The following is a 50,565-nucleotide window of genomic DNA, read 5'->3' as shown; positions in this document are numbered from 1 at the left end:
AGGATGGATTCAACGTCAGGGGCGAGTTGTAAAACTGAGAAAAATGAATGTCCTGGGCTTCGGTTGTCAATGTGGATACACATACAATAAAAGCAGCGCTAATCCACAATTTTAACTTTTTCATAATCACTTCAATATTTTAATAAAAAATGAAATTTTAGCAAAGTAAATATAATTTTCTCAGCAATACAAATTACTTATAGTTTTAGGCAATAAATAAAGTAAAATTTTTAGCTTTTTATAAACTTGGGCACGGCATTACAAAATTTCTTTGCCCTGCAGTTGTAAAAAGACCATTGTAGAAAAGGCTTAATTCATAAGCTCCGCGAAAGTCGGAAGAAGTATTTAATCCGGAAATATTAAAATCATAAGACATGCCAAGGGAAACATTTTGGTAATCCATTCTGGCAGAGACAATAAGTGCATCCGGTAAAGGAGAAGAATATCTTAAAAAAGTCCCGATATTAAAGCGTGTAGGTGATTCTAAGTTGTGATCATCCAGAAAAAACTGTAACATAAATCCGGTATTAATCTGTCTTAAAGAAGCTTGCTGTAAATACATCCCGGCAATTAAAATATTCATGGGCCGGCTCACATAAAAATCACCGGCAAAGTGTGCGGTATATCTACGATTTCTTTTTGCAACTCCTTCCGTTAAAAGATTAGCTTCAGATTCTAAAATCTGATAAGCGGAAATACCGGCATAAAAATTAAAGGCATCTCCCGGGATAAAATGATAATTAAGTCCGGCAGCTAAATCAAAACTAATATCTGAAGCTGAATTAACAAATGAAGATGGAGGAATATCGGTATCCAGAATTACTCCATTATATTGATTATCAAAGTATAAATCTCCGGGATTAATTGTAAGCTGATAGGCAAGCGCTTGAAAACCAAGAGCAAGAGCATGTCTGCCATCATTTCCCAGGCCTTTGCTATATGCTCCTGAAAGGGCTATCGTATTATTCCCCAAGGCGGCATCCCCGGCAAAATCACGATACATTTGGAGGCCTGCCCCAAAATAATCATCTCTCCAGCGACCTTTAAAAAAACTACCCTCTGCGGAAGCTCCAATAGTTGTATAGCCATTAGTAAAACCATTCCATTGACTTCTAAACTGTGCCCCTACCCTATATTCTTCATTAATAAAACCGGTCATAGCAGGATTTACAATTAAGCGTGAAGCATAAAACTGTGAAAAATGAATATCCTGAGACGATGAGATTTTAGGAGATACGATTGTAATTAATAGCAAAATCAGACCGAGTATATTTTTTATAGAGTACATTATAAACTTAATTATGTTTTATCGAATCAGATTAATATTACCACTTAGCGTTCTTTCTGTTCCATTTTCCAAAACCACTTCTAACTGATATATAAAAACACCTGTTTGCAATGGGTTTCCGGAAGGGTCAGTTCCATCCCAGCCTTCAGATTGAGTAGTTGTCTGAAAAACAACATTTCCCCATCTGTCATATACCCGGAAGTTCATACTTTGAATTCTCGGACTTCTGACAAATAATTGATTATTTTCCGCCTGATTGGGAGTAAAAGCATTGGGAATAAATATTGAAGCTGCATCATCTACAACCTCCACCCTTACAGTTGTTGACTGGGTACATCCAAACTCATCAAGCACCTCTACATTATAGGTTGTTGTGACTCCCGGTGCAGCCAGTGGATTTAGGCATGACTGACAGCTCAATCCATTAGAAGGAGACCAAGCTGCGTCAACAATAGCATTTGAAGCCTGCAATTCTAAACCAACAAATTCTCCTAAAAAAATGGCCGGATTCTCCGGAATTACTTCTAAATCAGGTGGTGCACCTTCATTTAACAGTAAGGCAAAATCTTCATCTCGGCATCCATTAACATCAGTAACTACTACTTCTATATCACCGGCCGACAAATTAAATAAAGTATCCTGCTGAGATTCATTGAACCACTCAATTGAATATGGCTCACTTCCACCTTCAATACTAAAAGTAACTATTCCGTTAGATTGCTCACATGTCTCATTTTGAACTACTTCAATCAGAATTTCCAAATCGTCCGGTTCTGCACAAGTACCATTACAATCTCCCGGTGTAGGAACAGAAACTGTTTGCCAACTTCCTAAACCATCTTCACTCCGGGCTTTAGATTCCCCTGCCGGAGGAGCTATGCCTGTATAAAATATTTCTGTACCGGGTGTCATTTCGTTTGCTTTCTGAAGAGCACCTAAATTATCACATTGTAAAGGAACACAAGGCGCTAAATCAAAATTTGGGTTAACCCCTAAATCTGTAGCCTGACCTGTACTTTCAGTATAGAAAAAAGCATCCGTCACAGTCCCATCAGGTGCATATAAAGCCACCCAGCCAAAGTCATTTGCAAGTGACCAGGTATCAGACGTACATAAAGAAGGTGTATTACAAAAATCCGGCAACAGATAATCTACATTGGGCGCATCAGGCCCTCCGATAACCACAAAATCCAGAGGGGCAATAAAACTCCCTGCAGGAAATGTAAAAGCTCCTCCATTAGAACCTGAGGTCTGAGAAGCAACTATGTAACAGTCTAAAAAAATTGTATCACACTGACTAAAATTATATAATTCAATCCATGCTGCTCCAAAAGTTGGATTGTCACAATCTACTAATGATTGAACTTCAGAAGTATTTGTTCCGGGGTTGGGGTTTACCATAACTTCGTTGAGTCTTAGAGAAGCCTCAGAAGAAATAGATATAAATACCACAAACAAGCTTGATAAAATTCTAAAAATCACTTAACTATTTTTTGCAAAGATAATAAATAGGTAAACCTTTTACTCTAAAGAAATAAAAAGTAAAATGTTATTGAACACTTCAAAAAAAATTAAAAAAGATTTTAAAACCAATATTTTATTTTTATATATTTATTAAATATTTTTATAGAAAGTGGACGTAAAATTAATTTAAAAGACAGCAAATGACAAAATGCACCATTTCATAGCTATATTTATTCAATTTTAAAAATGCACTTACAATTGAAATTTAAAAGTAATAAAAAATGCAAAAGTTTAGTCCAAGAAAAACTCTGCTTTTACTTGTAATTTTTACCCTTGAAATATTTAACATTTCCGGTAATAGTCTATTGAGGGCTGAGCATGACAGTCTGATTATGAGCTTAAATTATGTTGTTCCGGACACTAATAAAGTTTGGTTGTACAGGGACATTTCTTATTATTTGTTATCTACAAACCCGGATTCAGCTCTTATTTTCAGCAATAAAGGTTATGAGCTGGCAAGGAAAATAGACTTTCTTCAGGGTAAAATATGGAATTTATATCAACAAGCTCTGGCTTATGAATACAAGGATGACTTTCAAACTGCTCACAAAAAGTATCAAAAAGCCATTAATCTTGCAGAGGAAAATAGTGATTTATTAAGTGTAGCAAAATTAGAAAATGCACTGGGGGCTGCGTTTTTTTTTGAGGGGAATCTATTAAATGCTATAGAACACTATGAAAAAGCATATTTTCTTTCTGAAAGTATTGAATATAAGGAAGGTATGGGACATGCACTGAACAATTTGGGAATTATTTTTCGTCAAAGGAGAAATTATGTAAAAGCCTTAGAAGTTTATGACCGTTCACTTGATTTAAAATCACTTGAAAATGACAATATGGGGATGGCTTATACTTATTTTAACAAGGGGCTGGCTTACTCTTATATGAATGAGCATAAAAAAAGCATTGAAAGTTTTAAATATGCAGAAGCATTATTTGAAAAAACAAATAGTTTAGATGAAATGCATGCTGTTGATATTGGAAAAGGCATTGCGTTATTTCATCTAAATGAACTTGAAGAAGCTAAAGTTAAATTAGAAAGCGGATTAGAGTTTACAAGCAAAATAAACCCTTTAGAATATGTTGCAGGGCTTACTTATCTGGGTGCAATAGAAATAAAAGCCGGAAAGATAAAAGAAGGAAGTGAAAAAATTGAGATGGCATATTCTCTGGTTAAAGGATCGGGAAGATTAGATTTATTAAGAAGAATTTATAAAGAAAGAGCTATCGCTAAGGAATATAGTAAAAACTATACTGAAGCGATACTAAGCTGGAAAGAATATACCCGACTTACTGAAATTTTAAATAATGAGCAGCAGCAATGGGCGATTGAAGAAATGCAGGCAAGATTTGAACTAAAAGAAAAAGAGCAAACAATCGCTTTACAAAATCTCGAAATTGAAAAAAATCTGGCTCAGCAACAATTATATTTAATTGGAAGTATTTCCTTATCAGCTTTATTTTTAATCTCAACCATTATATTAATTAACCGTCAAAAATTAAATAGTAAACTTAAAAAATCAATGTCTCAAACATCAATTGCCCTTGAAGAAAAAGAGGAATTGATACATGAAATGCATCACAGGATTAAGAATAATCTGCAATTGCTACAAAGTCTGCTTAACTTACAAAGTCTTTCAATAACAGATGCTGAAGCTGTCAGAACCGTTCAATCCAGTAAGAATAGTGTAAATGCTATTGGTTTGATTCATCACCAATTATATGCTGCATCAAATTTTAGAAAAATAGAAATGCATGAATACATAGAACAATTGATTAATCAATATCAGGAAGCCTTTCAACTTTCCTATAAAAATATTCAGCTACACAACCACTCTGAAAAAATACGAGTAGATATAGATACTGCAATACCTCTGGGTTTGATCATCAATGAATTGGTAACGAATGCAATGAAACATGCTTTTGAAGATAAAGAAACCGGTAATATTCACATTTCACTTATTTTAAGTAATAATGAATTGATATTAGAAATCAATGATGATGGCAGCGGATTTATACCAGACAAAAAAGGTTCTGATTCTTTCGGTTTAAAAATGATAGATACTTTTTCTAAAAAATTAAAAGCAACTTTATGCCATAATAATAATGAGTTTGGCGGTACTCAGGTTGTTTACAATATCAAAAAATTCAAACTACATGACGAAGTCAGCTAATTTTAAAATACTTGTTGTAGAAGATGATGCCATTATTGGGGGCGATATTGCTCTCACTCTTGAAGAATTGGGCTATGAAGTTGTGGGGCCTGCTTTTAATATAGCTGAATCCAAAGAATATGCTTTAGAATATAAGCCACAATTAGCCATTCTTGACATTCACCTTGAAAACAATAATGATGGCATCGAACTCGGGCATTGGTTTAATGAAAACCTACCGGTACCAATCATTTTTTTAACTGCATATGCAGAAGAAAAAATTTTGGATAAGGCGAAGGAAGTTCACCCTATGTATTACCTTCTTAAACCATTCACAAAAATCAATTTAAAAATTGCTGTGGAGTTCGCATATATCAATTACTATAAAAGGGATATAGAACAAGAAAAAATAAGCAGTATTTTAAGGCTAAACAATTATTTAGAACATTCTTTAACAAAAAGTGAAATTGAGGTCATAAAACTTTTAGAAACCGGTATGCATAACAAAGAAATTGCTCAAACCCTTTTTGTTTCCGAAAACACCATTAAGACACACTTAAAGAATATTTTTCAAAAAACGTATACAAAGAATCGCACTTCACTAATCCACAAATTATTTAGAGGATAGCTAAAATTCACCCTTTCAGGTGAAATTTAACATATATATATAATTTACATTTGCCTTAAACAAATTAAATTATGAAGAAGCTGATAAAATATTCATTTTTCTCAATAGGAGGCATTTTAGCTATAATAATAATGGCCTTAACTTATATTTCTTATGCTTTACCGAATGTTGGGGCACCACCTGATATAGAAGTTAAAATTACAGCGGAAAAAGTTGAAAGAGGCAGATATCTTGCGTTACATGTAATGCAATGTATAGAGTGTCATGCTGAAAGAGATTTTAATTATTTCGCAGGTCCAATGATTGAAGGGACTGAAGCCGCCGGAGGAGAACGTTTTGATCAAAGCATGGGCTTCCCGGGAGTTTTTATCTCGCCTAATATTACTCCCTATGGTATTGGTGATTGGACTGATGGAGAACTTTTTAGGTTGATTACAACCGGAGTTAAAAACAATGGAGATCCTATTTTTCCGGTTATGCCTTATCACAATTACGGGAAATTAGATGAGGATGATATTAGGGCAGTTATAGCATATTTGAGAACAATTGAGCCTATAGAGACGAATCACCCGGTTTCAAAAGCTGATTTCCCTTTTAATTTTATTCTTAGAACCATTCCGGAAAAAGCTCAATTATCGCAACGCCCACCGGAAAATAATAAATTAGCTTACGGTCAATATATGTTTACTGCTGCAGCCTGTGGAGATTGTCATACGCAATTTGAAAAAGGCAGTTTTACAGGGCCGTTAGCCGGAGGCGGCAGAGAATTTGGACTTCCTGATGGCAGTATACTCAGAGCACCTAATCTTACCCCTCATGAAACCGGTTTGAAACATTGGACAAAAGAAGATTTTGTAAACCGTTTCAAAAGATACGACAGCCCTGATTACAGACCTCATAGAGTAAATGAAGGTGACTTTCAGACAATCATGCCCTGGATAACTTATGCCGGCATGAAAACATCTGACATAGAAGCAATATATATTTTCCTTCAATCCTTGGAACCTTATGATAATAGTGTTGAGATGTTTACTGCCCGGAAATAATTTGGGATTAAAAATTTAAAAATACTTGTGATTAAACTCATTATTAGATTATCATGTGACATTTTGTAAAACATATTCGTCTATTAATTTTAGATAAAATAGCTTAACTTCGAGTATACAAAATGGAGTAATTTTTGAAATGAAGTTGTTTTTAATAGCATGTATACTTTCTTTATTTTTAGCAAATTGTAAGTCAGGCAATCATTTGCATGACAACACAGATGTTATGAATGAGGAAACTCAACAACCTAAAATTTTGTTTGTCAATTTTAGTCTTACTCAAGATAGTATTAGTGGAATATTATCAGCTGATTTAATTAACTATATAGTAACTAAAGGCCGATTGAAAGAATCTGCAAAAAGCAAGCGATATGCTGAGGACGGAGATTTAGCTTTTCTTTTATTAGATACGAATGGGGAGCCTTTAAAAGAAATTATTTTTGAAAACCCTTTGCAAAAAAAGGTTGAATACGTTGACAATGAAGGCAAGCTTGCAACTAAAATGTTAAAACTACAAGAAACCGATCATTTTTTAAGACTTCAGTTGATTGAAGGTAGTGCTGCATTTATCATTCAAGAGTTTATCAAATCTCCTGAACAATTAAGAAATGACATTTTAAAAGTAAATATTGAATAAAATGAAAAATTTTTATTTAGCCTTGTTCCTAATTTTTTCATTTACTGCTAATTCGCAAAATATAATTGTTGACACATTATTGAATAATGGCAGTACTGAATCAAGAATAAATTTAGTAATCTTAGGTGATGGTTATCAACAGCATGAATACCAAAAATTCACAGATGATGCTGAAAATATTGTTACAGGACTATTTTTGGAAAAGCCGTTTGACAGGTATATAAACTATTTTAATGTAGTTTCTGTTTTTACCCCCTCCAATGAGTCCGGTGCTGCAATGGATCCCAATAATTTGATTGACAATTATTTTGGAAGTACTTTTTGGTATGCAGGTATTGAAAGATTATTGGTGCCAACGAATAATTCACAAGTAGTGAATGTTTTAGCTAATCATTTTCCGACCTATGACCAGGTCTTAATGATTGTAAACTCAACAAAATACGGCGGTTCAGGAGGTTGGGTCGCAACAGCTTCTACAAACGTTCAGTCATTAGAAATTATGATTCATGAAATTGGACATTCTTTTGCATTTTTAGCAGATGAATATTGGGCAGGCGATCAGTTTGCTGCTGAACTATCAAATATGACAATGAATAACAATCCTGCTACTGTAAAATGGAAAAATTGGTACGGAGATTTTAATGTTGGGATTTTTCAGCATTGTTGCGGCGGGAACTCCTCTCAATGGTATAAACCACATGAAAGTTGTAAAATGGAAGTACTGGGCGTTCCATTTTGCGCTGTATGTACTGAAGCTTTTATAGAAAGGATCCATGTTCTGACAAATCCAATCAATAGTTATTTACCTTCAGCTTCGTTTTTTTTAGCCTCTCAGTTTCCATTATCATTTGAATTAGATTTAATTGAGCCCATTTCAAATTCATTGAGTATTAAATGGGAATTGAACAGTCTTATAAAACCTGAAAGCATAGACTCGTTATCCCTAAATGAAGAAGAGCTGATTCAAGGCATTAACTATTTGACAGCAATTGTAACTGATACAACTCAATTGATAAGAATTGATCAATATGAATCTATAAATTTATACGCGGTCACCTGGGTAATTGACTTTTCCACTACGGATATTAGTGAAATTAAAAGTTCAAGAAATATTTTCTCATTAAATTTTTACCCAAACCCTGCTTCAGAAACCTTGTACTTTGAATCCGAAATATTTACTGATGAAATATTTGAAGTTGTCATTTATGATTTGGCAGGTAGAGAGGCAATGCGCTTTAAAACTGACTTTCAAACCTCAAATAAATTAAGCATTGATATTAGTATGCTTTCTGACAGCTATTATCTGATTGCTATTGAAAAACAGGGAATTCCCTTATACTCCGGAAAACTCATTGTTCAATAATCAAATAATCTTAAATCGTTTTTAAGTAACTGAAATTTTGCAACAACTAAATCTAAATTACATTTACACACACAGGAAATTATTCAATAAAAAAAGGGAAGTATGAAATCATACTTCCCTTTTTCTTTAAACAGTTATATTATCGCTGTTTAATAATTTGAAGTGGTTTAACCATAGTATCAGATGAAATTATCAGATTATATGCACCACTGGCAAAGTCATAAGGTAGTTGTAAGGTCCAGAAGTTATCTCCTTTAATGGCTGTCTTCACAGCTCTGTAAACTTCTCTTCCCTGTATATCTACTATCATTATTGAAACAGACTTAGTTTCGTTAAAAGTTGCTTCAATATTTATAAACTCTGTAAATGGATTCGGATAAACATCTACCGATATTCTTGTCAACAACTCTTCTACAGAAGTACATATCACCACATCTAAAATAGTATTGGCTGAATTTGAACAACCATTTCCATCAGTATAGTTATAGCTAATTACATGTGGCCCTAATCCTGCAACTTCAGGGCTAAACATATTACCATCAACTCCATTACCCGAGAATACACCTCCGGAAGGTTGTCCTTCCAATTCAAAAGGTTCATCATCTCTGCAAATCGGAGGTTCTACAGATACTATACTTACACTTGGTTTAGCAAAAACTTCGACATCAAAGGTATCTGAATTTGAACAACCATTAGATGAAGTATAGTTATAAGTGATTTGATGCTGACCAGGTCCTGCGGTTCCCGGATTAAAGGTATTACCGCTAACACCATCTCCAATCAAAACCCCTCCTCCCGGCAAAAATTCAACTACTAAAGATGAATCATTTTCACAATAAGTAGGTGATAGGTTTTCAATAGAAACCACCGGTACAGGTTTTACTTCTAGATTAATATCAGCAAAATTTTCGCAACCGGTTTGAGAATCAATGTAAGTATACACTATTGGATGCAAACCAACACCTGCATTTGAAGGATTGAACTCATTGTTAGTTATGCCTGCGCCTGTAAATATCCCTCCGGCCGGCAATCCATTTAGGGTTATAGCTGCTTCGTTTTCACAATAAGAGGCTGTTCCGGCATCAATAACTACATTTGGTATTGCATTTACGGTAATAGAATCAAAAGCTGTATTAGAACATCCTAAAGAATCTACATAAGTATATAAAATTACATAGGGTCCGCCGGCACTTACTGATGAAGGATCAAAAGAATTGCCGGTAATACCTTGCCCGCTAAATAATCCACCTGCCGGTAATCCTGTTAAAACAATTGGATCATCATTAGCACATAGTTGCTGCGGAAGTGAAACGATTTCTGTAGATGGTAAATCGCCTACTTCAACTTCTATAGTACCGGTATTTGCACAACCGATTGGACTAACATACTGATATATAATAGTATGTGTGCCTACCCCTGCAAATGAAGGAACAAAAGTGCCTCCACTAACTCCGGGTCCGGAAAAACTACCTCCTGTCGGAGTAGCATTTAGTGTTACAGAGGCTGCATCAACACAATAGAAAGTCTCAGTAAGTATAATATCAATTAACGGTAAAGGATTTACTAACAATTCTGCTGTAGCAGATGTTTCAGGTCCTCCACAAACTCCGTCAACAATAACTCTGTATAGATTTCCATTTAATGACTCCTGTACATTAGTCAGCATTAAAGTAGAAGTTTCCGTACCGGAATAGGTAGTATCATTTACTAATGCAGTCCAGCTTAGTCCGTTATCCAAACTCACTTCCCAGCTAAAGGTTAAGCTGTCACCGCTTGCTGTTACACTAAAGGAAGTGCTTTCTTCAACACAAATTTCATCATCTGAAGGCTGATTTAATATATCAACTTGCATGTACTCATTAACAGAGACCTGACCTGACATAAATACATCACATGGTTGAGCCGGAGTCCCTGATATAATTAAATCATCCAATCTGTATGTTCCTGCACTATTAACTGACCATCTTAGCTGTAAGTCTGCTTGATTTTCAGCAGCAGCCGGAAGAGATATTGGATTTCCTGCATTTACCAATTCCCAGTTAGCGCTATTCGTAACATCAGTAAATGGAACGGTAGTCCAGTTAATACCATCAGTACTAAATTCTAAAGTAGCGGGATCCTGAGCGGTTGTTCTTCTCCCTCCCCAGATTACTTCAATATTTGTATATCCAATAGTAGAAACAACACCACTTAAACTTATTACTCCTGCTAAGTTATTTGCACTTCTTATCTGGCCGCCTCCGGATGCTCCGGGATAACCACCTGAAACACCTGTTGAAGCAACAGACCAGGCTGCATCACCTACCCAACCCGTAGGAAAAGAAGTCCCATCTCCAAAATCCTGATGATAAATTTGGTTTGAAACTGAGGCTAAAACGGTATAATCACCAATTTGAGACTGTAAACCAAAATCAATAGGTAAACCGGTACCTTCAACTGAAGTTACTACAGTAGAAGAATTTAATAATAAGGTGTAAGTAAATCCGATTTGAGAACTATCCAATCCTACTGATACACCTGAAACATCTGCTGAACAAAAAGCTCCACCTCCGTTCACATCAAAAATGCTTGCACAAGCCGGTCCGGTAGCACTGCAATTTCCGGTAATACTTTCCATAACATCACATTGAGCAGATAAATCATGTTCAATTAATACATCTACATTTGTATTATTTAAAAAGCTACCTAAGCTATATATTCCGGGAGCAGTTACAGTTGTAACAAAACCACCGGGAGTTGTAGTAATATCCAATTCAGTGGCATCACCTAAATCTGCCACATTTAAATTAATATAAAACACACTGTCTTCACCTAAAACACAGTCAGTAGATAAAGTAAGCAGAGGCTCCACACAAACCGGAGCACAGTTTTCAGTTAATGAGGCAGAAGTTATGTTGCATGCTGTATCTGTATCATGAACTAAAGTTATAAATACATTATCATTATTAGAAAAAGGTCCTACTGTATAAAGGCCTGTGGTAGCTGACGTTTCTAAAACTTGCTGACCTGAAACTATATCTACACTTGAGGCACTTCCCAAATCTGTAATATTTACTTCCACAAAGAAAGCGGTATCAACAGCTGCATCACAAATAGCAGTAAATAAAGCCTGTGGAGAAGTACATGGGGTTAAGCAGTTTTCAGTTAATGAGGCAGAAGTTATATTGCATGCTGTATCTGTATCATGAACTAAAGTTATAAATACATTATCATTATTAGAAAAAGGTCCTACTGTATAAAGGCCTGTAGTAGCTGATGTTTCTAAAACTTGCTGTCCTGAAACTATATCCACACTTGAGGCAGTTCCTAAATCTGTAATATTCACTTCCACAAAGAATGCAGTATCTATAGCTACATCACAAATGGCAGTAAATGTTGCCAACGGTTCATCACAAGGAGTCGCAGCAGCTATAATTTCTACTGAAAAATCAATTAATTCACCCATTAAATATGGACTGCAAGAAGAGGTAATATTAGCTTCTTCTTCCTGAGAAAGAACTCTCAAGTTATAATCTCCCGGATTAGTTCCGGCAGGTACTGTAAAATTGATAATGCAATTACCATTTAAAGAGTTACATTCTCCTAATAATTCAGTAGCTTCAAATTCGTTATTATCGTTATAATCTAACCAGGCTGTAAAGGTTTCAAAATCACTTCCCGAGCCTTCAATCTCTAATTGATAAGCTTGTCCTTCTTCAAGTGTTGTGACTGTTACACCCGTATTATCAGTATATGCTACACCTTCAGTAAATCCTAAATTTGAGGATGAATAAGTGTTTAAACTAATTCCATCAATAAAATTTAAATTATCCGGTCCTATTACAAATGTTGACAAACAGTAAGGTAAAGCAGGTAAAATACTTATTTCGTAATCTACAACTTCCCCATAAGAATAGAAACCGCATGGATCAATATTTAGAATTGAATCCTCTTGAGTCATAATTCTCATAGTAAAATCTCCGGTATTGCCCGTAGGAATCTGAAAAGTAATATTACAAATACCATTATCAGATTCACAAGTACCTAAGAGTTCAGTTGGTTCAAAAACATCATTTTGATTGTAATCTATCCAGGCAGTAAAAATTTCAAAATCAAAGCCTGAACCGGAAAAGTACATCTGATATTCATTTCCTTCAATAAACTCCGTAAATACAGTTCCGGTTTTATCTGTATAATAGACTCCTTCATCTAAACCAAGAGAATCATAATCCGTATTAACATACACCTCATTTAAAAAGTTAAAAGGGTCTTGTCCATCTGAATATGTTGGAATACATGGATTGGCAAAGCCGGCAACAATTACATTATCTACAGCAAAACCATCCGCCCAAAATCCATTATCATCATGTATAAAGCGGAAGGCGAAATCATTTGTTAAGTCCGGCTGATAAACTGTTAAATTATAAGTTGTCCAATCATTTTCCTCCGGCAAAGCAAAGTCTGTCCAGGTAACACCACCATCGGTAGTATATCCTACATAGGCACTTGACCCCCATTCACCATCATAAAATGCATCGAAAAGAATATACAGTGAATCAAAAAGCGTTGTCCCAAAAACAGGGCTTATTAATTGGTCATCACTCATATCACAATTACATGCGTCATCATTTGAAGCTGTAAAAAAGCCTCCATCCGGATGAGGTGGTATAGCCCAATCCAGGCTTGTATAAGAGTTAATTCCAAATTGCCAGCCATCAGAACCGGGATTTTGAATTCTGGTCCAGTTTGGAGGTAGAACTCCGTCTTCAAAGTCTTCAACCAGTATTAAAGTAAACTGAGCTGATAAAGACTGAGGGATAAATGACATTGCAATAAAAAGCAATAAGTATCCTAATACTTTTTTCATTATTAAATTATTTAGTTAGTTATTATTTATCTAAAAACATAAAATCATCTTAGCATAAGTTATTATTCTAAGAGAAATTCAAAATTGTCTTTTCTAATTTATTCGTCTGAGTTTACAGATTCTAAGGCTTCTTTCTGTGCTTCAAGAGATTGAATTCTACTTTCAATAGCTTCTTTTTGGTCATTATCTCTGTATCTGCCTTCTTCCAGCATTTTCTCAAGGCGTGTAAGCTGGTGGTCGATTTTGTCAATTTCATTTGAAGGGGTATTATTCCCATCAATTTCTCTAATCGGTCTTGCATTTTGAATGCGTTGCTCCAATTTGTGTTTTTCAATATTTTTCTCAGAGATATTTTCACGCTCATAGCTGCTTTCAGTCATACGCTCTGAATTTTGAAGATTTGTTCTTCTGTTGTCCTGGCTGTTACCGTCAGAAGCTACAGTAATTGAAACTATTCCAAATAGGAAAAAAATAAGGCAAAAAGTTTTAGTCATCATGATTTTTTTTTGGCAAATTTAAAGAAAATATATCATGTATAACAATAATTTTAAGAAGTATATTTAAATTTAAATTTCCGGAAAGGGAAGTCGGGGATCAGGCGAAATTTTATAGTCCAAAAACATCTTTTCTGCAAATAAGAATGCACCTGCTTGAGCTATCATTGCTCCATTATCAGTACAATATTCAAATGCCGGGATATATGTCTTTATTTTATTTTCTAAACCAAACTTCAAAAGTTCCTGCCGCAAATATGAATTTGCTGAAACGCCTCCTGCAATAGCTACTGACTGTACCTTATACTCTTCAACAGCATCCTTTAACTCCCTTAATAAATAAGTAACAATTGTACCTTGAACAGAAGCACAAATGTCGTTTATGTTTTCGTTTTTAAAATTGCTGTTAATTTTTTCATTATCTCTTAAAAAGTATAAAATTGCTGTTTTCAAACCACTGAAACTAAAGTTATGTATATCCTTTTTAGGCAATGGCAAAGAAAAGGCCTTCGGGTTTCCGGATTGTGCCAGCTTATCAATAACAGGCCCTCCCGGATAAGGCAATCCGAGCATTTTTGCTGTTTTATCAAAAGCTTCTCCTGCAGCGTCATCTTTTGTTTGACCAATAACGGTCATTTTCAAATAGTCCTCTACAAATATCAATTGAGTGTGTCCCCCTGAAACGGTTAAACAAATAAAGGGAAAATCAGGCATTGGTTCCTCAATAAAATGTGCCAGAATGTGAGCTTGCATATGATGAACCGGAATTAGCGGGATGTCGAGCGCAAAGGCAAGACTTTTTGCAAATGAACAACCTACCATGAGAGACCCTATCAATCCGGGACCTTGGGTAAATGCTATAGCATCTATACTTTCTAAATCACAATTTGCTTTTTTTAAACATGCATCCAAAACCGGAATGATATGTATCTGATGCGCTCTGGAAGCTTTTTCCGGGAAAACACCACCATAATTTTTATGTATATCCTGCGAAGCTGTAATGTTGGCAAGAATTTTGCTATTTTTATATAGTGCAATAGATGTATCGTCACAGGAAGTTTCAATTCCTAAAATGGTGCAGTTCATTGCACAAAATTAATACCTTTAGCTTTAGTTTTGAAATTAAACGCAAAAACCTTTAGTTAAGGGCACTAAACGAAAGAGATATTGTGAGAAAAAAATTTCTAAAATTTACATTAGCTGCTTTTTTAATGCTGACTGCATTATTATTGGGCTTATCTCTTTTATTGCAATCTCCGAGATTTCAAACATATTTAGCAAAAAAAGCAACAGCCTACCTTTCAGAAGAATTAAATACGAATCTTTCTATTGAAAAGGTCAATATAGATTTTTTTAATAGTATGGTTTTAGAAAATATTTATGTTGAAGATTTAAATAACGATACTCTTTTACACGCTGACCGCCTGAGAGTTGATTTTGATGGAATGAAGATTTTTAACAGACTTTTTCTGATAAACAGGGTTCATCTGGATAAATCAAAAGTAAATATTGCTAAAAAGAAAAATGAAACCGACTACAACTTTCAATTTATATTAGACTATTTCAGTAAAGATGAAAAATCTGCCGGTGGTGTCAAATGGAATGTTGATTTAAATATCATTGCCTTATATGATTCCCGATTTACTTTGACGGATGAAAACAGTTCTTTTAAGCTGGACATTGGACTACCGGTATCTCATTTTGATATTTATGAGTTTTTACCTGCTGAAAACATCCTCGATTTTAATGCTATTTACATTGACCGCCCAAGTGTTCATATAGTTTTTGAGGCTTTAAATGTGGATATCCCTCATGAAGAAACATTCACTGAGAAATTAACGATGGCATTTAATCCTAATTTTTTTAATTTATTTATTGAAAAAACAAGAATCAGTAATGGAAGCTTTAGTCTTATAAACAAAGGGGTTTCTTCTAAAACATCTCCCGCTTTAATAGATTTTAATCATTTAAATGTTGATGATATTCATATAGATTTTGAGAACACTGAAATTATTGGCGATACTATTTTTTCTTTTGTTAAAGCTTTAAGTTTTAAAGAAAAAAGCGGATTCAATGTACTTGATTTAAGCGCTGCCGCAGAGATATCACCCAACACTATTACTCTTAAAAATTTGAATCTAAGAACCCCCGACAGTTATCTATCTGATTATTTTGCGCTAAACTTTAATCAATTTAATGACTTTAATGACTTTTTGAATAAAGTTAAATTAGAAGGGAATTTTACAAATTCTTTAATTCATTTAAAAGATATCAACTACTTTACAGGTGGAGAACTCAATGAAATTGCTCATAACAGTTTTTATCTGGATGGTAATTTACGGGGGGCAGTAAGTCAAATCAGAGGTAGAGATTTAATAATTGCCTATGGTGCTGAAAGTATTTTCAGAGGAGATATACTACTCATGGGGCTGCCGGATATAAATGAAACTTTCATGGATTTAAAAGTTGATGAAAGTTTAATACATTTTGATGATATAGCAAGATTTCAACCCGGTATCGTTATTCCGGAGGCATTACGTAAATTAGGAAAGCCAAATTTCAAAGGCCGCTTTACCGGGTTTTACTATGACTTTGTAGCCGATGGTACTTTACAAAATGATTTAGGTTTACTAACCAGTGATTTAAATTTAAAATTAATCGGTGAAGACAAACAAGCTATTTATTCCGGAAATTTATCTGCAGAAAAATTTCGCTTAGATAGTTGGGCTGAAAATGCTGATTTTTTAAAAACAATTAGTTTTGACTTAGCTATTGAAGGAAGCGGACTTACCTATGATCAATTAGAAGCAAAAATGGAGGGCAAAATTCATTCATTTTATTTGCTGGACTATGAATATAAAGATTTAGTTGTAGATGGTGTAATCAACCAAAAACTTTTTTCCGGGAATCTCAATGTTGATGATGAAAACTTAGTATTGGATTTTGAAGGATTTATAGACTTAAACCAGGCACTGCCAACTTACAAATTTAATGCAGATATTAAGAGTGCTGATTTAATGGCTTTAAATATATATGGCAAACCATTGAGTATTTCTACAAACTTATTCTTAGATGCTGAGGGTGAAAATTTTGAAAATTTCTCCGGTAATGCCATTGCTTATAGCCTGAATCTTAATGACGGTACAGAAAACTACTATTTGGACTCAATTAAGCTGCATTCTGTTTATTTGAGAGGCCAGGAAAGGCAACTTAGAGCAGAAACTGACTTTTTTACTGCGAGTATACTTGGAGATTTCCATGCAAACGAATTGCAAAATGCTGTTTTACACTATGTTCAAACATATTTCTATTCATATCTTACTGATTTTGAAAAAACCGAAAAAGAACAGGATATTAGATTTAACATTACTTTTCATCACCCTGATGAAAAACAAGAAAACTTTTATCAACTGTTACCATTTTTAAAACCACTTGCCGGTGGCTATTTAAGCGGGTCTTTTAATAATGCGTTAAACTCTTTGGAGCTTTACGGTTATATTCCATCACTCGAATACGAAGGTCTTGTATTAGACAGCCTTTATATGATGGCTTCATCAGGACATGAGCAACTGGATATCGACATTGGCTTTCGTACAGCTAAGTACAATGACAGTACTATCATAGGTAATTCTGCGCACCTTATGGCAATTGCATCGCTGGATAGTATCTTGTTTAATGTAAAAGTGAACAATCCGGAAGATTTAAACAGATTTGATGTTTCAGGTGTAATGGCCGCAGGGAATGATTATGTTAGTTTAGATTTATTGCCTTTTGAAATTATACTAAACAATAAGCAATGGGTGATGAACTTAAGAACTCCAATTACCCTCTCAAGAGAGCAACTTCTGATAGAAAATTTAAGCCTTGAAAGTGGTTGGCAAAGCATAAATATAAATTCTTTCATAACCTATAATAACGAAAACAATATCAATATTCGGTTTACAGATGTTGAGTTAAATGACTTTTCTCAATCTCTGCTTAGCTTTCTCAATATAGAAATGGAAGGTCTCATAAATGGGCATGTAAACTTTTCTAACATTATAGAAAGTCCTGTTGCTTATGCCGTTTTAACTATTAATAACTTAAAACTTAAAAATGAAGCTATTGGCGATTTAGACTTATTGTCTAATTATCATTTCGATAGGAAAGTTTTAAATATTAATACAGGCGTAAGAGATGAAATAAATGATTTTACTTTATCCATGGAGTTAAACTTAATGGATAATAAAAACGAGATAAATGGGAATTTATACGTGAATCGATTTGAATTATCTGTTTTAGAAAATTTTTTACAAGAATATGTTTCCAATATACATGGCCATACCGATGGTTTATTAACTGTAAAAGGGACATTGGATGAGCCTGAAGTTAATGGAGAACTATTTTTTTACGAAACAGGAACCACTGTTAATTACCTGAATGCACATTATAAAATGCATGATCAAAAAATAGAATTTCAGCCATATTGGATAGACTTAACCGGACTGAATATTACTGATAATGAAAATAATACGGCAAGTGTAGGTGGGTATCTATTGCATGATAAATTAAAAGATTGGGTTTTAAGTGTTTTTGTCAACACACAAAATTTCACCTTTTTAAATACTACAGTAAGGGATAACAGCTTGTATTATGGTAAAGCTTACGCCGGAGGAACTGTCTTATTTAGTGGTCCTATGGATGACATAACAATCTATATTTCAGCAAAAACAAATCGAAATACAGTATTTCATATACCTATTTCTTCTACCAGAAATGTTGGTCAGTATTCATTTTTTAGATTTGTGGATGAGAAAGCTGAAGGTGAAGATGATGAATTTAAAATAAAAGCAAATAATTTAACGGTCTCTATTGAACTGGAAGTAACTCCTGATGCAGAAGTTCAAATTATTTTTGACCAACAACAAGGTGATATAATTAAAGGAAGAGGTGCAGGCAACCTGAATATGGAAGTGAATCAATACGGTGAGTTTAATATGTACGGGAATTATCAAATTCAGCAAGGGGATTATCTATTTACTTTACAGAATATTGTTAACAAGAAATTTTTAATTGATCAGGGAGGCACTATCAGTTGGACAGGAGACCCTTACGAAGCTCAGCTAAGCCTAAGTGCTATTTATAATTTACGAACAGCTCCATACGAATTGATTCGGGATATGATTACTGAAAATGATCAGTTAAAGCAAGCGAGGAACAGAATTCCGGTGAATCTGTATATGACATTGTCCGGTTCACTTTTACAGCCTGACATCAACTTTGACATAAGAGTACCGGATGCAGCACCGGATTTAGTGAATGCTATTGAGAACAAAATTCAGGTACTTAAAAACGACGAAAACGAACTTAATAAACAGGTTTTTGGATTACTGGTTCTTAACAGATTTTTACCTAGCTATAATTTAGATAATACACTCGGAGCCGAAAACCCTTTATTAACTTCAAGCATGAACAACACCGTATCTGAATTCTTATCTAATCAATTTAGTATGTATTTTTCAGATATCATTTCGGAATTTGTAACTGATATAGATTTTAATGTTAAATATCGTACTTATCAATATGACTATCCGGGTATAGAAAATCCTGAAGACTTTGAAAACAGAAGAGAATTGCATCTTGCTCTTACTAAGCGCTTTTTTGATGATCGGGTATCTGTAGACGTAGGCGGTAATTTTGATTTTGGCAGTGGAGAAACTATTGATCCGGATGTTGCAGAAAGAACAAACAGTATAGCCGGTGATTTCAGGGTTGAATATAACATTAAACCTGACGGGCGTCTAAGAGTCAAGGCATTCAGAAATAGTCATTATGATATTTTAATTGATAGAAACAGAAACAAAACCGGTGTTGGCCTATTCTACCGGGAAGAATTCGATCATATCAGAGAAATATGGACAAGAAACAGAAATAAGGAAGAAGACCTAGAAAATGAAAAGGAAGAAGACGAGAAAACAGAGGATGAAGTTGATTTACCTGAAGCCAGTAAGTAGATTTTTAAACTTCCTCAGAAGGTGTTTCTTTAGTTTTTTCATCAATCATAAGTCTGTTATAAGCTATACTGGCATTTAGTTCAAAACCGAGTATCATAGAAAGGCTATTCAGGTATAACCAAAGCAAAAAAACAATTATAGTTCCAAGTGAGCCATAGAAGACATTATAATGTCCAAAGTTATTAACGTAATAAGAAAACCCTAAAGAGATAAGTAGGCATAGTATTGTAGCTAAGGTAGAGCCCGCTGAGATAAAACGCCATCGTTTCCTGACTGAAGGGCCGTAGTAATAAATTATAGATATACTTATAAAAAACATACAAATCACAATTACCCATTTCAAAATACTAAAAAGTATGAAGTTCAATTGATTGAATATCTGCATTGAATTGAGCAAAAAGTTTAAAAAATAATTACCGGTAACCACAAAAACAAATGTAGCTATAAACAGAAAAATCAAAATAATTGTAAGCTTTAAAGCAATCCACTTAGATTTCAAAAACTTCCTGTTGACAAAACTCGCGTTTGATTTATCAAATGAGTCCATCATCGTAGACATACCATTCGTTGCAAAAAAGACAGCAATCAAAAAACCTAATGATAGCAAACCTCCTCTTTGGTTTGCAATGACATCTGTTACCGTATCTTCAATCATTATGAAGGTTTCATTCGGAATAAATTCAGAAACAATTTCAATAAGATAATCCTGTAACATTGGTACCGGCAGGTATGGTATTAATGAAAACACAAATATCAATGAAGGGACAATAGCCAAAAAAAAACTAAAAGCAATTGCTTTTGCCCTGATATGAATAACGTCTCTTTTTATTTCTTTAGAAAAAAAATTTAAAACATTATAAATAGGCACACCTTCAAAACCCGGAAAACTAAATTTCTTCGTAATATATGAAAGTATTCTAACGACTCTGCGTTTTCTAATTTTATCAAATATTTTATTCATTGAAGCTTTAATGTAAAAATCTTTTTGAATTTAATAAAGTAAAGGGTGTTTTATTAATCAAAAAAAGGCTTTAATTTTAAAAGAAAAAAATCAGGCGCTTTTAAAGGCTTGTTAGTTTTTTCGTCTATAAATGCTAAAGTGGTATTCCCCGTACACAGCAACTCTTCATTTTCATTGAAAATTTTATAATAAAAATGGATTCTAACTCCTGCCGGAATTTCATTTATCGAAGTTTCAATAGTAAGTAAATCATCATAATAAGCCGGTTTTAGAAATTTAGTATTCAAGGTAGTTACCGGCAGTAAAACGCCTTTTTCCTCCAGTGACTTATAACTTACTCCTAAGTCCCGGATAGCTTCAGTGCGACCTTCTTCAAAATACAAGGCATAGTTACCATAATAAACATAACCCATTTTATCGGTTTCTCCGTACCTGACTCTTATCTTTTTTTTATGCACAAACATTATCTGTATATATTTCTCCTATTTAACTCCTGGTGAAATCTCCTGGCATTTGCCTGATGTTCACGGTGAGTTCTGGCAAAGTTATGATAACCGGAAAAATCCTCTTTGGCACTAAAAAACATAAACTCATGCTTTTCAGGATTTAATACGGCATCAATAGAATTCAAAGATGGTAAGCATATGGGGCCCGGTGGCAAGCCTTCATACATATATGTATTATAGGGTGAATCATATTCCAAATGCCTGAACAACACTCTCCTAATGGAGAAGTCACCAATGGCATACTTTACAGTTGGATCTGCCTGTAACTTCCAGCCCCGGTTCAGTCTATTAAGATAAACTCCGGCTATACGCGGACGTTCATCTACCCGATTACTTTCTTCTTCAACTATAGAAGCTAAAGTTACAACTTCATATTTTGTAAGACCTAAATTTCCGGCTTTTGAAATTCTCTCCTCAGTCCAAAATTGGTTAAACTCCCGCAACATCCTGTCAAAAAAGCCTTTAGCCGATGTGTTCCAAAAAAACTCATAAGTATTCGGCAACATAATGCTCAAGACATTAAATTTATTTAATCCATAGCTGCTCAAAAACTCTTCATCCTTAATTATTGTTAAAATCTCCAATGAATCTGCCTCTATTTGTCCGGCTACTTTTCCAGCCAGGTCTTCTTTTGTTCTCATATTATTTAATACTAACATTACCGGTTGCTGGTCACCTGCCCGTAATTTTCGAATCAATTCTCTATTACTCATTCCGGCATCTATTAGATATCTTCCTGCTTTTACCCTGTTTGGGTAATTCATTTTATCTGCTGTCCACTCAAAACTTTTAATGTTTAAAAGAACATTTTTCCGATCCAACATCTCCACAACTTCATCATAGCTTGCCCCTGTAGGTATAAATAATTCATGAGTGGCAGTTTCATCATTTACATTAGGCGAAAAAACATACGCATAGATGAAATAACCCAGCAGACCGCTTACTAAAATTCCGATTAATACAACAACTCCTAAAACTTTTAAAACGCAGCCTTTTTTCTTAGTTTTTTTTTCCATTCTTTTTCCTTACGCTATCTTAAATATTTACGCTAAAGTAAAACCTTATGCCGGCAAATTTAGTGCCTGTCATTCAATTTTCTTTTTGTTATTAAGAAGTTTTTTGTTTAAAAATCGATTTTAAAAACTTTTGAGAGTAGTTTTATTTACTTTGAACAACAAAATAGTTGCAAAATTTGTCGTTATTAGGGTGTGAAACAAAATTAGAATGTAATTTCGCAGTTTTAAGAATGAAGAAAATCAATTCAACCTCTTTTCGTTTATTTTATATTTAAAAGTAAAAATGACAAGCTCCAAAAACTATAAATTTCTCTTTCCAATTATTACAGCATTAATTTTAATACTCGGTATTCAATTAGGAATAAAAATTGCTGAATACGGAAATGAAAAACCCTCTTTTTTTTCAACGCATGAATTTGATATCTGGGATGAGATTTTAAATGTTATAGACGCTAAATACATTGAAGGTGTTGACAGAAACACTTTGAAGGAAAAAACAATCAGAGAAATGATTGGCAATCTCGACCCTCATTCTTTTTATATTTCTCAACAGGATATTAAACAAATAAATGAAAGTTTATCGGGCAATTTTGAAGGTATAGGTGTAGAATTTCAAATCTTAAATGATACGATTCAGGTTATAACTCCAATAACAGGAGGCCCTTCAGAAGCTTTAGGCATACAAGCCGGTGATAAAATTGTGTATATAGAGGACTCTTTAGTAGCCGGTACCGGTATTACAAATCGGGTAGTTATGGAAAAGCTCAGAGGAGAGAGAAATACTAATGTGCAAATTAAAATTTATCGTCCGGGGTTCACGGATTTATTGACATTTGATATTACCCGTGACAAAATTCCTATAAACAGCATTGAATCATCCTATATGGTAGATAATGAGACAGGTTACATTAAGCTCAGCAGGTTCAGTGCAAACACTTACGAAGAATTTGCAGGGGCTTTAAACAACTTAGTTATGAGTGGTATGCAAAGGCTAATAGTGGATGTAAGGCAAAACCCCGGTGGCTATCTCACTGCCGCCACAAAAATTGCCGAGGAATTTATTGAGCCCAGAAGACTACTAGTTTATACAGAAGGTAGAACTTACAGAAGGAATAACTATATGAGCAGGAGTATTGGTCAATTTGAAAATGGCCCTTTGGTTATTTTAATTGATGAAGGTTCCGCATCAGCCAGTGAAATTTTGGCAGGAGCTGTACAAGACTGGGACAGGGGATTGATAATTGGTCGTAAAAGCTTTGGAAAAGGCTCAGTACAAGAACAATATACCCTTTCAGACGGCTCTGCACTCAGGCTTACAATAGCGAAGTATTACACCCCTTCGGGCAGGTCTATACAGAAACCTTTTAAAAAAATGGCCGAAGAAAATATTTTCAGTGAAAATTCTGAAGATACTTTGCAAGTAGTTGACCAACAAGTTTTTTATACTTCTGCTAACAGAGTTGTTTATGGTGGCGGCGGCATTACACCGGACTTTTTAGTTGAAAGAGATACCTCTTTTAATCTCCAGCTATTTGCCCGAATAAGAAATGAAATTCCATCATTTATTTACACGAACTATACAACTAAAGTAAAAACTGAAGTTGATGCCTATACTGAGTTTAACAGCTTTTTAAGTAACTATACTGTTAGTGATAAGTTATTTAATGAATTAATGGAAAGGGCAAGTGCAAAAAATAACAAATTCAAAGAAAATGAGATTAGTGAAATTGAGGATAGATTAAAAGTATGGATGAAAGCTTACATTGCCAGACAAAAGTTTGGCAGAGAATACTTTTATCCAGTTATAAACACTACAGATGAAATATTTCTGAGAGCCTTAGAGGAGATTAACGATTTGCCACCCAGCGGTTCAATACTTGATGTCCAATTCGAAAGCCTGAATTAAATTGCAGTGTCCATTTCTTCAATCAGGGAATCTACCTCAAAAGTGTCATTTTCCGGAAACAAATCTTCATCATCCATGACATCTCCAATTAAATCATCGATGTCTATTTCAACCTCTTCTCTTTCTCTGGGAGTATAGTTACAGGCATAAGCAATAAAAGACAGAGACATAAAGAGCAGTAACAATTTACTTTTCATAAAAATATTTTTGAACTAAATTACAAATATTTAGAATAACTGCTGAGAAATTGAATTGTTTAAATGCTAGATTGTTAAAGCTAAGCTAATTATCACTTTTCTTTGAAAATTAACTTTATTGGCACGCCGGTAAAATCAAACTTCTTTCTCATTTGGTTTTCAAGAAAGTTTCTGTATTCTTCTTTTACATATTTAGGAAAATTACAAAAAAGTCCAAATGTAGGTGTGTGGGTAGGCAACTGAGTTATATACTTAATCTTTACATACTTTCCTTTGTAGGAAGGTGGTTGCTTAATTTTACTTACCTCTTCTAAAAATTTATTCAACTGAGAAGTAGGGATTTTCTTTTTTCGCTTTTCAAAAACCTCTATAGAAGTTTCTAAAACCTTTAGGATCCTTTGCTTTTCAATTGCTGAAATAAATAATACCGGATAATCTACAAACGGAGCTGTTCTTCTTTTCAATTCATCCATAAATTCTTTAGAAGTATTGGACTCCTTATCCTGAATCAAATCCCATTTATTTACTGCCAGTACGATTCCTTTCTTTTTTCTGTAAGCAAGGGATAAAATATTTAAATCCTGAGATTCCAGACCTAAAGTAGCGTCAACCATAATAATACAAACATCTGCTTCTTCCAATGCTCTTACAGCCCGCATGACTGAATAAAACTCCAGGTTTTCATGCACCTTTGCCTTTTTTCTAAGTCCGGCAGTATCAATTAACATCAGGTTTTTATCAAACAACTTATATTCTGTGTGGATAGCATCTCTTGTTGTTCCTGCAATGTCTGTTACTATATTTCTTTCTTCACCAACAAAAGCATTTAAAAGTGAAGATTTTCCAACATTTGGCTGACCTAAGATTGCTATTTTGGGTAAATCACTTTTTATATCAGAATTATCATCCTGAATCCTCAGCACCACATCATCTAATAGCTCACCTGTCCCTTTTCCGTTAATAGAAGATAATGAGTAATACTTTTCAAAGCCCATTCCATAAAACTCCGGCACTAACAACTCTCTGGATGAATTATCCACTTTGTTTAACACAACCATAGTTTTCTTACCATGTTTTCTTAAGATATCTGTCATATCTGAATCCAAAGCTGTTATACCGGTAGTTACATCGAGCATAAACAATATTAAATCAGCTTCGCTTATTGCAATTTTAACCTGATCCCTGATTGCAGCTTCAAACTTATCTTCAGACTTTGCAACAAAACCACCGGTATCTACTATCGTAAATTCCTTTCCATTCCATTCACAAACGCCGTATTGCCTGTCCCGGGTTACCCCGCTTACATTATCGACAATTGCTTTTCGCATGCCCACTAATCTATTGAAGAGTGTTGACTTGCCCACATTTGGCCTGCCAACAATTGCTACCGTAAAACTCATAATATTTATTTTTTATAACCGAAACGTCTTAACCAACCGGCATCGTTTCTCCAATTTTCTCTTACTTTAACATGGGTTTCCAGAAATACCTGCTTGCCCAGCATAGCTTCTATCTCTTTTCGGGACTCAACCCCCACTTTTTTAATTTTTTCACCACCCTTACCTATTAAAATAGGTTTTTGTGTTTTTCTGTTTACATAAATATCAGCTGCTATTCTGAATAGTTTCTCATCTTCCTTAAAGGAATGAATAACCACTTCAACTGAATAAGGCACCTCTTCTTCATATAACATCATAATCTTCTCCCGTATGATTTCTGATACAAGAAACCGCTCAGAACGGTCTGTATAATAATCATCCGGAAAATAGGGAGGGTTCACAGGCAAGTGTTGCACTATCTTTTTTAACAATGATTCTTTATCAAAACCTTTCAAAGCAGATATTTCCAAAACTTCGCCATCTTTAACTATTTCCTGCCATTTCTGCCTTAAAATTTCCAGTTGCTCTGCATTTATGGTATCAATTTTATTTATCATTAAAAAAACCTTTTTAGTGGTTTCATTAAGTGCTTTTATAATATCAGTAAGATGCTCTGCATTGGTTTTAGGATCAACTATTAAAATAAAAACATCTCCATCTTTTAACACTTCCCTCACTGTTGACACCATTGCATCCTGCATGCCATACTTAGGGTCTGAAATAAATCCGGGCGTATCTGAAAAAATAGCCTGATATTCATCCTTTGTAATTATACCCAATATTCTATGTCGGGTTGTTTGAGCTTTGGCAGTTGTTATTGCCAGTTTTTCACCCAGAATTGCGTTTAAAAAAGTTGACTTTCCTACATTGGGCTTTCCTATAACATTTATATATCCCGCTTTAAATTCTTCTGCTTTAACTGATTCCATGATTTTAATTAAATGCAAAAATAAGTTTTTTTCAACTAGTGTCGTCTTTAAAAGTGTTTTAAGTCGAAAGATTAAAGCTAAAGCATGAAATTATAATACGATTATTCTATTTCTATTGGCAATTCATTTAATTTTACCCGGTTTTACTTTGATTTATCACCAAATATTAATTGAAAAAATCAGACCGGTCAAGCTTTAACGGATTGTTTATGAAACTATACTTTTTACATACCGGGAAAACAAATCAGGATTTCATTGCTGAAGGAGTTGAGTTTTATTTAAAAAAATTATCAAATTATACCAAAATAGAATGGCATGAGCTGGCTGCTGAAAAAATTAAAGCCGGAAACCGGGATACTGTAATAAAAGAGAAAGAAGGAGAGTTACAACTCAGATATGTGAAAGATGATGATTATTTAATATTGTTAGATGAAAACGGGTCTTTGTATAACTCCAGAAAGTTCTCTTCCATGCTGGAAAAAAAATTAGAACTACGAACTAAAAAGATTGTTTTTTTAACCGGTGGCGCATACGGCTTTAGTGACAAAGTTTACAAACGTGCAAATGCAAAAATATCTTTATCCCCATTGACATTTTCTCATCAATTAGTAAGATTAGTATTAGCAGAACAAATTTACAGAGCTTACAGTATTATCAACAACAGCCCTTATCACCACGATTAAAAGGGCAGTTTTTTCAACTCTTCCAACATAATATCAGCAGCTGAATCTAAAGATTCACGACTATGTGCCATAGAAACAAAACCAACCTCAAAGCCAGATGGGCCTAAGTACAATCCTTTGTTTAACAGATTTCTATGCCACAATTTAAATAATTGAGCTCCCTCCGGTTTAATGTCTGAAGCTTTACGAATATGGCTTTGAGCAGAAAAAGAAATCCAAAAAATAGAAGCCATTTGAAATACTTTCACGGGTAAACCGGATTCAGTAATACCACGATTCAGTTTATCTGTAAAAACTTTAGTTTTAGCTTCTAGGACCGAATAAAAATTTTCTTTTAAACAGCATTCCAATTGAGCTGCACCAGCTCTCATTGCCAATGGATTTCCTGATAAAGTACCCGCCTGATAAACATCTCCATCGGGTGCAATTTTAGACATAATTTCATTATTTGCGCCAAATGCGCCTACGGGCAAACCTCCTCCTACAATTTTTCCAAAAGTAAGTATGTCGGGTTTAATGCCATATAGCTCTGATGCGCCTTCAAAGCCTACTCTAAATCCGGAAATAACTTCATCAAAAATTAAAAGTGCATTGTACTTATCACAAATAGAGCGTAAAAATTCCAAGTACTCTTTTCGTTGAATGAGTAAGCCGTTATTGGCAGGTATTGGTTCAATAATAATGGCAGCAATCTGATCCCCGAAATCCCTGAATACTTTTTCTACTGCTGACTCATCATCTAAAGGCAACACCAAAGTTTCTTCAGCAGCACTTTTGGGTATACCGGCAGAAGTACCTACTCCGGATGTGGCCAAACCGCTACCTGCTTTAACCAACAAATAGTCTAAATGACCGTGATAACAGCCTTCGAATTTAACGATTTTATCTTTTCCGGTATATCCTCTTGCCAGTCTCAAAGCTGACATTACAGCTTCTGTACCGGAGCTGGTAAACCGAATTTTATCCAGATATTTATGATTTGTAATTATAAGATTAGCCAGTTCATTTTCAGCCTTAGTTGGTGCTCCAAAAGTAAAACCGTTCTGCATAGTCTTAAAAATAGCACTCTCAACAGCCGGGTTTCTATGCCCACTGATTAGCGGACCCCAGGAGCAACAAAAATCCAGGTATTTGTTCCCATCAGCATCCCAAATGTAAGCTCCTTCCCCTTTATCAATAAACAAAGGAGTTCCTCCCACTGAACGAAAAGCTCTCACCGGTGAGTTAACTCCTCCGGGAAAAAATGTTTTTGAAATTTCATATAACTCTGCTGATTTTGTTCTGCTCAATTCCATATAGTATTATAAATTTTCTGATGATTTTAATATAGTCAATTTTACATAAAAAGTTGTGCCTGCATCTACATTTGATTCAAACCAAATACTACCGTTTACATTCTGAATAATTTGTTTAGACATAGCGAGTCCTAAGCCCATACCTGAACTTTTAGTAGTAAAGTTAGGAACAAATACATTTTCTTTCTGTTCGTCCGGAATACCGATTCCGTTATCTTTTACACTCACTATACAATGTTCATTATCCGGTGTTTTTTCAACTTTGATAACAATTTTACCTTCTTTTTCTGAAGGGATTGACTGCACCGCATTCTTTATTAGATTATTAAATACACGATTTAACTGCTTTTTATCTGCATTCACAATAATTTCCGGATAATCTGATTCAAAATGAATTTCAATATCTCCATTATTTTCCTCAAAAATTGAAGTAGATGCTTCAGCAACTTGTACAATATTGACGGGTTCCATATCTGCTTTTGGCATTTTAGCAAATGTAGAAAATTCTGTAGCAATATGAGAAAGTGTATCGATTTGTTCAATCAAAGAAGCAAGAACTTTGGGTGCCATTGTTTCAACATTTGGATTTTGCTCTTTCATAGCTCTCTGAAGATGCTGAATTCTCAATTTCATTGGCGTTAGAGGATTTTTAATCTCATGCGCAATTTGTTTGGCCATTTCCCGCCAGGCGTATTCTCTTTCTGATTTTGCCAGCAGCAATGCACTTTTTTCCAATTCTAAAATCATTTTATTGTACTCATGTACCAACACCCCTATTTCATCTTTACTTTTCCACTCAATGGGTTCGTTGGTAGAGCCTAATTTAACTTTTTGAAGCTTCTCAACAATAGTTGCCAAGGAAGCAGTAAGTGAGTTTCCAATAAAAAAAGCAACCAAACCACCAGCAATCAGCAACAATACATACACATTTACCAATGCCACAAAAAATCCGGAAATCTCTCTGTTGAGATTTTTTTCCTTTTCAAAATAGGGTAAGTTCAAATAACCCAACACCTCTCCGTTCCTATCTCTTATAGGCACATAAACTGACAGAAATTCCAGTAAACCAATGTACTCATTCTGTAAAAACTGAGATCTGTTTTGATGCTTCAAGGTTTCAAATGCTTTGGGATGCATTAAATTATTCAATAATCCCTTTTCAAAAATACCGGGTTGAGATGTTAATAATGAAACCCCGTTAGTGTTGAATATATTTATATCTATTGCATGTATATCAGCTAATGCATAAATCTCTGAGCTTAGTACCATCAAGGGATTAGACCTGATCCCTCGTAAATTTATGAACTCCCTGTCCGGTTTGTTCAGGCGATAGTCTATAGAAACCTGAACTGCCTCCTCTTTTTCAAGTAATCGTTCCCTGAAAGAATCATTATACTCCCGGCTAAAGTGCAAAAAGGTAACCACCCCTATTATCAAAAAAGAGAACACAATTACCGCAAGCATAGCAATTTGAATTTTACTTCTGAAAGAGAGTTCCTTTTTTAAAAATTCTTTAAAGGACTTTTTTGCCAGTAGAACAATGAGCACTCTGCTGAAGGAATAATACAGAAAAATAAGAAACAAGTTAAAACAAAACAGGTATGAGAAAAAAGTTACCGGTTGAAGCATATCGGGTAATTCTCTTGAAACCACAACCAACTTACTTTCATCGGCCATATATACAAAATGTAGCTGCCCGTTGCTTTTGTGAAAAGTTGATTCTCCCGGCAGTAAAGAGATATCACCTTCAATAAAAAAGTTATAAGGATATCGCCCTTGTCTGGTTATCAATTTTTTATTGACATAAACTGCATGCGCATACCTATCAAACTCCTCCAAAGGCTTCTTTCTTTCTTCAAGCAGCAATTCAGGATATAAATAGTTTTTTCGGTAAACTTTTGGTGTCAACTCTATAAATAAACTACCTATAACTTTATCCTGCAATAAAATGGGCATATTACTTATATAAGCAAAAGTGCCATCAGGTCTAGGAATATAAAACAAATAATCATTTGATGTCAGCTGTGCTTTTCCGGTAATTCCAAGAGCTTCCTCGCTGAACCTTTCCATATCACCACCCCCGCTTTTAACCTCTCCCCTTGCATTTAATGTAAACAATCTGAATTCATAGCGATTAAAATAACCGGTAAAATAAAAAGATTGCAGTCGTTCATACAATTCTGTAAGAGGTATATGCGGATTAAGAAAGTAATTCTTTACGAAGGGATCCACCGAAATTCGTCTTTCTATATCATCAAATAAAAACTCAGTAACCGGATCCCTGTCAATCGCTAATCTTCTTGCAAGAAACTCTACATTATTATCATCTTTTTCATTCGTATAGTAAAAATAAAAAAATGAGCTGAATAAGGCCGTGAGACCTGCAAATATCAATGCATGAGTGAGATAATCATTTTTCTTTTTTTCCCGGACAAACTGCCAAAGTGTAAAGCCGGAGATTAAAATCCAAATAAATGTAAAAATGGAAACATTAAGTGGTAATAGATAAAGGCCAATTATAAGTATAATAAATGGCAATGTTAAAAGAGTATATAATACTGTTTTCTTATTTTGAATTGTATCTCTTAGCAAAAGAAAAGACTTCATCATAATTAACAATAATGAAACCAATAAAAGATTACCAATTAGAATAGAGACGATACTATATACATTAAGACTAAAAAAGTTATCTATTTCAAGTGAAATTCGGGAATCTATCACCTGACTCCTAAAGATATCAGCAATCCAAAAAGTCAGACCAAACAACAAAATAAAAGAAATTCCAATTCGAACAAAATTCCCAAAAGAACCTTCAGGTTGAATTACATTTACCCGTTTATAGAAAAACAAACAGATAAAAAATACAACCAAAACATTAATCGTCAAATCTCCTAATGAATTATTCAAAACCGAGCTGGCAAACAATGCCGGGCTAAAGAAATTCCACTGGCTAAAAATTTCCGGATAGTTAAACTGTATCATCAACCATCTGGAAAACAAGATTAAGAAAGTAAAACCGCCAAAAGCAAAAAGCGAATTAGAAAAGTATTGAAAAGAGAGGTATAAAGCTATAAAAAAGATAATGATAGAAATGCTATAAAAAAAAGCACTGTAATTATCAGATACATTGAAACTATCTCCCTGAATTTTAACTAAAGTAAATCCAACATTTTCATCAATTTCAACTTTAACATCATACACTTCATTTTCAAACTCAGCTAAATGATAATAGTCAGGAATTTTTAGTTTTTCATTAAAATGATTTTGAAGATGTCTGTTTTGCAGCGGGTAGATATATTTTATCGGAATCAAATGATAAAAGCGATAATCACTCAATTCATCTATACCAGTTTTTTGTAGTACAAAAGCACCTCCACTAATTCTGATAAAATGATTCCCATCACTGTAATTAGCAATTCTTGCCGGTAATCTGGTTTGATTGTTATTCCAATAAACAACGGCATTATCCTTATAAATAAAAACCGGATTACTGAATTCAGGCAGCCCATCCCATAACTCTTCACCATTCTCAATAATCTCAGAGGCTGAATTTACGAAAGACTCAAATGCATTTTTATCCTTAGAAATCTGTTTTTTAATATTAGAATGTATTCGCCCCGGGCCGGGATCAAAAAGCATATACTGCTGAATAACATATGCGCCGAAAGCCAATAAGATGGCTAGTAAAAAAAGTAAAATACTATTTTTATTGGCTGCTTTCAATTTCATAAAAAAAAGTTACCCCTCCCTTAAAACAGGGTGGATAAGATTATAATAATAGCATCAGGCTATTCCTTTCTCTCCCAAATAACGCTCAGCATCCAAAGCAGCCATGCATCCTGTTCCTGCTGCAGTAACGGCTTGTCTGTAAATTTTATCCTGCACATCACCGGAAGCGAATACGCCTTCAACATTTGTCTTAGTCGAACCGGTTTTTGTAATTATATAACCTTGTTCGTCAGTGTCTATAAACGTTTTAAACAGCGAAGTATTGGGTGTGTGACCAATAGCTACAAAAAAGCCTGTAATGGGAATTTCTTTTTTCTCATTAGTTTTATTATTGAGGATACGCACACCTTCAACGACTTTGTCACCTAAGATCTCATCTGTTTCTGTATTCCAGTAAACTGTGATGTTAGTTGTTTTTAAAACTCTTTCCTGCATAACTTTTGATGCACGAAATTCATCTTTTCGCACAAACATATGTACTGTTTTACATAATTTGGAAAGGTAAAGGGCTTCTTCACAAGCTGTATCGCCTCCCCCAACTATTGCAACATCCTGACCTTTATAAAAAAAGCCGTCACAAACTGCACAAGCAGAAACTCCGTGACCATTTAATCTTTTTTCAGATTCAATTCCCAACCATTTAGCAGAAGCACCGGTAGAAATAATAACAGCATCTGCTAAAATTTCCTTATTATCGTCCACAATCACTTTGTGAGGTGCCGCTTTGGAAAAATCAACTTCTGTAACCATTCCAAAGCGAACCTGTGTTCCCATTCTCTCAGCTTGTTTCCTGAAATCCTCCATCATTTCCGGACCCTGAACACCTTCCGGATATCCGGGATAATTTTCTACTTCTGTAGTGAGCATCAATTGACCACCCGGTTCTATTCCCTGATATAACACTGGGTTAAGGTTTGCTCTTGCTGCATAAATTGCTGCTGTGTATCCGGCCGGTCCGGAACCAATGATTAAACACTTAATTCTCTCAATCTGACTATCTTCCATAATTTTCTAGTTATTTTTAATTCACAAATGTATAAAACCTTAATCGTGATATTTGAGTTCAATTCCCTAAGATATACAATGTATCATAATAAGCTGCATATCCTCCCCAAATTCCCAAACCTCCATTAATATTACTCATTATTTCAGTTGGTGTACCAAATGGCCCCGAGGGTACCATTTCGAACTCCATAGTGTTCCAAAAATCAAAATGGGCTTTATCAATTGATGCCCAACGAATAATTGCTGTATCTCCCTTAAAATAATAGCCGAATGTTTCTATATCAAACTCATCAAAACGACCTTGACCCCTGCGCAGAGGTAGCACAACAGTCTGTCCGTTAATTAACCTGTCATCTATTGCCCATACACCATAAAAGGGCTCGCTATTTCTCTTAGATGAATATCTTATATAATTTCCAATTGTATCCGGATCAGTATATTCCATAAAAACAGTATATAGTGAATCATTATCCCCTTCTGTATTTTTAACATACCACAGGGAATCAAGTGTCAATAAATCAGGAATGTGAGTTGAAGCGGTAAGCTCTTCATCCCCCGCCAGTACATAAAGCTCATAGGTTTTACCTGTTTCTCCAATTATTTGCGGATTTAAAGAAATATACACACATATTTCAAAGTTATTTACATCAAAGTTTTTTGGTGAAACACCCAGTTCTATTAATAATTCTTCCCTGAGTGCAGGCGGCAAGGTTGAAAGACATATCTCCGGCAATATTTCTTCTACTCCTTCGGATTTTACTTTAACTACAGCATTTCTTACTAGATAGCTATCTAAATCATTTAAATCTAAATCCCCGTAATAAGGTGCATTTCTTGTTAAAAGAACAAATGGTTGCCTGCCATTTTCAATATAACCTTCTACTACTATTCTAGGTTCAGGATCAGGTAAATTCAAATCAATCTCTGTTGAACATGCATAAAACATTAGACAAGAAAAAAGTGTAAAAATGATTGTTTTCAAGTTTTAAAAATTAAAATTATAAGACACTGATGGTAAAATAGGAAATAAAGAAACTTGTTGAGCTGAAACATTTACATTACCCTGGAAAATATTTCCTTCAATATTATTAAAAATAAAAAAAGGATTTCTTCTGGAATATACGTTGTAAACTGAAAAAACTAATTCAGATTCAAAACGTCTTTTTTTAGGAAAGCTGTAAGTTGCGGATAAATCCATTCTGTGATATGCCGGCATCCGATAACCATTCCTTTCTTCATATTGATTTACAATATTTCCCTCAATAAAATATCTGCCTGTTGGAACTGTTATTGCTTGTCCGGTTCCATAAACAAAAAGAATTCCAACACTCCATCGGTCATTAATTTGGTAACTGCCTGTAACGCTTAAGTCATGCCTTCTGTCAAACTTGGCCGGAAACGGTTCTCCTTCATTTAAATCTTCAAAGGTTCTGTTAGCATAAGATAAAGAATAGCCAATCCATCCAAAAAAATTACCGAAATTCTGTTGTATAAAAAACTCTATACCATAAGCATTTCCCTCACCAAACACAAAACTATCTTCTATATCAGTATATAAATTAGGTGTGTAACTATTTTTAAATTCTATTTGATTATCCATAGTTCTGTAAAACACTTCTACTGAAGTCTCGAGCTGATCATTCAAAAAGTTTCTAAAATATCCGACCGAATATTGCCAACCGTTTTGAGGCTTTACTATTTTAGTGCTGGGCACCCACAAATCGGTTGGTAAAGTTGTAGTTGCACTACTCACCATATGAATATACTGTTTAGTATTCATAATACCGGCTTTCAGTGAAGACCTGCCGTCAATGGTATATCTCATGCTAAACCGGGGTTCAATCCCCCAGTATGTATGAACAGGTTCCAAGGGTTTATAAGTAACAGAATCTATCGGTCTGTCTAAATTATCCAAAAAATATCTTTTATATGGTCCTGTATGTTGAAAGACAGTTCCTCTGAGACCTATATTAACCTTTAAGCGGTCAGTTATACTAAAATCATCTTGTAAGTAAACCGCTAACTCATGTGCATATTTTGTATCTACTTCATCTATTTCAAATTCCTGATCGTCACTTATAGCCGTAGCATTATAAGGATCAAAAGAATGATAAGTGTAATTAAGTCCGGTCTTTACTCTATGATTTATATTTGGGAAATAATCAAAGTCAAGCTTTAAATTATAATCTCTGATGCCGGATGCTAAATTAAACTGAAACTCATCCTGAAACTTGGAAGAAAAAGAAAAGTTATAGTCATTGTAAACAGCCGTTGCATTCATAAACAAACGATCGTTGATTAAATAATTCCACCTAAAAGTTGCCGTTGAATTTCCCCAGGGTATATCTATTGCTAAAGATTGCTCAGGAGATCTGAAATTAAAAACATCTCTTCCAAAATAACCACTTAAGAAAAAGCGACTTCGTTCAGAAACTCTGTAATTTATTTTTGCATTAAAATCGTAAAAAAAGTATGAATTTCCCTTAAACTCTCCGTCACGGATGTTCTCAAGTAATGGATCCAGAAATAAATCTATATAGGTTCTTCTGGCACTTATCATAAATGAAGCCTTTTCACTTAAAATCGGACCTTCGACCAAAACGCGAGATGCCAATAAGCCAATGCCACCTGAAAACTTATATTCCTTGTTATTGCCTTCCTTCATACTAATATCAATCACTGAAGACAATCGACCGCCGTATTGCGCAGGAATACCTCCTTTTATCATAGTTGCATTTCGTATAGCATCTCCATTAAATACAGAGAAAAACCCAAATAAATGACCGGGATTATAGACTACAGCTTCATCTAATAAAACCAGATTCTGATCTGCTCCACCGCCTCTTACGTAAAATCCGGAATTGCCCTCCCCTGCAGATTGAACTCCGGGCAATAGTTGCAGCGTTTTCATGATATCTACTTCACCAAGCAAAACAGGTAATGTTCTGATTTTATCTATAGAAAAATCAACCCTACCCATATCTGTACCTTCTATATTTCTGTCTGAACGTTCACCCCTTACAACAACTTCTTCAGTAAGTAAATCTGACGGGTTTAATGATATATGTATTCTTTTATTTTCAGATAGTTCAACAGTTTCAATAAAAGGTTCATAGCCCAAAAAACTTACTTTAATTGTGTACACACCTTCTTCTAAAGTAATTGAATAAAAGCCATATTCGTTTGTAGAAGACCCTCTATTGAGTTCCTCAATTACAACATTTGCACCAACGAGAGATTCTCCACTGGCAGCATCACTTACATAGCCGCTAATTGAATATCTTTGAGCAAACAAAAATGCAGGACTAAAAAGAAAAATTAAAATCATTAACCTGCAAGAGCTCATAAAATTTGAATTAAATCTTTTTTTGATAGATTTTACAAAATTAAGGCTACTAAGTCATAGTACAAAGTGAAATAAACTAATTTAATTTACCTTTTCAGTGTTTTTAGAAATAATGGTTTTTTCTTCGGTAAAAAGAAGAGCAGAAACTTCTGAATAGAAGCCTCTGCTCTTTAAAATAGTTAACAAGGAAAATAGATTATCTTACAACCTGTATTCTATGAGAATATACTGCATCTTTCGACTGTATCTTCAAAATATATACACCGGTGTTTAAATTCCATAATTGAATAGCTGTATTCGCAGGACCCGGCATAAATGACCTTACAGAATTAAACACTCTTTTTCCATTAATATCATAAAGTGAAAGCTCAACATCTTCTTGTTCATTTTGATACCAACTGATATTAACTCTTTCTTTAGCCGGATTAGGATAAAAAGAAATTGTTTTTTCCAATAACTCCTGAACACTTACAACTACCTCAACAGAAACAGTATATGTTCTGGTAGTCATATCAATTGGCGCAGTAACTGTGTATTCCTTAGGAGTTGAAAAATCATTGACTGTACCGGACTCAGGAAATACACTTTGACCTTGAAATTCAATAGTAGGAGTTAAACTTGTAACATCCGTTCCTTCAGGAACAACTATACTAATTGAATCAGTCTGTTGATTTATACTACCCGCAGCAACAGGGCTTAAGTCTAAAAACAGGAAGCTGGTTATTCTCTTTGGATATTCTGTATTATATCCATCAATATCAGCCAAATTTCTTGGCCATAACTTAAAATTACTGAAAGTATATGAGAGGATACCGTAAATATAGTCAAACTCATCTCCAATTTCAAGAGAGTCCATATTAAAACCAAATGGTAAATTATTTGAACGGTCATCTACTCTTAAACCACTTAGAGCATTTTCGTCCGTATTGATTACAAACTCCCCAAAATTTTGTGGTTCATCTGCATTTTTATTTACTACAAATGCATTTTCAAAACCAATTAACATTCCTTCATAAGCTTCTCCCTGAGAAATTACTTGTAAATTAATTGAGTCAGGATTTAATCCTAAAACAGGCTCCGGAATGTCATTTTGAGAAGAAATTAATGTAAACGAAACATTCTGCAATATAGTTAAACCAAATTGTTCCCTCACAAAAGCTTGAGTTATTTGAATTGAATCTCCTCTTAGCAAATTAGAAACTCCATCCCCCTGAACAAAAATACCACTCCAGGGTGAATTGCCGTCCTGAATAGCTACCTGCCCTAAGTCATATTGTTTATCTGAAGCTGTTACCACGCCCCTGATATCAATATTCTTTAAAGTATCTCCTTCCCAAATTGAATTTCCATTTGGTAAAGGTGTATTCTGGATGATAGAAATATCAGATATTCCTGCATTTATTACATAATAAAATGAAGAAGTTACTGCCGGATCAGGAAATACAGTTTCATTTCCATCATTATCTTCAGCAACTATATAAAAATTAACATATGTACTGTCTGAACCGGTAGCCGGTATCTGTCCTGACCATTCATCTGTTGAACCAGTCTGACTCATAGCAATTGATTGATAATTTGTGTTCCCCCAGCCAAAACTGTACATCAAATCTACATTATCAACTGATCCATCAGTATCGATTACAGTTGCTGTAATGGTAACATTATCAGATGAAGAAGCTACAATGGGATTTCTTTTAATATTTGAAATTATCGGTGGAGAAGCCATCACATTTCCTATATCACTAAGAGTTCTGGGAGCTATATAGTAGTTACCATCAAATTCCACAACCATACCCTGCAGAGTGTCTAATAAAGCATTTAAGTTCGGAGGAGAAAATGTTCCCGGAGTATATGTTGAACCTGTACAAAATTCATCTGTATCCGTATTTCTTATGAATCCGGAGACATCCCGGATTTGCATTTTATTACCTGAATTATCCTGAACTGACCAAAAATAGCGACCGGTTGCTCCACCTGTTCCGGCACTAACATCAACAACCCTAACATTTTCTAATAAAATCAGAGTGCCTGAGTATGGCTCACCGGTTGATAATTGCTGGATTTGACCACCGGCACCGTCAGAGATCATAAAGTCAGAAATAGAAGCAGAATTTGGTGAAGGTAATGCCGAAAACCCTGTAACCTGAGATGCTACAGGGAGTAATACTATCTGAGTATAGCCGCTAAATTGAGTTACGACTCCGGTAGCCACTACTTTATTCCCAACTTGAAAATTGTCAATAAAATTTACTGATTGATCTAAATCTGATAAACTTCCGGTATAACCTTGTAAAGCACCCGGATCTATCAGCACATGGATTCCACTCCAGGGGCCCGGATTCTGCTCATCCTGAAGCCAGGTTCCAATTCGACTTTGAGTTCCACTCAATGCATAAGCACATGGGTCAAACATTACTACTCCTTCAACTTGTACTGTATCGCCTAAATAAGCCGATTCATTATTCCCTGCAGCCAAAGACTGTTGATCTACGAACTGTAAGTCGTTGATAGAAACCAATGGATACTGTGCCCATAGAAAGTTGCTGATTAGCAATGAACATAAGATAAATAAATTCTTTTTCATGATTGTTTGTTTGGTTTAATTTAAAATTGTGAATTTTCCTCTAAATATTTCTCCACTTTCTCTATCTCTGACTGAATATAGATATATACCCTGAGATATAGATTGTCTTGAGTCTGTTAATAAATCCCATGCATGCTCTCCCCCACTAAAATGTCTGTTTGATCTTTGTCCACCAAAATTGTTATACCAACCCAATCCTGAACCATCATAATCATCACCTTCATGATTCAACACAGCAATTACATCACCGGATAAGGTATAAATTTTAATTTCACAGAGGGCAGGCAAATTATAGAAATACAACTTTTTTGTTCTTGAACTGCTGCCATCCCATGCTGCATTTGTTCTGTAAGGATTAGGGTAAACTCCCACTTCCCTTTTCGGAAAATCTTCATTAGGCTTTGTTCCCGGTGTAACTCTAAATGAGTTTTCAACAAAAGAAGATTCTAAAGGAGGTAAACCTAATTCATCGTCACCTTCATCAAATGAAGTGATTATAAACATATACTGCCAACCATTCAATAAACCGTCTACTTCAAATTTGTACCAGTAAGCAGTTGTATCTCCCTCAAAATATTTAGGTTGATCCATCCGAATTGAGCTAAACCCATTATTAAAACCTACATCATTTCCCGGTTTATCCCATTGTGCTATTAATTTTGATTCACCAAGCAGATCAACTCCAAAGTCATCTCCAATATTTGAACGATACACCCGGTAGCCCTCAAAATCCATTTTTTTAGAAAGCGGATCAATTGAAAATTCAGCTTCCTGATCCCAGTAGAAAGTTACTTTTTGACTACCCGGCACAACATGTACAATAGGCGTAGCAGGTGGCTCAGGTAATATAAACCTGTCTAACACCCCATTATCATTAATATCTTCACCCGGATCTAACACTCCGTTTTCATTTACATCTTCCCCATTGTATGTTCTTCTCGCCCAACCTAAATTTTCTATAAGTCTTGTTCTGGCAAACTCAGTATCTTTATCAGGTCCGGTAGTGCCACCGGTATCCAATTGTCTTGCTGCCACAAAAGAAGTTACAAAGTTTACAGTATCCCCGGGTTCTACTCTTACTAAAGGGCCGGCAGATAAAAGTTGTGTTCGGTTACCCGGTGATTGCAATAACTCCACTAATCCCTGATCAGAAAAATCGAGCCCCTGTCTCATTTTTTCATAGCGTTCCACATCATTAGCCGGAGCTCCTAATTGCGTACCATCAAATGCCCTGAAATTCCAAAAATTTCCTTTAATTTCAGGAGCAGGCAAGCCGTCATCAATAAATGGTTGCTGATTACTTGGATGATAAAAATAATCGTTCCAGTACATTCCCAAAAACTGAGTTGCCCCGTAAGAATTTGTTAAGCCGGGATCCCCTTCAACATCAAATGCATAAATGGAAAAAAAAGAATCTATAAATCCACCACCACCTTTATTAAAAAAAGCAGCTCCGGCATCAGTTGCCACATTAATATTCCTCACAATTAAATCAGACCAAATGCCGATATAAACCGAGTCCCAGGCAACGTTTGACTCATTAATAATATGATAATTGAAAATCACAAAATAGTCTGCATAAGAAAAGTTCCAAGCATACGTTTCCAGTTCAACTCTGGCATTCAAAGGAAGTGTATGCTCAGATATAGGAATGTTACCAACTGTAGTAAACTCGTCCGTAAAACTAACCAGCATGTCCTGATGAGAAACAGCATCTAAACTAAAGTTTTCGCTATTTGAAAGACTTGAACGCTTTTGTATGGGACCTAATCCGGTAAATTCGAAACCTGACCCTCCGGTAGTATAACCAACCGGATTATCAACAGATGCAGTAGATACAGCTACCTGCCCTTCAACTAAAGCTCCAATCCACAAACCGGCTTCAAACAAATGCTCAACTCCGGAACCGATTGGATATTCCATTGATGGCCCTCCCTGAGGATTATTACGAACATCCGGCCTTCCCATAGTGCCAACATTAGTAATTGAAAGACCTATATTGCCTATATCTACAACTTGCCTGTCAAATGAGGCTTGAGCAAAAGTATCTTTTTTGCTGCAAAAAGTAAATAATAGAATTAAAACTAAAAAAAATGTTTTCATAATTTGGGTGCAAGTTAGTCAATAGTTTCAGCGATTTTTTTAATCTGCTGTTAAGTTAGTTTTAAGATTTAGATTACAAATTTAACATTTTTTAAACTGCTTAAACTTCATTAAAATACAAACAATTTTGAATTTCATAATTAACTGTTATTCAATTTTAATTTCGAGACCGGATATGATTTCAAATACTGTATGGCTGATGGTCCCTCATTAAAAATTAAATCTACTATGGATAAGTCCGGTACAAAACCATTTCTATCATTAAATACCTGATAATATGGTTTACTATCACCTTTTTTCACAATTTTCTTTTTAAACTCAACAGGATTTATCTTTTCTCTTAAGTCAGAATATTCATCAGGGTAATTATTCTTGTAACTTTCTGTAAAAATATGCTTTTTATCAATCTTTAAAATCTTCAACAACAAACTTAATAAGTCTGAATTCAGAGAGAATAAACTTTTATAGCCATCCTCCTTGTAAAACACACTAAACTGAGACTCATAATACTCAAAATAAGGGGAGCTTCTATAAGAAGTACATAAACTTTTCCAATGATCTCTAACCCATTTTTCTGAATAAGAAATTTCAACCTCCTTGTACATTTTTCTGCTGTGCTTCCCACTCATTAAGGGTATACTTAATCGTTGTACTCCATCTGCCCCTGTAATATAACACCTGTTTCTAAAACTTCTTTTTTGATAGTTTTCACAAGCCTCTATATAAATACTTTCAGCATTAACATAGTAAGCGAACCACTCTATAGGGGGTAAGTAGTATAAATTCAGTAATAACATTCCGGCAAAGATACAACATGAGAATAAAAAATTGGCTCCATAAAAATTCTTATTCTGAAGGCTCAGTTTTTAATGATACTGAATTCATAAATCCAAATAAATTTTTCCCTTACCTTTGCTAAAAAAAAAGAATGCCGGAAATAGATTACAACATAGATGAATTTGATAATGAACAGCTGATTAAATTGTATAAGGCAATCCTAAAACCTCGAAAAATAGAAGAAAAAATGCTGATTCTTCTGCGTCAGGGTAAAGTTTCAAAGTGGTTTTCAGGTATAGGTCAGGAAGCAATTGCAACAGCAAGTACTTTGGCTTTAGAAGAAGATGAATACATACTCCCACTTCATAGAAATCTGGGTGTCTTCACCGCCAGAAATGTTCCCTTAAAAAAACTCTTTCTTCAGTTTCAGGGCAAAGAAGATGGATTTACAAAAGGTCGTGACAGAAGTTTTCATTTTGGCACAAATCAGTACCATATTACAGGAATGATTTCTCACCTGGGTCCACAATTATGTGTTGCGAATGGTATTGCTTTGGCCAATAAAATAAACAAAAACCCAAAAGTTACTTTAGCTTATACCGGCGAAGGTGGAACCAGCGAAGGGGATTTTCATGAAGCTTTAAATATAGCTTCTGTTTGGGATCTGCCTGTTATTTTTGTTATTGAAAATAATGGTTATGGCTTATCCACACCATCTATAGAGCAATATAAATGCAAGCAATTGGCTGACAGAGGAATTGGTTATGGAATGGAAGCTAAAACAATAGACGGTAATAATATTTTAGAAGTTTACAAAACAATAGATGCTTTTGCAAAAGACTTAAGAAAAAATCCAAGACCTGTATTAATTGAATGTATGACTTTTCGAATGCGGGGGCACGAGGAAGCTTCAGGAGTAAAATATGTACCTAAAGAACTTTTAGAGCAATGGACAAAAAAAGACCCTGTCACTAATTATGAAAACTTCTTAATTAAAAAGAATATACTATCAGACGAGTTAAAAAAAGAAATTCATGATGAAATTGCATCGGAAATAGATAAAAATTGGAAAGAAGCATATAGTACTCCTGCTATTGAAAAAGCGAATACCCAAAAGGAAATAAATGACTTGTTTAAACCATTTGACTATAAAGAAGTAAAAACATCAGCAAGCAATACCAAGGAAATGCGTTTTATAGATGCTGTCTCAGACGGATTAAATGAGGCTATGAAAAAACATAAAAATCTGGTATTAATGGGTCAGGACATTGCTGAATATGGTGGTGTATTTAAAATAACTGATGGATTTCTGGAAAAATATGGCAAGGATAGAGTCAGAAACACTCCTATTTGCGAATCAGGCATCATTGGAGCCGGTTTAGGCCTCTCAATCATGAAAATGAAGTCTATGATTGAAATGCAATTTGCAGACTTTGTTTCCAGCGGATTTAACCCTATAGTAAACAATCTGGCAAAAGTACATTATCGCTGGGGGCAAAACGCTGACGTTGTAATCAGAATGCCTACGGGTGCAGGTGTAGGTGCCGGCCCTTTTCATTCTCAGTCAAATGAAGCCTGGTTCTTTCATACACCCGGTCTGAAAATACTCTATCCGTCAAATCCGGAAGATGCCAAAGGTCTTTTACTCTCAGCTTTTGAAGACCCGAACCCTGTAATGTATTTTGAACATAAAGCTTTATACAGGAGTCTTTCAGCTAAAGTTCCCTTAGGATATTATACTACCCCTATCGGAAAAGCTAAAGTAGTAAAATCGGGTAGTAGCATCAGTATCATCACTTATGGCAAAGGTGTTTCATGGGCATTAGAAACAGTAAACCAGAATAACATTGAAGATGTAGAAATCATCGACTTAAGAAGTTTGTTGCCATTTGATTGGGAAGAAATTAAAAAAAGTGTCATAAAAACCGGGAAAGCAATTATTCTACATGAAGATACTCTGACCGGTGGAATTGGCGCAGAAATCAGTGCATTAATTAATGAACATTTATTTACGTATCTGGATGGTCCTGTTTTAAGAGTCGGAGGATTGGACACTCCCGTGCCTTTTAATAATATATTGGAAGAAAACTTTTTACCGAAAAAACGTTTTGAAAAAGCTTTGCTAAGCTTACTTGCTTATTGAAATATGTTGTTCGCTTAGTTTTTCATAAATCTTAGACCATAAATCACTTTGGTCGGTATTTTCAAAATAGCTTTTTGAAATTTCAAGTACAGCATTTCTTGCATTTTCATTTTCACTACTTAATGATAATAAATATTCTAAACCGGACTTGTATCCCAATAAGGTAGGATGAGTATATTGTTCGAAATATCTATGGACTTTTTCATAAAATAAAGGACTTTGAATTTTTCTGTTATCTGTAAAATCAATATAAAAAAAGTAATGCCGGTTTAAAAAAGCTTTCTCATTATCAAACTTTTCAGCTAATTCAGGAAAGTCACTTAACACCGGTTCTATATAAAATGGACAAATAACTTCGGCAGTATAAGTATCTCTATAAAATCCTTTTAAACGATTAATTTGAACATTATAAATCGATAAAACTTTTTGCTCTTCTTCCAAAAAGCTATTTCGCTTTGTGTTATAAAATGGATCTGTTGTATATAGTGCTTCTATATTTTGGCGCACTCTGTTCAATTGACTATTTCTGTGTGCAACTAACTCTCTTAAAAGTTTAAGTAATTCATTCTCTTTTGAAGAACCGGGTTGAATATAACCGGTTTGCCACTGCATATAAGAAGCTTCCAGCTGTAAGCTTTCTTCTTTACCTGTTAGTATTATTGAGGCAAATAAAGCATTGTTTAACGACACTTCATAGATACCGGGTTCTAATTCTTTTTCTATTTTTAATGTAAAAGCACCACTCTTTAAAACTTTAACACTATCTAGTACCTCTCTTTGATTACCATTATAAGAGTATAAGTAAAAGTAAATGTCTTTATTTATTGGTAACTCAGTAAATTGACCTTCAATTTTAAAAATATCAGACAATTCTTTAGCCAGACAATGCTGTAAAGAAAGAAAAACTATTAAAATTATAAATCTGAGAGAATACATAATTTGGTTTACTACTATTTTCAAAACATAACTTAGTAATAACAAGATACATTTATACGTAAGGCTATACTAAAGGTTTAAAAACAAAAAGCCCGGGAATTTCCCGGGCTTCTGTATAATATATTGAAAAGTAAATTACTTCATAATAACGACTCTGCTCTGATACTGACTATCAGCAGTTTCTATAGAAATGAAATAAATTCCATTTTCTAAATTAACCAGGTCTAAGTTAGACTTGTAATCAGTTACGTTTTTAATAACGTTATTATAAACTTTTCTTCCGTCTAAAGTGTAAAGACTTACTTTAACATCTTCATTATTGAAGGCAGAAAGGTTTAATTGCATTTCACCATTTGATGGATTCGGGTATAATTCAATTAAAACGCCATCATTAGCTACATCTGCTATGTTATTTGCAGTTTGTACTTCTACTGAACGGCTTCTTTCTCTTATACAATCAGAGTTTCCATCTTGAATAGCTGTTAAAACAACAACATAATTCCCTTGACTTGGATAAGTATATGTTGGATTTTCTTGTGCTGAAGTATTTCCTGATCCGTCACCAAAGTTCCATTCCCAATTCCAACCTGATTTCTCAGTAGATAAATTGGTAAATGATACAGGCTTAGTAGCAACTGCAGGAGTTGTCCATTCAAAATCAGCTTCCTGATTTACACCATCTGTAATAGTTACTGATGCAGAAGAAGTACAGCCTGCATTATTAGTTGCAGTTACCTGATAAGAGCCTATTCCTGCTCCTGTAAATTGTCCACCTGTAACATCAGTTTGAACAACATTGTTTTTTCTCCAAGTATAGCTTACACCTGACGTGCTTCCGGTAGAAGTAGCTAATAAATTAACTACATCTCCACAATTAATTTCAGTAGCACCACCGGAAACTGCAAGGTTAACAGTTATACCTGCAACTTCAACAGTTACTTCAGAAGTAACTACATCTCCGGCATTATCAGTAACTGTTAATGTATAGGTGGAAGTAGTAGTAGGCTCTATATTAATCGTTTGCTGATCATTAGGTCCTACGATATTTGGTCCTGACCAATCAAATGAAAAAGGTGCTTCTCCCGCAAAAACAGTAGCTCCTAATTGAACAAATTCACCCGGACAAGCTACAGGCTTATCGGCAAATGCTTCTACAGCAAAATCTACATCTAAAGTAACTCTTGTCCATACAGACCAATTTTGGATATAAAATAACTCACAATCCTCCGGAGAAATTGGGCCCTGTCCTTGAGTTACACATGGAATAACGACTGAGTTAATACCATTAATGGTAGTATAAGGAGCATTTTCACCCTGAGCGATATTGTGATAATACCAGCTGTTATCTTCAAATATACTGTTAGTTGCAGCACAATTATCGCTACAAATATCATTAAAGCCGGCAAGTAAATTAAACTCATTTTCTTTATCTCCAAAGAAATCGACTAAAACACCATATTTCACACCGGGAGGGAGGGTCAAGCCAACAGGAACACCTGCTACAGCTAATTGGTCCTGTGGTGAAAGGTTTTGATCTGTAATTAACAATGTATCCCAAAGAATTGTATTTGAAATAACCAAGCCATTAGAACTAGTAATGCCGGAAGCATTCGTAGCTAATTGAAAAATAGATATTTTAATAGTGTCATCAGAAGTAGCATTAGCTGCTCTTTCATGGTTAAAAACGAAAAATACTGAATCAATTGTTACTTCTGAAATATCATATGGGTAACTTATATCAGTAGTATAATCATAAAGATCTTTAAAAGTAATAGCTCCCCATCTTACCGTAAAATTATCATCGTTACTGGTAGATGTAGTAGCAAAATCACGATTAAGACCCCAAATAAATCTGTTATAATCTCCTCCTACTTCTGCAGCGTGAAGTGCATCAGCCTCATCATAATCTACGTAAAAGCTTACAGTAGAACGCTGTCCTTGTTGATCGGTATTTTTATACTGATCTTTAATTTGTTGAAATTCGGCAGAATTTACTTTTCTGTCCGCGGGAACTTTAAATGCATCTGCTGCATTTTGCCCAAAACTGAAATTGCATATTACAATTCCAATCATTAATAAGATTGACTTTCTCATACGTTAGTGCTTTTGAATTTAAATTTTTATTTAAGCAATTATTAAATAACCAATAACAAAACTAATACATTGTTAGTCACTTTCAAAGAGAGAGGCTATTTTTTTTCTATATCAAAAAAACATTTTCTGCATCTGGGTTCATAAAGATCCTTCTCTCCAAGAAGGAATTGCCCTGTTTCTGATGTTTTTCTGTAAGAATAGTTTGCAATCTCTCCACATACATTGCATATCGCATGCACTTTAGTAATATAATCTGCAATAGCCAGTAAATCGGGAATAGGGCCAAACGGCTTTCCTGCAAAATCCATATCCAAACCTGCAACCACAATCCTGGATCCGCTTAAAGCCAGCTTTTCACATACACCGACTATACCATCATCAAAAAATTGTGCTTCATCAATTCCTATTACATCAATAAATTTATCCGCGAAAAGTAAAATATTTTCTGAATGACTAATGGGTGTCGAATGAATGGTATTTTGGTTATGAGAAACTATATCACTTTCATGATAGCGGTCGTCTACCAAAGGCTTAAAAATCTCTACCTTCAAATTTGCAATTTGAGCGCGTCTGAGTCGTCTGATTAATTCTTCGGTTTTTCCGGAAAACATAGAGCCACATATAACTTCTATCCATCCTCTTTTAGTACCTTTGCTTGAAGGCTCAATAAACATATAATATTAATTAGTTTTCTTTTTCTTTGGAAAAAAAATATGAAGGTATTAAGTTTAAACAATTAATAAAAAAAATACCTCGTTCTCTTTGCATAAAATTAATTTTAAAAAATGAATAAGCAAGATATTCACAACAGAATTGAAAAAATTTTAAAAAAACTTCAAAATTTAAATCAAAATATTTCTACTGATGATATTCCTGATTCAGTTGAAATAGATTTGTTTAACGCCTATTTGAAAAACTTAAGTGAACAATCAAACCTTCTGGAATCAATTGCAAGTCAAGATTTATCCGGTAGTATTGAAACTGAAGATAAAGTTGAAAATCTACTTACAGATAATTCATTTAAAAAAACAGAAGAATCAACTTCTGATGTTTCACATGAAGACTCAAAAACTCCGGAAGTGAACTCCGCAGAAAAATCAAAACCCGAGTCACAATTAAACACTCAAAGAGATAATGAAGAGAAAAATTCAGATAATATTGATGAGAAAAAAGATAATGAGATTGAAATTGATTCAGTTTTAACGGGTAATATCTCACAGAAAGAAAAAGACGTAAAGGAAGGTTTTGAGGATGAAAAAAAAGACACTGAAATTAATGAGAGTTTAGATTCAGATAAAAAAGGTTCTGATCTAACAGAAAATGAAATTCCTGAAAAGCAGGAAGTTTTCTTAGAAAAAGATAAAGAAACAGATAATATCAAAAAGGAGTCAGATAAAAACAAGGGCAATACCACACATTTATTAAGTGGAAAAGACATCCCTTTATCTATACATGACAAGTTAACTTCCGGAGGTAGTAATCAAGACAAAAAAAAATCAGGTAGTGGAATGAAAAGATTTGAGTCTTTAAAAGATATCTTTGACTTAAACGATAGATTTACCTATTCGAAAGTGCTTTTTAACGGAAATATGGATTTATTTAGTCAGGCAATAAGAGAAATAGGTACTTTAAATGATAGTGATATTGCAGTTAAATTTGTTGAAGAAAACTATGCAGTAAAATTTAATTGGGAAACAAATGAAGCATTAGCAGAAGAATTTAAAGAAAAAATCACGTATTACTTTGACTTAAAACGATAAGAGCCCGGTTTTCACCGGGCTCTTATCAGCCTCATTTGCTTAAGTACCTCTAGAAGTATGATATTCTTCTCGGAGTGAGGTAAGCATCTTTATCCAGACTAAATTCATAGCCTATCATTATTTCGTGTGAACCTGAAGTGTAATTATTCAATTCAGTTATAGTATAATCGTAAGCATATCCTGCTCTAAATCTTTCTCCGAAGTAGTATTCAACCATGAAGACAAACGAATCACCTGTTCTGTATGAAGCTCCAACCCACAATGCGTCATAAAACAATAGACTTGCATTAAAATCAGCTTGCAATGGAGCACCATGTACATACTTTAGCAATACTGATGGTTTGAATTTCATAAATTCATTAAGCTTTGCAACATATCCGGCTGTGAAAAAATAGTGCTTAAACTGACGGGCTACATTATTTGTACCTTCTAAACTTAAGCTTTCATTTAAGCTGTTATTTAGTAATTGAGGAGCTGAGACTCCTACATAATACCTGTTGTGATCATAAAGATATATTCCAAACCCGAAGTTAGGTAAAAATAAGTTGGGAGAATTTGAACTAAAATTATTATCTCCTGCATCATTCAATACTAAATCTGACCATCTTGAATTATAGTGAGAAAATCCACCTTGTATACCAAATGACAATCGACCTATATCAGTTGGCAGCCTGTAAGCATAAGCTCCATTAATATGATTAGTATTAGTTACTCCTATTCTGTCATTTACAACACTTAAACCTAACCCTATTCTATCATTCAATAATGGCGAGTGTGCGTTAAATGAAATTGTTCTTGGTGCACCATCCATGCCTGACCACTGATGACGGTACAATGCTGTCAAACTTATTTTTTCCCTGCTTCCTGCATATGCCGGATTAATAGACATACCATTAAACATGTACATACTGTACTGGGGGTCCTGCTGACCAAAGGTTGGAAATGAAAAATAAGTAAAAACCAATCCGAGAATTAATAATGATTTCTTAAGCATAATATAAGTTTTTTAATGTGAATAAAACTTAAACTTTAAATGAGGCTAATCTTAAAAAGTTTGTTTTGTTTCTGCTTGCAATTCTTGCCTGAAACATTAGTAAATTAAAATCCATTTTTTGAATTGTCAAGTTTTTTTCCAAAAATTTATCAAAACTACAAAATAGTGTTTTATCAAACGACTCATCGTATTTATTTTTTTACTAATTCTTGTTTGTACATAAAAAAAAGCGGCTACCCTTTTTAGGATA

General features: G+C 34.4%; 33 protein-coding genes. 10 read left to right on the top strand and 23 right to left on the bottom strand.

The window, feature by feature from the left end:
- Nucleotides 1–238 precede the first annotated feature (238 nt).
- Complete coding sequence (locus EA412_08010; protein TVR78773.1) at nt 239–1,288, bottom strand: type IX secretion system membrane protein PorP/SprF; 1,050 nt, start codon at nt 1,286–1,288, stop codon at nt 239–241.
- Between the two features lie 18 nt (nt 1,289–1,306).
- Nucleotides 1,307–2,746, bottom strand: a complete 1,440-nt coding sequence (locus EA412_08005; protein ID TVR78772.1) for a hypothetical protein — start codon at nt 2,744–2,746, stop codon at nt 1,307–1,309.
- Between the two features lie 287 nt (nt 2,747–3,033).
- Here EA412_08005 and EA412_08000 point away from each other — a divergent pair, with 287 nt between their 5' ends.
- The 5 genes from EA412_08000 to EA412_07980 all read left to right on the top strand — a co-directional run bounded on the left by EA412_08000 (nt 3,034) and on the right by EA412_07980 (nt 8,639).
- Nucleotides 3,034–4,986: a hypothetical protein gene (locus tag EA412_08000; protein TVR78771.1), complete on the top strand. Its 1,953-nt coding sequence runs from the start codon at nt 3,034–3,036 to the stop codon at nt 4,984–4,986.
- Nucleotides 4,919–5,593: a DNA-binding response regulator gene (locus EA412_07995; GenBank protein TVR78770.1), complete on the top strand. Its 675-nt coding sequence runs from the start codon at nt 4,919–4,921 to the stop codon at nt 5,591–5,593. The genes EA412_08000 and EA412_07995 overlap by 68 nt, the downstream gene beginning before the upstream one ends.
- A 71-nt stretch (nt 5,594–5,664) precedes the next feature.
- Nucleotides 5,665–6,639 (top strand): cytochrome C, encoded by a 975-nt coding sequence (locus EA412_07990; GenBank protein ID TVR78769.1) that lies wholly within the window; start codon nt 5,665–5,667, stop codon nt 6,637–6,639.
- Nucleotides 6,640–6,778: 139 nt separating this feature from the next.
- Nucleotides 6,779–7,276 carry a hypothetical protein gene (locus tag EA412_07985; GenBank protein ID TVR78768.1) on the top strand — a complete coding sequence of 166 codons (498 nt, stop codon included), beginning with the start codon at nt 6,779–6,781 and terminating at the stop codon, nt 7,274–7,276.
- A gap of 1 nt (nt 7,277) precedes the next feature.
- A complete protein-coding gene (locus EA412_07980) occupies nt 7,278–8,639 on the top strand; it encodes a T9SS C-terminal target domain-containing protein (GenBank protein TVR78767.1) in 1,362 nt (453 codons plus the stop codon).
- Between the two features lie 139 nt (nt 8,640–8,778).
- On the opposite strand, the gene EA412_07975 is transcribed toward EA412_07980, so the two are convergent.
- From EA412_07975 to tsaD, 3 genes are all read right to left on the bottom strand, one after another.
- Nucleotides 8,779–13,485 carry a T9SS C-terminal target domain-containing protein gene (locus EA412_07975; GenBank protein TVR78766.1) on the bottom strand — a complete coding sequence of 1,569 codons (4,707 nt, stop codon included), beginning with the start codon at nt 13,483–13,485 and terminating at the stop codon, nt 8,779–8,781.
- A gap of 98 nt (nt 13,486–13,583) precedes the next feature.
- Nucleotides 13,584–13,979: a hypothetical protein gene (locus tag EA412_07970; protein TVR78765.1), complete on the bottom strand. Its 396-nt coding sequence runs from the start codon at nt 13,977–13,979 to the stop codon at nt 13,584–13,586.
- Nucleotides 13,980–14,051: 72 nt separating this feature from the next.
- A complete protein-coding gene (tsaD, locus tag EA412_07965) occupies nt 14,052–15,065 on the bottom strand; it encodes a tRNA (adenosine(37)-N6)-threonylcarbamoyltransferase complex transferase subunit TsaD (protein ID TVR78764.1) in 1,014 nt (337 codons plus the stop codon).
- Between the two features lie 125 nt (nt 15,066–15,190).
- On the opposite strand from tsaD, the gene EA412_07960 reads away from it, so the two are divergent.
- A complete protein-coding gene (locus EA412_07960) occupies nt 15,191–19,972 on the top strand; it encodes a hypothetical protein (protein TVR78763.1) in 4,782 nt (1,593 codons plus the stop codon).
- Between the two features lie 4 nt (nt 19,973–19,976).
- Here the strand turns inward: EA412_07960 and EA412_07955 are convergent, their stop codons facing one another.
- From EA412_07955 to mltG, 3 genes are read right to left on the bottom strand one after another with little or no spacing between them, the layout of a single operon-like run.
- Nucleotides 19,977–20,933 (bottom strand): YihY/virulence factor BrkB family protein, encoded by a 957-nt coding sequence (locus tag EA412_07955; GenBank protein TVR78762.1) that lies wholly within the window; start codon nt 20,931–20,933, stop codon nt 19,977–19,979.
- A 53-nt stretch (nt 20,934–20,986) separates the two neighbouring features.
- On the bottom strand, nt 20,987–21,397 hold the full coding sequence (locus tag EA412_07950; protein TVR78761.1) for an acyl-CoA thioesterase: 411 nt from the start codon (nt 21,395–21,397) through the stop codon (nt 20,987–20,989).
- Entirely contained in the window at nt 21,397–22,455 is a 1,059-nt protein-coding gene (gene mltG, locus EA412_07945) for an endolytic transglycosylase MltG (GenBank protein TVR78760.1), read from the bottom strand. The genes EA412_07950 and mltG overlap by 1 nt, the downstream gene beginning before the upstream one ends.
- A 283-nt stretch (nt 22,456–22,738) precedes the next feature.
- On the opposite strand from mltG, the gene EA412_07940 reads away from it, so the two are divergent.
- Entirely contained in the window at nt 22,739–24,361 is a 1,623-nt protein-coding gene (locus tag EA412_07940; GenBank protein TVR78759.1) for a S41 family peptidase, read from the top strand.
- Here EA412_07940 and EA412_07935 read toward each other — a convergent pair.
- From EA412_07935 to EA412_07925, 3 genes are all read right to left on the bottom strand, one after another.
- On the bottom strand, nt 24,358–24,558 hold the full coding sequence (locus tag EA412_07935; GenBank protein TVR78758.1) for a hypothetical protein: 201 nt from the start codon (nt 24,556–24,558) through the stop codon (nt 24,358–24,360). The two genes, EA412_07940 and EA412_07935, sit on opposite strands and share 4 nt — an antisense overlap.
- Nucleotides 24,559–24,650: 92 nt before the next feature.
- A complete protein-coding gene (locus EA412_07930; protein ID TVR78757.1) occupies nt 24,651–25,958 on the bottom strand; it encodes a ribosome biogenesis GTPase Der in 1,308 nt (435 codons plus the stop codon).
- Nucleotides 25,959–25,963: 5 nt separating this feature from the next.
- Nucleotides 25,964–26,866 carry a GTPase Era gene (locus tag EA412_07925; GenBank protein TVR78756.1) on the bottom strand — a complete coding sequence of 301 codons (903 nt, stop codon included), beginning with the start codon at nt 26,864–26,866 and terminating at the stop codon, nt 25,964–25,966.
- A gap of 170 nt (nt 26,867–27,036) precedes the next feature.
- Between EA412_07925 and EA412_07920 the strand changes: the two genes are divergently transcribed.
- Entirely contained in the window at nt 27,037–27,549 is a 513-nt protein-coding gene (locus EA412_07920; protein TVR78755.1) for a 23S rRNA (pseudouridine(1915)-N(3))-methyltransferase RlmH, read from the top strand.
- Here the strand turns inward: EA412_07920 and hemL are convergent.
- The 8 genes from hemL to EA412_07880 all read right to left on the bottom strand — a co-directional run bounded on the left by hemL (nt 27,546) and on the right by EA412_07880 (nt 42,408).
- On the bottom strand, nt 27,546–28,844 hold the full coding sequence (gene hemL, locus EA412_07915; protein ID TVR78754.1) for a glutamate-1-semialdehyde-2,1-aminomutase: 1,299 nt from the start codon (nt 28,842–28,844) through the stop codon (nt 27,546–27,548). The two genes, EA412_07920 and hemL, sit on opposite strands and share 4 nt — an antisense overlap.
- Before the next feature lie 6 nt (nt 28,845–28,850).
- Complete coding sequence (locus EA412_07910) at nt 28,851–32,573, bottom strand: sensor histidine kinase (GenBank protein TVR78753.1); 3,723 nt, start codon at nt 32,571–32,573, stop codon at nt 28,851–28,853.
- A 54-nt stretch (nt 32,574–32,627) separates the two neighbouring features.
- Nucleotides 32,628–33,578 (bottom strand): thioredoxin-disulfide reductase, encoded by a 951-nt coding sequence (gene trxB / locus EA412_07905; protein ID TVR78752.1) that lies wholly within the window; start codon nt 33,576–33,578, stop codon nt 32,628–32,630.
- A gap of 58 nt (nt 33,579–33,636) precedes the next feature.
- Nucleotides 33,637–34,524, bottom strand: coding sequence for a DUF4249 domain-containing protein (locus tag EA412_07900; GenBank protein TVR78751.1), 888 nt, complete (start codon nt 34,522–34,524; stop codon nt 33,637–33,639).
- 39 nt (nt 34,525–34,563) lie between these two features.
- On the bottom strand, nt 34,564–36,924 hold the full coding sequence (locus tag EA412_07895; protein ID TVR78750.1) for a TonB-dependent receptor: 2,361 nt from the start codon (nt 36,922–36,924) through the stop codon (nt 34,564–34,566).
- A 196-nt stretch (nt 36,925–37,120) separates the two neighbouring features.
- Nucleotides 37,121–39,508 (bottom strand): T9SS C-terminal target domain-containing protein, encoded by a 2,388-nt coding sequence (locus tag EA412_07890; GenBank protein ID TVR78749.1) that lies wholly within the window; start codon nt 39,506–39,508, stop codon nt 37,121–37,123.
- Between the two features lie 15 nt (nt 39,509–39,523).
- A complete protein-coding gene (locus EA412_07885) occupies nt 39,524–41,611 on the bottom strand; it encodes a hypothetical protein (GenBank protein TVR78748.1) in 2,088 nt (695 codons plus the stop codon).
- Nucleotides 41,612–41,751: 140 nt separating this feature from the next.
- Nucleotides 41,752–42,408, bottom strand: a complete 657-nt coding sequence (locus EA412_07880; protein TVR78747.1) for a hypothetical protein — start codon at nt 42,406–42,408, stop codon at nt 41,752–41,754.
- Nucleotides 42,409–42,539: 131 nt separating this feature from the next.
- Between EA412_07880 and EA412_07875 the strand changes: the two genes are divergently transcribed.
- Entirely contained in the window at nt 42,540–44,531 is a 1,992-nt protein-coding gene (locus tag EA412_07875; GenBank protein ID TVR78746.1) for a dehydrogenase, read from the top strand.
- On the opposite strand, the gene EA412_07870 is transcribed toward EA412_07875, so the two are convergent.
- From EA412_07870 to EA412_07860, 3 genes are all read right to left on the bottom strand, one after another.
- Nucleotides 44,517–45,467 (bottom strand): DUF4369 domain-containing protein, encoded by a 951-nt coding sequence (locus tag EA412_07870; protein TVR78745.1) that lies wholly within the window; start codon nt 45,465–45,467, stop codon nt 44,517–44,519. The two genes, EA412_07875 and EA412_07870, sit on opposite strands and share 15 nt — an antisense overlap.
- A gap of 135 nt (nt 45,468–45,602) precedes the next feature.
- The gene (locus EA412_07865; GenBank protein TVR78744.1) at nt 45,603–47,561 is read right to left on the bottom strand and encodes a T9SS C-terminal target domain-containing protein; all 1,959 of its coding nucleotides are present in this window, start codon (nt 47,559–47,561) and stop codon (nt 45,603–45,605) included.
- Nucleotides 47,562–47,656: 95 nt separating this feature from the next.
- Nucleotides 47,657–48,235 carry a thymidine kinase gene (locus EA412_07860; GenBank protein ID TVR78743.1) on the bottom strand — a complete coding sequence of 193 codons (579 nt, stop codon included), beginning with the start codon at nt 48,233–48,235 and terminating at the stop codon, nt 47,657–47,659.
- 111 nt (nt 48,236–48,346) lie between these two features.
- Here EA412_07860 and EA412_07855 point away from each other — a divergent pair, with 111 nt between their 5' ends.
- A complete protein-coding gene (locus EA412_07855; GenBank protein TVR78742.1) occupies nt 48,347–49,321 on the top strand; it encodes a hypothetical protein in 975 nt (324 codons plus the stop codon).
- A gap of 49 nt (nt 49,322–49,370) precedes the next feature.
- Here the strand turns inward: EA412_07855 and EA412_07850 are convergent, their stop codons facing one another.
- Nucleotides 49,371–50,315 (bottom strand): type IX secretion system membrane protein PorP/SprF, encoded by a 945-nt coding sequence (locus EA412_07850; GenBank protein ID TVR78741.1) that lies wholly within the window; start codon nt 50,313–50,315, stop codon nt 49,371–49,373.
- Nucleotides 50,316–50,565: the final 250 nt, after the last annotated feature.

The organism is Chitinophagaceae bacterium, assembly GCA_007695095.1.
GTDB lineage: Bacteria > Bacteroidota > Bacteroidia > Chitinophagales > REEL01 > REEL01.
The sequence above is the reverse complement of the archived record's forward strand: the minus strand, read 5'-3'. Positions and strand labels throughout refer to the sequence as shown.

Excerpts from the sequence above, each read along its gene's own strand:
- mltG (TVR78760.1), bottom strand. The coding sequence starts at position 22,455 with ATGGAAAAAAAAACTAAGAAAAAAGGCTGCGTTTTAAAAGTTTTAGGA.
- EA412_07950 (TVR78761.1), bottom strand. The coding sequence starts at position 21,397 with ATGTTTGTGCATAAAAAAAAGATAAGAGTCAGGTACGGAGAAACCGAT.
- EA412_07955 (TVR78762.1), bottom strand. The coding sequence starts at position 20,933 with ATGAATAAAATATTTGATAAAATTAGAAAACGCAGAGTCGTTAGAATA.
- trxB (TVR78752.1), bottom strand. The coding sequence starts at position 33,578 with ATGGAAGATAGTCAGATTGAGAGAATTAAGTGTTTAATCATTGGTTCC.
- EA412_08000 (TVR78771.1), top strand. The coding sequence starts at position 3,034 with ATGCAAAAGTTTAGTCCAAGAAAAACTCTGCTTTTACTTGTAATTTTT.
- hemL (TVR78754.1), bottom strand. The coding sequence starts at position 28,844 with ATGGAATTGAGCAGAACAAAATCAGCAGAGTTATATGAAATTTCAAAA.
- EA412_07980 (TVR78767.1), top strand. The coding sequence starts at position 7,278 with ATGAAAAATTTTTATTTAGCCTTGTTCCTAATTTTTTCATTTACTGCT.
- EA412_07910 (TVR78753.1), bottom strand. The coding sequence starts at position 32,573 with ATGAAATTGAAAGCAGCCAATAAAAATAGTATTTTACTTTTTTTACTA.
- EA412_07870 (TVR78745.1), bottom strand. The coding sequence starts at position 45,467 with ATGTATTCTCTCAGATTTATAATTTTAATAGTTTTTCTTTCTTTACAG.
- EA412_07900 (TVR78751.1), bottom strand. The coding sequence starts at position 34,524 with ATGTTTTATGCATGTTCAACAGAGATTGATTTGAATTTACCTGATCCT.
- EA412_07975 (TVR78766.1), bottom strand. The coding sequence starts at position 13,485 with ATGAAAAAAGTATTAGGATACTTATTGCTTTTTATTGCAATGTCATTT.
- tsaD (TVR78764.1), bottom strand. The coding sequence starts at position 15,065 with ATGAACTGCACCATTTTAGGAATTGAAACTTCCTGTGACGATACATCT.
- EA412_07885 (TVR78748.1), bottom strand. The coding sequence starts at position 41,611 with ATGAAAACATTTTTTTTAGTTTTAATTCTATTATTTACTTTTTGCAGC.
- EA412_08010 (TVR78773.1), bottom strand. The coding sequence starts at position 1,288 with ATGTACTCTATAAAAAATATACTCGGTCTGATTTTGCTATTAATTACA.
- EA412_07995 (TVR78770.1), top strand. The coding sequence starts at position 4,919 with ATGAGTTTGGCGGTACTCAGGTTGTTTACAATATCAAAAAATTCAAAC.
- EA412_07880 (TVR78747.1), bottom strand. The coding sequence starts at position 42,408 with ATGTTATTACTGAATTTATACTACTTACCCCCTATAGAGTGGTTCGCT.
- EA412_07985 (TVR78768.1), top strand. The coding sequence starts at position 6,779 with ATGAAGTTGTTTTTAATAGCATGTATACTTTCTTTATTTTTAGCAAAT.
- EA412_07875 (TVR78746.1), top strand. The coding sequence starts at position 42,540 with ATGCCGGAAATAGATTACAACATAGATGAATTTGATAATGAACAGCTG.
- EA412_07865 (TVR78744.1), bottom strand. The coding sequence starts at position 47,561 with ATGAGAAAGTCAATCTTATTAATGATTGGAATTGTAATATGCAATTTC.
- EA412_07960 (TVR78763.1), top strand. The coding sequence starts at position 15,191 with ATGCTGACTGCATTATTATTGGGCTTATCTCTTTTATTGCAATCTCCG.
- EA412_07940 (TVR78759.1), top strand. The coding sequence starts at position 22,739 with ATGACAAGCTCCAAAAACTATAAATTTCTCTTTCCAATTATTACAGCA.
- EA412_07925 (TVR78756.1), bottom strand. The coding sequence starts at position 26,866 with ATGGAATCAGTTAAAGCAGAAGAATTTAAAGCGGGATATATAAATGTT.
- EA412_07850 (TVR78741.1), bottom strand. The coding sequence starts at position 50,315 with ATGCTTAAGAAATCATTATTAATTCTCGGATTGGTTTTTACTTATTTT.
- EA412_07855 (TVR78742.1), top strand. The coding sequence starts at position 48,347 with ATGAATAAGCAAGATATTCACAACAGAATTGAAAAAATTTTAAAAAAA.
- EA412_07890 (TVR78749.1), bottom strand. The coding sequence starts at position 39,508 with ATGAAAAAGAATTTATTTATCTTATGTTCATTGCTAATCAGCAACTTT.
- EA412_07990 (TVR78769.1), top strand. The coding sequence starts at position 5,665 with ATGAAGAAGCTGATAAAATATTCATTTTTCTCAATAGGAGGCATTTTA.
- EA412_07860 (TVR78743.1), bottom strand. The coding sequence starts at position 48,235 with ATGTTTATTGAGCCTTCAAGCAAAGGTACTAAAAGAGGATGGATAGAA.
- EA412_07970 (TVR78765.1), bottom strand. The coding sequence starts at position 13,979 with ATGACTAAAACTTTTTGCCTTATTTTTTTCCTATTTGGAATAGTTTCA.
- EA412_07895 (TVR78750.1), bottom strand. The coding sequence starts at position 36,924 with ATGAGCTCTTGCAGGTTAATGATTTTAATTTTTCTTTTTAGTCCTGCA.
- EA412_07930 (TVR78757.1), bottom strand. The coding sequence starts at position 25,958 with ATGAGTTTTACGGTAGCAATTGTTGGCAGGCCAAATGTGGGCAAGTCA.
- EA412_07935 (TVR78758.1), bottom strand. The coding sequence starts at position 24,558 with ATGAAAAGTAAATTGTTACTGCTCTTTATGTCTCTGTCTTTTATTGCT.